The sequence below is a fragment of the Niallia sp. MER 6 genome, assembly GCF_023714395.1.
Lineage (GTDB): Bacteria > Bacillota > Bacilli > Bacillales > Cytobacillaceae > Niallia.
The window spans coordinates 1-41252 of the sequence record NZ_JAMAUK010000035.1 but is presented as its reverse complement, the minus strand read 5'-3'; the positions used below and the strand labels follow the sequence as shown (position 1 = coordinate 41252).

Annotated in this window: 39 protein-coding genes and 6 pseudogenes; 39 read left to right on the top strand and 6 right to left on the bottom strand. The window is 33.4% G+C overall.

Annotated features, from left to right (window positions below; genetic code table 11):
* Positions 1 to 128: 128 nt before the first annotated feature.
* From M3600_RS24980 to M3600_RS24885, 19 genes and pseudogenes are all read left to right on the top strand, one after another.
* Positions 129 to 2111, top strand: a pseudogene (locus tag M3600_RS24980) (VirD4-like conjugal transfer protein, CD1115 family); the annotation flags it as partial.
* A gap of 37 nt (positions 2112 to 2148) precedes the next feature.
* Positions 2149 to 4797: a pLS20_p028 family conjugation system transmembrane protein gene (locus tag M3600_RS24975; protein ID WP_251648002.1), complete on the top strand. Its 2649-nt coding sequence runs from the start codon at positions 2149 to 2151 to the stop codon at positions 4795 to 4797.
* A gap of 13 nt (positions 4798 to 4810) precedes the next feature.
* The gene (locus M3600_RS24970) at positions 4811 to 5125 is read left to right on the top strand and encodes a DUF5592 family protein (protein WP_251648000.1); all 315 of its coding nucleotides are present in this window, start codon (positions 4811 to 4813) and stop codon (positions 5123 to 5125) included.
* The gene (locus tag M3600_RS24965; RefSeq protein ID WP_251647998.1) at positions 5119 to 5751 is read left to right on the top strand and encodes a hypothetical protein; all 633 of its coding nucleotides are present in this window, start codon (positions 5119 to 5121) and stop codon (positions 5749 to 5751) included. Before M3600_RS24970 ends, M3600_RS24965 begins: the two co-directional genes overlap by 7 nt.
* Positions 5752 to 5764: 13 nt before the next feature.
* Complete coding sequence (locus M3600_RS24960; protein ID WP_251647996.1) at positions 5765 to 7678, top strand: VirB4 family type IV secretion system protein; 1914 nt, start codon at positions 5765 to 5767, stop codon at positions 7676 to 7678.
* A gap of 1 nt (position 7679) precedes the next feature.
* Positions 7680 to 8810 (top strand): bifunctional lytic transglycosylase/C40 family peptidase, encoded by a 1131-nt coding sequence (locus M3600_RS29110; protein WP_285854845.1) that lies wholly within the window; start codon positions 7680 to 7682, stop codon positions 8808 to 8810.
* A 20-nt stretch (positions 8811 to 8830) separates the two neighbouring features.
* Positions 8831 to 9478 (top strand): hypothetical protein, encoded by a 648-nt coding sequence (locus M3600_RS24945; protein ID WP_251647994.1) that lies wholly within the window; start codon positions 8831 to 8833, stop codon positions 9476 to 9478.
* 25 nt (positions 9479 to 9503) lie between these two features.
* Positions 9504 to 9770 carry a DUF5513 family protein gene (locus M3600_RS24940; protein ID WP_251647993.1) on the top strand — a complete coding sequence of 89 codons (267 nt, stop codon included), beginning with the start codon at positions 9504 to 9506 and terminating at the stop codon, positions 9768 to 9770.
* Entirely contained in the window at positions 9767 to 10645 is an 879-nt protein-coding gene (locus M3600_RS24935; RefSeq protein WP_251647991.1) for a hypothetical protein, read from the top strand. The genes M3600_RS24940 and M3600_RS24935 overlap by 4 nt, the downstream gene beginning before the upstream one ends.
* Before the next feature lie 214 nt (positions 10646 to 10859).
* Positions 10860 to 11132, top strand: coding sequence for a hypothetical protein (locus M3600_RS24930; RefSeq protein ID WP_251647989.1), 273 nt, complete (start codon positions 10860 to 10862; stop codon positions 11130 to 11132).
* Positions 11133 to 11370: 238 nt separating this feature from the next.
* Positions 11371 to 11679 (top strand): hypothetical protein, encoded by a 309-nt coding sequence (locus M3600_RS24925; RefSeq protein ID WP_251647987.1) that lies wholly within the window; start codon positions 11371 to 11373, stop codon positions 11677 to 11679.
* The gene (locus M3600_RS24920) at positions 11676 to 12119 is read left to right on the top strand and encodes a hypothetical protein (RefSeq protein ID WP_251647986.1); all 444 of its coding nucleotides are present in this window, start codon (positions 11676 to 11678) and stop codon (positions 12117 to 12119) included. Before M3600_RS24925 ends, M3600_RS24920 begins: the two co-directional genes overlap by 4 nt.
* Before the next feature lie 18 nt (positions 12120 to 12137).
* A complete protein-coding gene (mobP2, locus tag M3600_RS24915) occupies positions 12138 to 13676 on the top strand; it encodes a MobP2 family relaxase (RefSeq protein ID WP_251647984.1) in 1539 nt (512 codons plus the stop codon).
* Between the two features lie 99 nt (positions 13677 to 13775).
* The gene (locus tag M3600_RS24910; RefSeq protein ID WP_127742272.1) at positions 13776 to 14006 is read left to right on the top strand and encodes a DUF5511 family protein; all 231 of its coding nucleotides are present in this window, start codon (positions 13776 to 13778) and stop codon (positions 14004 to 14006) included.
* The gene (locus M3600_RS24905; protein WP_251647982.1) at positions 13999 to 16146 is read left to right on the top strand and encodes an ArdC family protein; all 2148 of its coding nucleotides are present in this window, start codon (positions 13999 to 14001) and stop codon (positions 16144 to 16146) included. The genes M3600_RS24910 and M3600_RS24905 overlap by 8 nt, the downstream gene beginning before the upstream one ends.
* Before the next feature lie 17 nt (positions 16147 to 16163).
* Positions 16164 to 16541: a hypothetical protein gene (locus tag M3600_RS24900; RefSeq protein WP_127742276.1), complete on the top strand. Its 378-nt coding sequence runs from the start codon at positions 16164 to 16166 to the stop codon at positions 16539 to 16541.
* Between the two features lie 74 nt (positions 16542 to 16615).
* Positions 16616 to 16846, top strand: a complete 231-nt coding sequence (locus M3600_RS24895; RefSeq protein WP_251647980.1) for a metal-dependent hydrolase — start codon at positions 16616 to 16618, stop codon at positions 16844 to 16846.
* The gene (locus M3600_RS24890; RefSeq protein ID WP_251647978.1) at positions 16816 to 17127 is read left to right on the top strand and encodes a metal-dependent hydrolase; all 312 of its coding nucleotides are present in this window, start codon (positions 16816 to 16818) and stop codon (positions 17125 to 17127) included. The genes M3600_RS24895 and M3600_RS24890 overlap by 31 nt, the downstream gene beginning before the upstream one ends.
* A gap of 19 nt (positions 17128 to 17146) precedes the next feature.
* Complete coding sequence (locus M3600_RS24885; protein WP_251647976.1) at positions 17147 to 18130, top strand: DUF3991 domain-containing protein; 984 nt, start codon at positions 17147 to 17149, stop codon at positions 18128 to 18130.
* Positions 18131 to 19795: 1665 nt separating this feature from the next.
* On the opposite strand, the gene M3600_RS29275 is transcribed toward M3600_RS24885, so the two are convergent.
* On the bottom strand, positions 19796 to 20044 hold the full coding sequence (locus M3600_RS29275) for a hypothetical protein (RefSeq protein ID WP_311315971.1): 249 nt from the start codon (positions 20042 to 20044) through the stop codon (positions 19796 to 19798).
* 347 nt (positions 20045 to 20391) lie between these two features.
* On the opposite strand from M3600_RS29275, the gene M3600_RS24875 reads away from it, so the two are divergent.
* From M3600_RS24875 to M3600_RS24855, 5 genes and pseudogenes are all read left to right on the top strand, one after another.
* Positions 20392 to 20694 carry an SMI1/KNR4 family protein gene (locus tag M3600_RS24875; RefSeq protein ID WP_251647974.1) on the top strand — a complete coding sequence of 101 codons (303 nt, stop codon included), beginning with the start codon at positions 20392 to 20394 and terminating at the stop codon, positions 20692 to 20694.
* A 97-nt stretch (positions 20695 to 20791) separates the two neighbouring features.
* Complete coding sequence (locus tag M3600_RS24870; RefSeq protein ID WP_251647973.1) at positions 20792 to 20950, top strand: hypothetical protein; 159 nt, start codon at positions 20792 to 20794, stop codon at positions 20948 to 20950.
* 110 nt (positions 20951 to 21060) lie between these two features.
* On the top strand, positions 21061 to 21147 hold the full coding sequence (locus M3600_RS29455; protein ID WP_396953847.1) for an HU family DNA-binding protein: 87 nt from the start codon (positions 21061 to 21063) through the stop codon (positions 21145 to 21147).
* Positions 21148 to 21650: 503 nt separating this feature from the next.
* Positions 21651 to 23354, top strand: coding sequence for an ATP-binding protein (locus M3600_RS24860; protein WP_251647972.1), 1704 nt, complete (start codon positions 21651 to 21653; stop codon positions 23352 to 23354).
* A 965-nt stretch (positions 23355 to 24319) separates the two neighbouring features.
* Positions 24320 to 24455 (top strand): annotated as a pseudogene (locus tag M3600_RS24855) (IS3 family transposase); the annotation flags it as partial.
* 119 nt (positions 24456 to 24574) lie between these two features.
* On the opposite strand, the gene M3600_RS24850 reads toward M3600_RS24855, so the two are convergent.
* The 3 genes and pseudogenes from M3600_RS24850 to M3600_RS29270 all read right to left on the bottom strand — a co-directional run.
* Positions 24575 to 24841 carry a hypothetical protein gene (locus M3600_RS24850; protein WP_251647970.1) on the bottom strand — a complete coding sequence of 89 codons (267 nt, stop codon included), beginning with the start codon at positions 24839 to 24841 and terminating at the stop codon, positions 24575 to 24577.
* Positions 24842 to 25846: 1005 nt separating this feature from the next.
* Positions 25847 to 26185, bottom strand: coding sequence for a hypothetical protein (locus tag M3600_RS24845; RefSeq protein WP_251647969.1), 339 nt, complete (start codon positions 26183 to 26185; stop codon positions 25847 to 25849).
* Between the two features lie 41 nt (positions 26186 to 26226).
* Positions 26227 to 26450, bottom strand: a pseudogene (locus M3600_RS29270) (hypothetical protein); the annotation flags it as partial.
* Between the two features lie 366 nt (positions 26451 to 26816).
* On the opposite strand from M3600_RS29270, the gene M3600_RS24840 reads away from it, so the two are divergent.
* From M3600_RS24840 to M3600_RS29450, 8 genes and pseudogenes are all read left to right on the top strand, one after another.
* On the top strand, positions 26817 to 27275 hold the full coding sequence (locus M3600_RS24840) for a MarR family winged helix-turn-helix transcriptional regulator (RefSeq protein WP_251647967.1): 459 nt from the start codon (positions 26817 to 26819) through the stop codon (positions 27273 to 27275).
* 74 nt (positions 27276 to 27349) lie between these two features.
* Entirely contained in the window at positions 27350 to 27856 is a 507-nt protein-coding gene (locus M3600_RS24835) for an arsinothricin resistance N-acetyltransferase ArsN1 family A (protein ID WP_251647966.1), read from the top strand.
* A 16-nt stretch (positions 27857 to 27872) separates the two neighbouring features.
* Positions 27873 to 29211, top strand: a pseudogene (locus tag M3600_RS24830) (NAD(P)-binding domain-containing protein).
* Between the two features lie 139 nt (positions 29212 to 29350).
* The gene (locus tag M3600_RS24825) at positions 29351 to 29698 is read left to right on the top strand and encodes an ArsR/SmtB family transcription factor (protein WP_237944273.1); all 348 of its coding nucleotides are present in this window, start codon (positions 29351 to 29353) and stop codon (positions 29696 to 29698) included.
* A 14-nt stretch (positions 29699 to 29712) separates the two neighbouring features.
* The gene (locus M3600_RS24820) at positions 29713 to 31011 is read left to right on the top strand and encodes an arsenic transporter (RefSeq protein ID WP_251647964.1); all 1299 of its coding nucleotides are present in this window, start codon (positions 29713 to 29715) and stop codon (positions 31009 to 31011) included.
* A 58-nt stretch (positions 31012 to 31069) separates the two neighbouring features.
* Complete coding sequence (locus M3600_RS24815) at positions 31070 to 32713, top strand: FAD-dependent oxidoreductase (protein ID WP_251647963.1); 1644 nt, start codon at positions 31070 to 31072, stop codon at positions 32711 to 32713.
* An 856-nt stretch (positions 32714 to 33569) separates the two neighbouring features.
* Positions 33570 to 33830 carry a transposase gene (locus M3600_RS24810; protein ID WP_311315970.1) on the top strand — a complete coding sequence of 87 codons (261 nt, stop codon included), beginning with the start codon at positions 33570 to 33572 and terminating at the stop codon, positions 33828 to 33830.
* 120 nt (positions 33831 to 33950) lie between these two features.
* Positions 33951 to 34040, top strand: coding sequence for an IS3 family transposase (locus M3600_RS29450; RefSeq protein ID WP_127742305.1), 90 nt, complete (start codon positions 33951 to 33953; stop codon positions 34038 to 34040).
* 300 nt (positions 34041 to 34340) lie between these two features.
* On the opposite strand, the gene M3600_RS24805 is transcribed toward M3600_RS29450, so the two are convergent.
* On the bottom strand, positions 34341 to 34619 hold the full coding sequence (locus M3600_RS24805) for an aldo/keto reductase (protein WP_251647961.1): 279 nt from the start codon (positions 34617 to 34619) through the stop codon (positions 34341 to 34343).
* A gap of 178 nt (positions 34620 to 34797) precedes the next feature.
* On the opposite strand from M3600_RS24805, the gene M3600_RS24800 reads away from it, so the two are divergent.
* The 4 genes and pseudogenes from M3600_RS24800 to M3600_RS29440 form a co-directional block, all read left to right on the top strand.
* Complete coding sequence (locus tag M3600_RS24800; RefSeq protein ID WP_251647960.1) at positions 34798 to 36093, top strand: IS110 family RNA-guided transposase; 1296 nt, start codon at positions 34798 to 34800, stop codon at positions 36091 to 36093.
* Positions 36094 to 36675: 582 nt separating this feature from the next.
* Positions 36676 to 37047, top strand: a complete 372-nt coding sequence (locus M3600_RS29445) for a DUF6366 family protein (RefSeq protein ID WP_396953846.1) — start codon at positions 36676 to 36678, stop codon at positions 37045 to 37047.
* 75 nt (positions 37048 to 37122) lie between these two features.
* Positions 37123 to 38246, top strand: a protein-coding gene (locus tag M3600_RS24790) for an IS3 family transposase (RefSeq protein ID WP_396953845.1) whose coding sequence is annotated in 2 segments (ribosomal slippage) — positions 37123 to 37369 and positions 37369 to 38246 — 1125 coding nt in all. Because the reading frame shifts where the segments join, the coding sequence is not laid out codon by codon here.
* Between the two features lie 345 nt (positions 38247 to 38591).
* Positions 38592 to 38654, top strand: a pseudogene (locus tag M3600_RS29440) (DUF4260 domain-containing protein); the annotation flags it as partial.
* Positions 38655 to 38686: 32 nt separating this feature from the next.
* Here the strand turns inward: M3600_RS29440 and M3600_RS24785 are convergent.
* Positions 38687 to 38779, bottom strand: a pseudogene (locus M3600_RS24785) (DinB family protein); the annotation flags it as partial.
* A 70-nt stretch (positions 38780 to 38849) separates the two neighbouring features.
* Here M3600_RS24785 and M3600_RS24780 point away from each other — a divergent pair.
* The 3 genes from M3600_RS24780 to M3600_RS24770 all read left to right on the top strand — a co-directional run.
* A complete protein-coding gene (locus tag M3600_RS24780) occupies positions 38850 to 39362 on the top strand; it encodes a phosphoribosylanthranilate isomerase (RefSeq protein ID WP_251647958.1) in 513 nt (170 codons plus the stop codon).
* A 448-nt stretch (positions 39363 to 39810) separates the two neighbouring features.
* Positions 39811 to 40653 carry a metallophosphoesterase family protein gene (locus tag M3600_RS24775; RefSeq protein ID WP_251647957.1) on the top strand — a complete coding sequence of 281 codons (843 nt, stop codon included), beginning with the start codon at positions 39811 to 39813 and terminating at the stop codon, positions 40651 to 40653.
* 235 nt (positions 40654 to 40888) lie between these two features.
* Positions 40889 to 41252 (top strand): IS110 family transposase (locus tag M3600_RS24770; RefSeq protein WP_251647956.1); only part of this gene is annotated, 364 nt, incomplete at its 3' end.

Genomic DNA, 41252 nt, shown 5'->3' with positions numbered 1-41252 from the left:
CCGATAATTATGTAACTTATAACATCAGTTGAAATTGATGGAACGCCGTATGACACCGAAAGGGTCATGTACGGTGTGAAGCAGGGGAAAAGGTGGAGATAACTTCAAATCCTTACCTATTGCTATAACTTTATGCAGGAGCGAAGGATACATTAGAAAAGAGAGGTTATGATGTACAAGTTTTAAACTTACAAGATCCTCTGCAATCCATGAGTTATAACCCGTTAGAGTTAGTAAAAGAAGCCTGGCTGCAAGGAAATGAACAAGAAGCTGCTAAAATTGCAAATTCAATTACTTTCACCTTATATAATGATCCTAATGCTGGAGATAATAAATTTTTCAATAGTGGAGCACAAGCCGCCATAACTGCGATAATTCTAGCTTTAGTTGAGCATTGCGTAAATAACAACTGTCCTGAAAAAATTACTATGTCCAATGTTGCAGAAATGCTTAATGAGTTAGGTACTATGTTTTACAAGGAAAATGAAGATGATTTTGTAGAAAAAAACGCCTTAGATGAGTTCTTTACAAACTTGCTGCAAGGTCATGTTGCTAAGAAAAAATACGGCTCTACAAGCTTTGCAGGAGATAAAACAAGGGGTTCTATCCTGGCAACTGCAAACGATGGATTACAGCCTTTTATTGATCCATTATTCGCCAAAATGACTTCTAAGAATTCCATAGACTTAAAACAAATTGGATTTCCAAAAAGTTTAATTGGACAACTAGATAATTCTTTTATGAATAAACGAATTGATTTGTCATTTCATAAAAATAATAAAGAAAAAACATTACTTGGTAGTTATCGAGTAAAAGTAAAAGCACAAGGAATGTACAGTTTAAACTTTAATGAACAGTTAGAGAAGGGAGATTTGGTCCTTATCAAGTATAAGGATGAGCACACTTCCTATAAATTGATTTATGAATTGAAGTTTGAAAAGGAAATAGATGAAGATGGAAACATTGTTTATCAGAAAAAAGAGAATTGCGAACATCTTCCTGAATTAAGAAGGGAAGTTACCATAAACGAACGTGTCAATACGTTCCCTGAAGTAAAAAGAAAGCTTTCTATGAAGTATTCAGACAAGCCAACAGCTGTATTTATGATTATTCCAGATTATGATTCTTCTAACCATACGTTGGCATCTATCTTTACTAAACAGCTATATACCAATCTAGCAATGAATTGCGCGGATACAAAAGGGAAGAAATGTTTTACTAGAGTTCAGTTCTTAATGGATGAATTTGGAAACATGCCGCCAATCGATGATATGGACCAAGTACTAACCGTATGTTTAGGAAGAAATATTCTGTTTAATATCGTGCTCCAGTCTTACACGCAATTAAAAAGAAAATATGGAGAAGCAGCAGACACAATTAAAGAAAATTGCCAAAATCATATATATATTATGTCTACGAATGAAGAAACCATTGAAGAATTATCGAAAAAAGCAGGTCATACAACGCTAATTAATCAATCTTCTAATGAATCACATTTGGAAATGGATAATAAAATTACGAAAAGTGCAGATCAGCAGCGTATTATCACATTTGATCGCTTATCACAATTAATTGAAGGGGAAACATTGGTTATTCGTTCTTTACATAGACAAGATAATAACCGACAAAAGGTAAGACCTTATCCTATATTCAATACAAGAGAAACAAACATGCCGTATCGTTGGCAATTCCTAACACATTGGTTAGATACATCAAAGGATCTTAATGATATCGATATTGAGTCTGAACATTCTAATTTAGAATTAAGTGATTTAGATGTTAATTTTTCCGATTTTATTGTAGATCTAGGAGCAAAAAGCAAGTACATGAAAGCTAACCAACAGGCGAAAAAACAGAAGGAAGAAGTTAAGGAGATAGAAAAAAAGCCAACAGTTAGTGAAGAAGAGCTTGTAATAAGAGATTTGACCGGTTTAATTGCAACAGTGAAAAACCCTAATAATTATCACTTATTCATAAAAAAAATGATCGTGATTTATCGACAAAATGGTGCATTGCCTTCTAATGCCAAACTGCAAGAAATAGCCAGGTCATTAGAGGAAAAACAGCTAATCATAAAATTAAGAGAACTAATGGAAGTAAGGGAGAACTAATTTATTAGTTCTCTTTTTGTTTTGAAAGGAGCTAATAATGAAGTTACATAAAAAGAAACTACTCTTTGCCTTGGGCTTTTTAAGTATAAGTTTAGCCGTTTGGTTCTTTCCTATAAATGCCTTTGCAATAACTTGGTGGTGGGAAGAAGACACGGAAGACATTGTGAAATTTTTAAAGGGACATTCTGACTGGCTTCAATATGGTTCCTTCTTTCCCTATATGTTACATGCTTTAGGATGGGCATTGATAAAGGGATTGTATTTTATAACGTCCACTTTAGAAGGATTAATACCTGAAACTTTAAGTTTATTAGATTTTTTAAATGATAGTGGATTACAAGGAATATCAAAGGCTATTATGAATGATCTTGTGTTAGTCCTTATGATACTTACCTTAGTATATCTAGGATTTAAAACCATAATAGCTAAACAACCTCCTAACTTTAAATCGGTAGGAGTTAATATATTTATCTCATCTTTCTTACTTTTAGGATTACCTACTTTAATGGATGCTTTACAAGATGTTTCTACTCAATTCTATGATGCGACTCAAACAAGTGAAGATGGAGAAAATTCTGGTTTAAGTTGGAATCTAATTAAGGAAAATACAGCTGACTTGGTGTATGTTGCAGAAAATGGTTTCGACTTAATAGAAAATGATGCAGAAGGAACGGAAAAAAATGCTTTAAAACCTAGTATTTTTAAACGCGTTGATATGGCCGAGATTATTACACCAGATTCAATAAGCGATATAGAAGCAGAAGATATGGACGAATTAGAAGCTTTAAAATACACGCTTACTTCAGATGCTTCAGGGGAATATCAGGCATTGGAAATTGATGATGGTTGGTTATCTTTCTTCTCGGATAACTTTGATACCGGATATTTTAGATTTCCGGCTAAATTCCTTCCAATGTTTGTAGGATTGACTGCTTTAGGATTTGCTTATTTCTTCACCATATTTATTTTTGCCACAACGATAATTGAAATTGGAATTAAACGAATTGTAGCCTTATTTGTATTCGCGACTGATTTAGAGTCAGGACAGCGAAGGAAACAAGTAGTAATGGATATATGTAACGCCTTTATGCTTATTGGTTTTACCGGTTTAATGTTCCGTTTTTATACGATATTTTTAACTTTCTTAGGATCTTCAGATGTAAATATCTTTATTTATCTAGTATCCATTGTTTCGGCTACATTCATCTTAATTAAGGGATCTAATACGATTATGAAATACTTCGGCATAGATGTTGGATTAAAAGATGGATTTGCACAAATGGCAGGCGCTCTTGGTGTAGCTGCAGGCGCTGCATCCCTAGCGAAAAAAGCAGGTGGGTCAGTTTCTAATATGGCAAGTAAAAAACAAGATAACAATAGCACAAAAGATAAATTAGCAGATGAAGCAAATGAAGATGGTAAATCTGTAAATGATGATTTAAAAGGTCAAAATGATCCTAAGAAATTAGGCGGTCTTAAAGGTAGTGTTAATAGTGCAGGAAAAGCACTTGGTTACATGAATGAACGTGGCTTAGGTGGAATGGCAGAAGATGCCCTTAAAGGTACTGGTTCAGGTATTTCAGGCGCCGTTAAACAGGGAACTAAGGCCGTTTCTAATGGTGTTCAAGGGGTTAAAGATAGCTTCAGTGAAGGGGCTGTAAGTGGTGCTTTACAAGCGCAAGATAACAAGGATAGATGGAATGGTAGCAATAAAGCTGGTGCTCAAAGCAAACCAAACAGCGAAAATGAGGCTTCACAAGCTACTCAAAACGAAAATAAATCAAATACATTACAAGGAAAAACAGAGCAAAATACAGGCTCGTCAGGAACGCCTAGCGGTAATAGTGTAAATAATGCTTCTACATCTAATAATGGTGATTCACCAACAATGAATGCTTCTAATGGTAAAGGCCGAACAAATGAAGAAATATTAGCTACCATGAAGCTTCAAGAAGCTACTATGCCATCAAAAAGCCAGGATATTGCAGCTAATGTTAAAGCTACTTCAAATGGGGAAATTCCTTCTGGTTCAGGTAAAACTATCAGTCAAGATGTTACAACATCAGGACCAACAAATACACCAGATGCAGTTCAGAGGATTTCTAAACAATTGGATGGTACTTCCCTTTCAAGTCCAAATTCTTCAAGACAATCCATTATCCAGGATCTACAGCAAGGATCATTGGGGACTAACACCGATGTAAAACAAAAGGTGGTTCAAGACGTTCAAAGGGCTGCTTCAGGAGCATCGGATACAGTTTCTCAAAAGGTAGTTCAAGACGTTCAAAGGGCTGCTTCAGGAGCATCGGATACAGTTTCTCAAAAGGTAGTTCAAGACGTTCAAAGGGCTGCTTCAGGAGCATCGGATACAGTTTCTCAAAAGGTAGTTCAAGATGTTCAAAGAGCTACTTCAGGAGCATCGGATACAGTTTCTCAAAAGGTAGTTCAAGATGTTCAAAGAGCTGCTTCAGGAGCACCAGATCAACTTTCTCAGAAGGTAGTTCAAGAAGTTCAAAGAGCTGCTTCAGGAGCACCAGATCAACTTTCTCAAAAGGTAGTTCAAGATATTCAAACTACTTCAGGAGGTACTAAAGCAGCACCAATTAATTTTAGTGAACGATTAAATAACTATGAATCAAGAAAAGAAACAAAACCTTCCCGATTTAACTTTATAAATAAAAAATAAGGAATGAAGAAAAGTGTACACAAATCCAAAGAGTACCAAACAGGAAATTAAATTATGGGCTTTTTACTTAGTGGATATAGGCATTGTAGCAGGTATGCTCATGATCGCGACATATGTAAAAAAGGTTCTTCCACTTGGACCAGGAATGACAATTTTTTATTATATCTTGTCGGCTGCATTCGGGGTGTTCTTATGCGCGAAAACTCCAAGTCATCCCACGGATCGTAACTATAATATTCTCTTCTATCTATTCAAGATGGACCGGAATAAATACCATGCTATTGAGATTAAGGACTTTGGTTTAGAGGAAAGGACGGAAAAATGGTGATGAAAGTAGCTGAAAATAAACAGAAACGTCAAGATACTACGATTCTTGACGTTTTGTTTTCTTCTTTTAAAAGTAATGACTTACCTATTATCGATATCATGCCTTATAAAAGAGTGACAAAAGAAGGCTTCCTTATAGATAAACACAATGAATATCAAGCGTATTTAAGAGTAAAAACAAATGATTTAGTTTCGATGAATAATTCCGATTTAAACAGAATGATTTCTCAACTAACAAGTATTTGCCGAGTGTACACAGAGCCTTTTAAAATCCTTTCTATGACTTATTCAACGGAAACGTCAAAACAACAATTGTTTTGGAAAAGTCGCATTAACAAATACAGAAGAGTTTTAATGGCCGACAATGTACCAGAATCCGAGATTACCAGACATGAAGTAATGCTACGCTTGGCGGTAGATAATTTAAGAAGAGTAACTTGGGTGGAGGATAATTTAACAGAGCTAACTTTTCTTATTGTTGTGTACGGAAAAAGTCAAAAAGAGTTAGAGCTTCGCGTTAGAGATATGACGAGATTAGGTGGTAAACAGTACGATTTACAGCTTGTAGATAGAGACAATGTAGAGAACATTTTAATTCGTTTAAATAACATGAATACAGAAGTCTAGGGGGAAGGAAAACATGAGATTAAAAGAAAAACAGAAAGTAAGTTTAAAAGAACAGGGTTATGATCTTAATTTCATCTCGAAAATACAGCCGAAAGGCGGCGTACGATTTGGAGAAAAATATATTAACACTGGGGATGCACATATAGGCTGTTTACATGTGTATGAGTTTGCAGAAGATGTTAGTGCTTTATGGCTAGTTAATCTTATGAATATCGAAAATACCATTGCAACTCTAGACCTGGCAACGGCAAACAAGGAAGAAGTAATTAAGGATATCAACCGTTCTATTGGTGAATTAAGAGATCGACAAGATACGGAAAGACGTTCAACGGATCGAGACGATGCCAATTATGAACTACAAAATTTAAGAAGCTTTGCCCAAAGCATTACCCAAGGTGGAGAAGTGGTGAAAGTAGCTCATTGTCGTATTTTCTTCTATGATTTTTCTTTTGAAGAATTAGAAAAAAGAATGAGTGATACCAAAAAAGAATTGAATGGAATGAATCATAAAACAACTATTTATTTATTCCAAAGCAAGCAAGAATGGATGTCTTTATTTACTAGTTATGAACAACAAACAAAGTTCAATGATACAAGACCAGGAAAGCCACTACCTTCTGCTTCTGTAGGTGGAGGAATCCCTTTTCACCATGTTTCTTTAAAAGATCCAAGAGGAATTTACTTAGGCCAAACCTCCACAGGTGGGCCTTTTTTGCTAGATCCATTTTATTCCACGCAAACTAGACGTTCTTTTAACGGATTTGTATTAGGGAAAATGGGATTTGGTAAGTCAACACTTATGAAAATGTTAGAAGAAGGGCTGGTTGCTAAAAATGCTTTTATTCGTGGTTTTGATAAAGCAAGAGATTATTACGAACTAGTAAAATCACAAAATGGTAAAATAATTGACCTATCAAATGGGGGTATCAATCCATTGGAAGTGTTTGCGACTATGACGAATGTACAAGGGGATCAAGTAGATGAGCTAGGCTCTTTTATGCAGCATATCTCCAAAGTAGCTAACATGATTCGTTTCTTAAATCCTCAAATTACCGAGATTGAAGTAACCGAATTTAAAGGGCTTCTAAGATCTTTTTATGTATACAAAGGACTTTTGTCTCCTGATTATCAAATGAGACCAGAAACCATTAAAATAACGGGTTTAAGACCGGAACAATACCCGATTATGAGTGAATTTAGTCATTACTTAAAAACAGCTGTAAAGTACAGCAAGCCAACGCCTGAACGTATCCGAACATTAGAAATGATTCAGATTATGGTAAATGAAATGGTGAATCAATATGGTCCTTTATTTGATGGACATTCAAGACTAAGCAACTTTGAAAATGAACAAATTGTGTTTTTTGATATTGATGGTATTTCGCAATTGGACAAGCCCGTTTTTAACTGCCAATTATTCACCGCATTAACGCTCATTTGGAATCACGCATTAAAAAATGGCCGTAAGATGAAGCATTTATTAGAAGAAGGAAAAGTAACATATGAAGATCTTCGTTATTTCATGGTCCTATTAGATGAGTGCCATAACATTATTAATTCTAACAATGTTTTTGCTGTTGAATATGTCGTTTCTTTTGAAAGAGAAATGCGTAAATTTAGCGCGGGTGTGTTTTTTGCAACTCAATCACCAAATGAAATTCTTCCTGAAAGTGCAAGTGATAAGAGTGTAGCTATTATTAAAACAGTATTTGAATTAACTACCTATAAAGTATTTTTAAACCTGGATAACTCGGTAATGGGAAGGATGAAAGATGTACTTGGAGACTCTTTAACAGATACCGAGTATTCCATGTTACCAGAATTAAAGATTGGACAGGCTATTATTCAAACGTCCTCCAGTGAGTCCTATACCGTCACCTTTGATCCTGAACATGACCAATTAGCACGCTTCAAAGGTGGCCAATAAGATGGAACAAAATAGTGGTGTTAGTACGGTAAAAGGCGCGGTTAGTACGGTTAGAGGGGTCGTTAAAACCGTCCGAATAGCTAAGAAAATACTAGCTCTTTTCAATGTAAAGTTTTTGCTTATAGCTCTGGCTATTCTTCTAATAATAGCTGCGGTGGCAGCTATTGCAGGAACTTCAGGAAGTAAGTCAGGTTCCTTTAGTGGATCTACTGGAATGAATCTTTCGGAAGCAACCTTACAATGGAAAGAGACAGTGGAAAAGGAAGCAAAAGAGCAAGGAGTAGAAGATTTAGTTCCCTATATATTAGCTATTATTGAGGTAGAAACGCATGGGGAAGGGAACGATGTTATGCAGTCTTCTGAAAGTACAGGAGGCGGTAAAGGAAGCATTTCTGATCCTCAATCTAGTATCAAACAAGGGGTTAAATACTTGGCAGGCATTAAAGCAAATGCAGAAGCACTAGGTTTAACTGATCCTTGGGCTATGGTTCAATCGTATAACTTTGGTGGAAATTATGTGACTTATTTAGCTAACCATAAGGAAGAACATTCTACCGATGTTGCAGAAAAATATTCTAAAGATGTTGTGGCACCTAGTCTTGGAAATACTTCAGGAGCTACCTATTCTTATATCAATGCTGTCTCACAGGCTAAAGGAAAAACGTACTTATATAATAATGGAGGAAATTATTATTACGCTGATTTAGTCCGGCAATATGTTGCTTCAGGAAGTGCAGAAATCCCCGTTGGGGATGATGTTTTTAAAATAGTAATGGATGAAGCAATTAAATATATTGGTTGGTCTTATTCCTGGGGTGGATATACGCCTTCGATGGGGTTTGATTGTTCTGGTTTGGTTCAATATGCCTTTGGAAAAGCAGGAATTACCCTTCCACGCGTTGCAGCTCAACAATGGGCAGCAACCGAAAAGATAGACATTAAAGATGCAAAACCTGGTGATTTAGTTTTCTTTAAAGGGACGTATGGGGCGCCGGATCATATAAGCCATGTAGGAATTTATGTAGATGAAACGCGAATGTATGACTCTAATGGGTCCGGTATTGGCTATCATTATTGGACAGATTCTTATTGGTCCTCCCACTTTGATAGCATCAGAAGAGTTGTTAAATAAGAGATAGGAGCAGTATAAATATGAACATTAATAAAACAAAGAAATCAGGAAAAAGGCTATATATTATAGCCTTTTTTTTAATTCTATCCTTGATACTGAATGGAGTACTCTATAAAAATCTATATGCAAAAGAAGCTGTTTCCTCGAATGAATTTTATAAAGAATTAAAAGAAAAAGAAACCAATATAAAAGCATTACAAAGCGAAATACAGGGCCTACAAGATGAAATAAAAAGCTTAGATCCACAGGAAAGAAAAGAGCTATCTAAAACAGAATTAGAGCTACAAGAAGCCTTTAAAACCGTAGCCAATGAATTTATAACAGATTATTTAACCTATTCCACTAACACCATAAACGAACGTAGGGAAAAGTTAATGCCTATTACTTCAGCAGAATTATTAAACCAAGTAGCACCAGAAAGTATGGATAATGATCCTTCTCAATTAAGTTCTGATCCTACTTTTTCCGTAAAAGTAAGTAACGTGATTCTATACATTTCAGGATTTGATTCTTCCACGGATCAAACAAAAATGATTGGAGATGTTACCTATAAAACACAAGGAACAGAAGGAAAAACAACGGAACATAGCTTAGTAGAAATGGAACTAATGAAAGATAAAAAAGGACAAATAAAAGTAAATAATTATACCTATTACCCGATTAATTAAAATTTTAAGGATGGAGATATAGTTGATGACCACAATTGATCGATTAACACCCAAACATGATTATTCAGAAGAGAATTGTTATCTAGTCTTTTATCATAATGCGAAACCAACACAGACAATTGAAATCAAGGCAGAGTGGTTTGACCTAAATTACGGAAACAAAGTTGTATGGTTATTGGTACGTGAAAAAGCAAATAACCAGGATGAAAAACCAAAATATCGAAACATAAAATTTGAGAATATTGATCCGAATGTACGAGTTGTGAAAAGAAGAAAGGAGAAAGTCATTTGAAGGAAAAACTACTAGCAATTAGAAAAAAGGCAATTCAATTTAAAGATATGATAAAGCAGAAGTTTAAGTTAAGTTTAACGCGTTTATATTTAACCTGCTTTGGTTTATTTGTGGCAACATTCTTATTCATCTTTATTTCTCCTATGATCTTTGGCGGCAATTACTCTTATGCAGAAGCGAAAGTGAATGAACATTATCCTATAAATAACGGTATTGAATTAGCCTTAATCAAGAAAGAATACAATCCAGAAAAGCAGTTTATGCGATTAGATTTTTCCATTGAGAAAAGCAATTCAAACAGTAGTTTATCCAACATTGAATATCAAATATCCAGTCAGTATATAAAAGACCGTAAGCAATTAGAGGTAGAAGTAACAAAAGTAAATGATAATTATGTTGTCGCTATTATCAAGGGAATACCGGAAGGTTATTCTGTCTTATCTACAACGATTAAACCGGAATATGTTCATCCTGAATTAGAAAAAGTAGATGATTTAAATGATCGTGAAGTAAAAATTTATGTCAATGAAAACAGTAAAATAGAAAACAATGAGCTGAAAATAGGTACAGAAAAGCAGTATCAAATAGAGTATATCAGCTATCAACAAAAAGAGATTGAACAGCAAATAGAAGAAAGTAAAAAGGAAATTAGCAAAAATAACTTAGCTATTGAAGAAGTAAATAAAACGATTAAAAAATTAGAAACTGAAATGTCTTATCAAACAGAATCGGAGAAATTCACCACACAAAATGATGTGAATAGTAATAAAACAAAAATTCAGCAGTTTGAAGAAAAAATAGATTTAGCTAATCAAAATATAGATGAATTAAACGAAAAGATGATGCTTTTAGAAGAGAAAAAAGCAGCAATTTAATGTGGTCTTAGAGTATACCGCAAGAGGGAAATTGCTATACCTTAACTATACACCGACTATACCAGCGCTATACCTCATAGTGAAAAAGTGACACCTCACAGAATTATTAGAAACTCAACAGGCACAGCCTGTTTGACCACTTTTTTAAAAAGTGGCACCGAGTTTCCTTATGCTCTTTACTAAAAAAGTACTTTTAAAGAAATGGGTGTTTAAATTGGTCCTTGAAAAGATTAAAATGCTCCTTCAAAGGCGTTCTAATAGTGAATTTGTCTTTGTTCCAGATAATGAAGATAAAAAATGTTTAGAAGATACTCAAATGAAAGAGTTAGGATATCAAGTATATGCAAAATACAAAATAACTAATGTAAAAGATTTAGAGAAAAATATAATAGCAGCTTATGAAAATAAAATCCTGGAACAGTTATTAAAAGATTATAAGATAGCTAAATTTAATGGCAGTTATGTAGCTAATGCTTTAAGTAGTTAAATGCCTTTTTTTACACCTGTCCAGAAGGTTTCTGATTTATCTCGATTAATAGAAAAGAGAAGTAACAACCTTATTAGTTTTAAAATGGAGTTCGTTTGTTTTCTAGATATGATATAGACCTATTAAGAGCAATCTTAGTTATAAGAGATGAAGATGAGGATGTTAAAAATTTAAATCAAGCTGTAGATATAATAATTGAACAAGTAAAAAGCGGTAACAGTCCAAGGAGTGAATTGCAATGGATATTAAAGTAAGCAATGTTGATCTAGTCTATATAAAAGAAATTGATAAAAGAGCGCAAGAATTATCCGACAAGTTAGGTAGAAAATTCAGTAGGAACGAATATATAAAAATGCTAATTCAAAATGATTGTGAGTTACGTTTAACAAAATTAAAAGAAGATAAATTTGATCATGCGGTAGATAATTTGGTTACAACTTTAAGCAGACAGGAAGCAACCTTACAAAGTTTCATTAATAGTAATAATCGTCTTTTCCATTTGCTTGCAACCGGTATTGATATAAGTGAAGAGGTAGAAAAGTTATGAGTGATAAATTAATCAGCAAACACATTCGTTTAACTCAAACACATATAGACATAATGGATGAACTAATTCAAAATAACCCTGGCATTAAAAATTATGCAGAAGCAATTAGATACGCTTTACTTTCTTTATCCAATAATCAAAATGATGAAGGTAAAGAAGAAAATATAGTAAGAAAATTAAACGCAATGAGTAAGAATATTGATGTCCTAACAGAAATGGTTGCTGGTGGATTTCATGAACAAGGTGTTAAAGCAATTGGTAGTATAGATGAAACATATATATACCAGGATGCAAAAAGAAATGTAGAAAATAAAATTCAAAGATCAACAACGATTAAGACTAATGTAAAGAGGTCCAATATGTTAAATACAGATGCAATTAAAGAAGTTAAAGAGGAAGTAAAGCAAGAAAGACCCAAAGCATTTAATTGGCATATATAACTAGAAAGAAGGGGTTAGATGGGAAAACCAAGTGTTATTTTAACTTCGCAATTTACAACACCAAAAGCCAAAAGCTTTTCTACTTATGTAAATTATATGACTCGAAAAGAAGCATTGTTAGAAAGTAATAAGGATTTAACCGTTGAAGAAGAAAAGGGATTATCTAGGATTCAACATGTCATTAATAAATATGATATGGAACAAGGGCAAGCGTACTTATTAGGAAATCAAGAAGCGGATCTTTCCGAAAAAGAATTAGAAGCCAATACGATATTAAAAACAAAAAATGAATTTCATAATGAAACGGATTTTAGTAAATATATCTCTTATATGAGTCGGCAATATGCTTTAGAAAAGAAAAAGAATTTATCTCTTGATGAGGAAAAAGAGTTAGATGTAATAAGACATTCTATTTCTAACTTGCCAAACGAAAAATCAAGAAGTGAACCAAAAGCACCTTCAGTAGTAAAAGAAGGTGTTTTTTCTATTGAAAAAGATTCCTTAACTACAAAGGATCTGGAACAAGTTCATAACACAATTAAAAAGGCCCAAAATAACGGATCTGTCTTTTATCAAGATGTTATTAGCTTTGATAATGATTTTTTAATAAAAGAGAAATTACTTAATTCAGCAACCAATGAATTAGATGAAAAGAAAATCCAATATGCTAGTAGAAAAATGATGGATAGTATGTTTAAAGATGAAAAAATAGAGTCCGGTTATTGGTTTGCTTCTATTCATCGAAACACAAAACATATTCACATTCATTACGGAACAGTTGAGCTTAAAAACACTAGGGAATTACTCACTGTAGAAGAAGATGGTTTTTCTTATTTAGCTCCTAAAGGCAAACGAAAACAAAAGACTATTGATAATATGAAAAGCACTTTTGCGAATTTCTTAATAGATCGTACAGCTGAGCTTTCCAGGATTTCCGAATTGAGAAATACATTAGTGGATGAGATTAAACAAACTTATGCAGATAAGGAATACCAAGAACAAAAAAATTTGTTAGAAGATATATATAGTGAGCTGCCGTCCAATAAAAAACACTGGCAATACGGAAGCAAACATGTGACGGATCAAACCAGAAATAAAATTGATAAAATCACAGATTCTTTAATGAGAAATAACTCTCATTACAAAGAGTACTTAGAAAAAACAGAAGAAGAAAGTAGCTATCGAAAAGAGTTATTTGGAGATACCAAAAGAGCGGATAAGGATTATGGAATTAATAAAAAGAAAGACATTCAAAAAAGGCTAGGAAATGCCTTGTTAGCTCAAATGAAAAAGCAAACTAATGCTGCTGAATTAATGAAAAGAAATTATCAAGATTCTTATTCAACAAAAAATAGTGAAGAAGGCAGCTATAAAAATAAACCGAATTATAAACAAAGTTTTAGAGATAGCAGCTATAAAAAGCCCTTGATAAGTCGAAAAACCATGCACCAATTAGAACAGGCTGTAAATGATGATTATGCAAAATTTAGAGCAGAAAAAGAACATGAACAAGTGCAACAAAGAATTGCCTGGGAACAGGAAAGAAATGAATTATAGTTATTAGTCTTTTATTCCTTAAAGGAGGTGAAAGGTATGCTTTCTAATCTATTTAAAAAAGGAGAAAAAACTAAATAAAATGCTAGGAGGAAAAGGAACATGTTAGAAATGGAAAACGATTATTCAGTTGGAGAACTATTCATGATTGAGGAAATCGATGCAGAATCAAACAAATTGATTCTAGCTAACTATGTATTTAATAAAAGAAAAGAAGTAAGTGTATCCGATGAAAGGATTGCATTCTACGCGAACCAATTTGATCAGGCAGTAGAAAATAATTTATTCCTTTTTGTTGAGTATGATGAAAGAAGAGGTGTTATCGTTGGCTAATCCAAAGTATAACCGTAAAACAAGTAAAGAAAGAAAACAAGAAATTCAAGCTATCTCCGAAAAAGCATTACAGCAAATTGAAAAGTACACAAAATCAGTTGAAGACGTTTTAGAATATGCTGACTTTATGTCTCGTTTTCATTCCTATTCAGCGAATAATTTAGCACTTATCCAGCAGCAATTTGAAGGCGCTGAAGCAGTTGCAAGCTTTAAAGATTGGAAGGATAAAGGCTATTCTGTACAAAATGGTGAGAAGGGAATACAAATATTAAGTTATGCGCCTGTTACTCTATTTAAAAATGCTAATGGAGAAATGAAACAACTTTTACAGGCCACACAACAAGAAAAGAAAATGATTAAAGACGGTCAGATCCCAACAAGAAAAATTGCTAATTTTAAAGTTGGTCATGTATTTGATATATCCCAAACCAATGCACCAATTGAAGATTTACCGAAAATCTTCCCGAATAAACAGTTTAATTTTCAAATAGAGGAAGGTAGAAATACCGAGCATTTAAGAAAAGGAATAGAAGCTGTCTCTAAAGAATTAAAGATTGATATAAGAGATATGCGACTATCTGAATTAGGTGTAACAGAATTAGGAGTTTCCAAAGGGGCCTTTGTTCAAGGGAAAGATGGAAAAGAAATTGTCATGAATAGTCGTAACACCGAAACCCAAGCATTAGCAACTTCTATTCATGAATTGGCTCATGCGAAGCTGCACATTAAGGGTGGAGAATATGACAATATGGAAAGAGCTACAAAGGAATTTCAAGCAGAATTAACCTCCTATATTGTGTGTAAACATTTTGGAATGGATACATCCGAAAAGGCTATTCCGTATATCGCAACATGGACGCAAAACGGAGAAAAGATTGAAGATAAACAAAAGGCATTGGAAGGTGTTCATAAAACGGCTAAAGAGTTTATTGAGATTATGGATACTGTCATTTCAGAGGAAAAGGAAAAAGAAATGCAGGTAGCAAATGAACAAGAAGTGAAGCCGCAATTTAACGATAGACAATTACATTATATGAGTAACATTTTGATAGCAGATGAAGCTTCCCTTAGAAAAAATATAAATATTGATCCTTGGTCAGATAATTTTTATGAAAACCTATCTAATGGAACAGTTGAACGTACACAAGCTGTAGAAAAACATTTAAACCAGGATGAAATAAACCAAGTTATGCAGGAAGTCAATGTATACCGGAATGAAATTGATGCGAAAGAAGAATTCACCTCAACTAACTTATATGATTTGTTACGTGGTAAAGACATTCCTAGATTTAAAGAGTTGAAAGATCAAATTAAAGATTGGCAAGAAGATAGTAAAGATATCAACCCTATACCTGGTATCGAAGAACAAATTTTCCGAGATAAATTAGAATATGACAGGATTGATACTACTTATGATAATGACCGGAAAGCCCTAACAAAGTTACAAACTAGGATTGAACTGAACAGTATAAAAGTACAAGAAAGCGAATTGGCAAATGCAACTAATGGTGAATATTCAAAGATTGCAGATCAAGAGATAAAGCAGGAAGAAGTAAAAATGTATCCAATAGATCCGGAAGAAGCAATTTATTGTGAACTGACAGGAAAAGCAATTCCAGATGATAATATATATTTTAAAACGCATGATGGAAAATCCCTTTCTGAAGAGGTGAAAATGCTAATGTATACAGATGAGGAATGGACAAAATCAACGAAAAATGGTAATTACCAGTCCTTTAACTTTTATAGCATTCACTTATCAAACAGTGAAATGACAAGTATGGAACCTGAACCGAGAATAGATAATAAAAATGTATACTACTTTTATGATGGTCAATCAAAACCTGTAAAGTTAGGAACAGTATCAGATATTGTTTCTAATGCTCAAAATCAGGAATCGATTGACCATTTTTCTTTGGATAAAGAATTTATTCGAGATCTAGCTTTTTCTAAAAATGAACCGAAAGAAGATTTTAACGAAAAAATGCAGAAACATAATGTCCTTAAAAACCCTAAGCTAAAGGATTTTCAACAAGTAAATGAACGCTTAGGACTAGGGAAAGACCACAACTTATTAGATATTAAAAATGAAGCTGGCAGAAAGGCACAAATGGCTTTAAGAATGGGTATGCAAAGGTAGGAGGAGTAATAAATCTTATGAAAACAAAGCATATGAAGGCTTTAATTCTAACTCGTGAAATAAATGTACCTGATTATTTAATTCAAAAAGTAAGTGATAATAACTTCTTAATCCATCGTGAATTAGAAGCTAATGAGCTGCATTATTACGAAAATGAAAAGGATCGCATTTTAGACTATAAAGGACAAAAATTTCTTGTGAGTATTAATTCCTTTGATTCTTTAGAGGAAGCAGAAAAGGCCATCTTAGAATATTGGTCCGTTATCAAAATGATGGATATAAAAGTTAGAAGCAAAACTAATAAGTTGTTGTCTAACGGATCTACTCATTTGAAAGGAGTTCTAACGCATGGAATTTCAAAATCAGCTAGAAATACTGTTAGAAAATCATCTTAATAATATTCGGATTGATAAGGAGCTGCTTTAAGTAAAAGTGGCTCTTTCTTTTATCTTATTAAAGGAGAAGCAAAATGCAGTATAAAACACATCTTTCCACTTCTTTAGTCGTTGCCCTTGGTGCAGTATTTCCAGATATAGATGAGCCGTATTCCTGGATTGGAAGCCGAACAAGGGGAATTTCTGATCTCATAAAAGGATTTTTTGGTCATAGGGGCCTAAAGCATTCTCTAATGGGCCTATTTATCGTTTTTCTAACAATGATCCTAATAATGTGGTTAGCCTTACGCCTTTTAGCCCTATAATCGGCCTCAACCTAGGATACCTTTTACATTTAGTTGGAGATAGCTTTAGTAAATCAGGGGTTAAATGGTTATTACCCTTTTTGGACAAAGCTTTTCATTCTGGTTTGGGTGTTATGTATTACAAAACAGGTTTTCTTGAAGAACGAATTATTTTTATCGTAAGTACGTTGCTTTTGGTTGCCCAAGTAAGAGCGCTCAACTTTGAAAGCCTATTTAATTTAAACATTGTACAAGCAATTTCAAATGTGATCAAGAACGCGACTTCATTTATTGGATCTTAACTATTAGGAGGAATTTTATATGCCGGCTTTTACAAAAGAACAAATTAAACATGCGGAAGCAATTGATATTATAGATTATTGTGAGCAAAACGGAATCGATGTAAAGAGTGATAACGAACGTTATTACCGATTAGTAGAACATGATAGTTGTGTGATAGACAGAAGAAAAAACGCATTTTATTGGAACAGCAGAGGAAAAGGCGGTAATGTGATTAACTTTGTTCAAGAAATCGAACAAACTAACTTTATGGGGGCTATGAACAGCCTATTAAATAAGGAGTATGAATATCAAAATAATAAAAACGTTAAGTTTATTAGTGAACCTTATGAGTATTCAGCAGAAAATGAAGTTGATACGTTTGATAAAGCAAGAGATTATCTTGTTAAAGAAAGAAAAATTGACAGTGCTATAGTGGAGTATCTTTACAATCAGGGAATCATTAAACAGGACAAAAAAAATAATGTCCTTTTTTTGTGGAAAGATTATGAAAATGTGATGGGATGCAGCGAACAAGGAACGGTCCACTATGATAAATTTAAAAGAGGGTCTTGGAAGTCTATACAGAAAAACTCAACGGCCAATTATGGATTTAACTTCCTTAATGGAGAACCAAAAAACTTAAAAATGTTTGAGTCTTCTGTAGATGCTTTGAGTTATGCGACTTTAAATAAAGGAAAAATTCAAGATACCTGGTTAATAAGTATGGAGGGCCTAAAATATAATACCGTACTTAATTACGTTATAAAGGCAAAGGAAAGGCTTGGAGATGCGCCTGATAATGTTTCTCTATGTGTAGATAATGATGCTGGTGGAAAAGCCTTTATAGAAAAATTAAGCATGATTCAGATTAAGCGAAAAGATGGCAGCATGTACGATTTTGACCATGAACTTCCTAATAATAAATCCGGTAAAGACTGGAATGAACAGTTAAAATTTGAGGTAAAACACCGAGAGCAAGAAAGACAGAAACAACAACATTTTTTTAATCAACAAAGAACTTAATTAATGCTCCAAATTAATAAAAAATAACACGACAAAAAGCCAAACGGGGCTTACTCGTTCAGCTAACATTTTATTTAATATTAGATTTGCAATGTATATCCATCCACCAATGTTTATTATAATCCTTATTTTATTCATGTATCATCCATAATTTCTATTATGACGTTTTAATATCTTGATAGCCCTCTGTATGCTGCTGGATAATTTGATCCTGTATTGTTAGGAGTAACTGTTAATTTGACACCTCTTATTTTCTTACGAAGAATTTGAATTGCCGACTCTTTCCAACAGGATTCTTTTTTATAACAGCAACAGCTATTACTGCATCAGTCAAGGGATTAGACGCGTACTTTAGCTAGCTTTTTGAATTATCAAGTGGGTCAACGACTTGTAGCACTTCTTTCTCTTTGAAGTACCTTTCATACGGTTTCAAACCACAGTTGTTACAGCAGCTGTTGAATAGGAAAACTAAGACTTGGTAACAGCTGATACATTTATGCTATTAGTTTTATTATACTCTAAAGACTTTTGAATTTCGGCAGTTCTAAAGTAATCATTTTCCAATTTGGCAAGGTATTATTGTTCATGTGACTTAGGAACTTCAGCAAGGATATTTTGTTCATCATCTTATCCTAAATCACTTCGATTTTATTTTGATAGCTATAATTGAGTCAAACTTATGAAAATTTAGTTTTATCAAATGTATTTGGATAATAGAGACAAAAAGTTATAGTTATACAAATAACCCCCCCCAATATGGAGGGGAAAATCAAATATCAATTTCCGAATATTGGTTTTTAGAAAACATCATTCTTGATTTTATGGCTTAATTTTAATGGTTGCTTATTTATTTGTAATGTCTTATTTTATGGAATTGATAATATATCAGTATAGAAATCGAATGCATGAAACATTTTTACTTCTAATCCTTTTATTTTTGCAACCCTTGGGTTAATGGTTTCATTACTCCTCTTTTTCGTCCTCTCTCCTTAAAAATAATAGCTTAACCCAGGACCACTTTTCCACTTTTCCACTTTTACTCCTCTTGATGGACCTCTTTTTACTTAAATTAAAACAATTTGTATTATATTGAACATTAAAAAGGGGGGGCAATATCAATAAAATGGTCTTATTAGCTTGAGGTTTAACAGGATAAATTAAATATTGTAGAATAATTTAAAGAACCTACAAAATAATAGACCTTGAAAATAGTGGATATAAAGTAATTGGAAAATCAATGGAGTTACCAAAAGAAGAGTGAGAAGGTGTTGCATGCAGAATACCTAAAAATAGGGACTTTTGTTGAGGATAATATGAATTCCTAATTGGAAAAGTTGGATACGGAGTAGGACTATACATTTTAATGAGATTTTAAGAAGAGATGTTGTTTACATTATCTTTTGAAATTTATAGATGTATCACCAACAGAAAAGAAAATACAGGTGAAAAGAAAAAAAGCTATACTTTTTTATTTTAAAGTATAACTACAGCTTTACATTTATTTTTGAGCTTTAATGACGTCTTTGCCAAATTCTAAACACTCGCTGCAAATAGATACCCAGGTCCCATTGCTAACTCCCCAACAACATCTTTACTCTTATTACAAAAAGAGCAACTATCAATCTGTACAGTATTACCATAGTATGTATTGTTATTATCAGATGGCTATGAATTCTTTTCCAATGCATTATATAGTTCATTAATGACTTTTGTATCAATGTAGTCAAAATCACTTTTAAGCTTTATAACAACTGTTGTATAGGCAATAGCCATACCTTCGTAAAAACGTTGGCTTTCTAATAAAGTACAACTTTTTGACTTTTCTTCACATAACGAGCTAAGTTGTTCTAATTCTAACATTATCTCTTCCAACTTAGCACCGGTAATAAATTCTTCTTGAGAATCTTCACTCATTTTTTTCACCACCTTTTATTAAGAATTTTGTATACAATAATTATTCAATTTATTCTATAATAATGTTCGATTGGATTATTTCCTTCCTTTATCAGGTTCCTCTTTTTAGCTCCCCCTCGTACCTTTGTGCCGATGCTAGTTGAATTAAAGTTGAAACCTCTGATTATTGAAAAAAGAAGGACATGAGGAGAAAGTGAGGTATTTGCAACTAGTGGAAATTAATTTTAATGGACAATTCAGTACAGCTTAATTATGCCTACTAAGAAGTTCGGAGAATACTAAGGTAATGTTGACAATCCATAATGCCACCAGCAAGTGAAAGGGAAATATCAATTGTTGAGGAGAAGATGAAGGTTAAATTACCCAATTCCTATAAGGATTTACTGAGAGATAATAATGGTCTGTCTGTTGATGGTAGAATATTAATCTATGGCACACAAGATATAATGGAGAGAAATGAAACTTGGGAAACACAAGAAAATGCACAGGGTTATATTGCTATTGGTGACGATGTAGGTGGGAAAGTTTTTCTTATGCACCAAGGTGATAATGAGACAATGGTTTTAATGGTGATGGCGGGGATATGGTTCCCAAACATGCCCATTTGCTTACTTCAGATTTTACTCAATGGGTTCAAAATGGATTCTTAATTAATTCAGATGAAACGGAAGATGTGTCAACTGGTCTAAAAATTGCGAAGTCGTTTTAATAGACACTCTTGATGGTGGATTAAAGGATTTAATAAAAATGAAAAGATACTTAAGACTAGATAGTGCAGCAGCCGATTTACTAAAGGATTCAAAGAAGCTCCATTTTATAATAGTAAAGGAGTTTCCATATGGATTAGCAAAGAAATTAGTTGGGAAAGTGGAGAATATTAAAGTAAATCTTAGGGTTATGAAATAAAACTCCTTATTCATTATGAACTTATTAATACTATAGCTGAAAGCTCTGAACTAACAAAAAAAAGAGTCAACTAAAGTAGTTGACTCTGTAATGGAAACAATAAAACAGGAATGAAAAATGGTGAAAAAGTAAAAATCTTAGGGTTTGGTGCTTTTTCTGTCAGTGAACGTGTGTCTAGAAAGGTACGAAACCCTTAAACAAGTGAGGAAATTGAAATTGCAGCAAGTAAAGCACCTTTTAAAGCAGGAAAATTTGAAAGATGCTATAAAAGTATAAGAAGTTTAATATGGTAGGGGATCAATCCTCTACCTCTTTTTATATGCCTTTTAGGTTCTTTTTTTGGATTAATTTTAGACAGTAGGCTCAAAATCAAAAACCTATATATTTGTATAAATCCGGGGTATGTTATTTAACTATTATATAATTTTTGTATTAACCGTTTATGGATTTAGACGTTTTTTTGTTATATGAGATTACATTCTAAAAAGGATTAATACTTGCTTATTGGAGTTATCGCTCATTTTCCAAAATTATTCTAATTAAATTAAACAAATCATTTAAAGTGACAATGTGTTAGTATTTAAACATAGAATGTATTATTTCATACAGAAATATTTTTAAAATCTATTGCATGTAAACTATATTGATAAAGTATAATACTGTCTTTAATAAAGTAAATAGTCAGTTGGGAGATTTCAAGATGATTGAAAAAGGATTTAAAAATGTAACGCCAAAAATGAGAGCTGGGTCTCATATTTTATATATATTTAATCAAGTTGACAAATATATAGATAATGCAGTTGATTTTATTCTTGATGGAGTATTAAATAATGAAGTTATTCTTTTTGTTGATACGAAGGAATCATTTGAAAATGTTTTTAAAAAAATTAGAATGATGGGCTATAATTCAATTCAATTGGAAAGACTCATATTTGTTGATAGTACAGAAACCTATATTATTGATAATCAATTTAATCTTAAGAAAACCGGGGATCTAATTGGTTTACTAAATCCTTATTTTGAGATGGGTTGTACTATACGAACGTGGGGGCAAGTCCTATTGACAGACCATATATCAACTTTAGAGAGACTTCGAATATTTGAATCTAATAGTGATGAGTTTATCTTAAAAAGTAACTTAATTTCTGTCTGTGCTTATAATGGTCAAACTACTTCTGCTTACATTCAAAACGAGTTGATGAGAACACATACTCATTTTATGACAGATAGTGAATATATTCCATCTCCACTGTATGATAGAAATTATCTGCAAATTCCTTCAAAAGAAGAAATAGAAAAACAAAAAAGTATAGAAAAACAGTATAGAAATCTTAAAAGTATAAATAAAAGATTAGCACAAGAGAATGAGCTAATAAGTATAAAAAATATGGCTATAACTGAAAGTGAGCAAAAGCTTCGAATGGTATTTGAACAGTTGCCTAATCCTATCATTATAAGAAGAGATTCTAGAATTCTTTTGATAAACGACATTGCCAAAAAACAATTGTTAATTAACAGTAACAACATCAATAAAAAACATCATTTACATAAATTCTTTGAAAAATATAAAGAATATTCCTATTTAACAGAAAAAGGTACAGTTCTTAATCATAATTTCACTCTAAATAATGGCGAGGAAAAACATTATATTATTAAATCAGTGGAGCTTCTTTTTGAAGGTGAACCATCTATTTTACATTCCTTTCTAGATATTAGTCAGGAAAAAGAAAATGAAAAAATAATTGTTCGTTCAGAGAAAATGAGAGTAGCAGGCGAACTTGCTGCTAGTATTGCACATGAAATTCGCAATCCCTTAACTGCAATTAAAGGCTTTTTTCAATTGATGAATCGAGAACAAGAAAATGGTATGTATTACAGTGTAATAGATGATGAGATAACAAGAATTGAGCAAATCACGAGCGAATTATTAACCCTTGCAAAGCCACATACTGAAAGACGTGAAATTCATAATATAGTTCACCTAATAGAGGGAGTAATAATTTTACTAACATCACAAGCGAATTTTTATAATATTCAAATTATTAATCAAGTCAAGAGCAAAGAATTATACATTAATTGCGATGAGACAAAGATCAAGCAAGTTTTTATTAATTTAATCAAAAACGCAATTGATTCTATGGAGAGTGGTGGAAAAATTATTCTCAAAATTTATGAAATTGACGACAATATTCAAGTTAAAGTAATAGATCAGGGTAATGGTATTCCAAAAGAGTTGATGAATAAGATTGGGGAACCTTTTTATACTACAAAAGAAAAAGGGACAGGAATTGGTTTAATGGTTTGTTTTCAAATTATAGAAAGTCATGAAGGTACTATAAAGGTGGAAAGTAATTATGGTAGTGGTACTACATTTACGGTCACGATACCTTCTTCTATACGTTGAATGGTGAGTGAATAAATGCTGGATTAATACTGTTAAATCCGATTTGTTGAAAAAATATATAATAAACAGACAAGTGTATTAATCTTATTAAACGGAAAAGGATATTTAGTTGCTAAATTATTTAAACTGTACAACCCTAATAAGGAGCATAATAACATGTATTAGAATTTTAGTTACTTCTTTACAACGTAATTAAAGTTAGTGTGTGTCTGTATGGGAATGTATATACACAAGCAAAGAATATAATGGCGATATTAGAAAATCAGTATTCTTAGGGTGGGTCTGTGAAAGAATTAAGCAACGTATATGGCGTTTTGATTCCTAAAGCTGATTTCAATTACAAAGTCCTTTGGCATGGAATATGAAAAAGTAAAACCATATGTCCGTTGCTTTTAGAATTTTAATTTCTTGTTTTACTGAAGCTTTTGTTTTTAAATGGTAGCCAGTTCTTTAGGATTAAGGGAATATCATCTGTATTCTTACGGTATAAGTTACCTGGGTTTCATAATGGATTTATTTTCCATGCCAAGAAAATGGTAGATTATTCGTTTTCACGTTCCATAACAACAGACTTATTAATGATTACTTTAGGAAACGCTTACTCTATTCAAAAACGAGCCAAAGGTTTACTTCTACACACAGATTTAGGTTCCCAATATACAAGCTCGGAGATACGGCATACGTTCAATCTCGTGGTTTTATTCAATCATTTTGCCAAAAAGTTTGTTCCTATGATAAGGCCTGTATCGAGTCCTTTCAAGCAATATTAAGTAAGAAGAAGCAAATCATGTACAATATCCAGACTACAACTCAGCCAAACTAGGGAAGTTTCCGTTTATTGAAGGTTTGTACAACAGATAAAAAATACATAATAGTTGAATTACAATACTCCTCAGGTAGTAGAAGATCAAATAAGACAATTAGCTTAAAATTTAATTTTTTTATGTCTAAAATTTAGACTCAAATCCAATTTTAAAAACCAGGTCATCGACCAAACGTTAGCGGCCTTCCATGTTGGCTGCTCTTTAAGCATGAAAGTGCTGTCCATATGATAACGCTGTAGCGGAAGCTACATTTAAAATCATTAAAACGGAGTTATTAGCCAAATGAAATTTGATAGTTTAGGCAAATAAGCATCTTTCTTTTGATTTCTGGTAATTCCAAGAGTGTCCAACTATATGGCATTGAACCGTTATCCTTGTAAGGTTTGAATAGTTTTTTTAATTATCATTATTCTCAAAAGCCACTATTCGGATTGCCTTTAACCAGCTCTTAGCAATCTCCATATCTCCTGTTCTCTTAGATTCTCTCTCCACATACTTTCTTAAAGTCATAACATAGTCTTGATCTATTTCAGCAAATTTTCGTACATACTGAATTTGTTCTTCTAATTTATAAATGCAGCCTAAAGCAACATAAACAGAACCAAAGGTGATGTTTTCTTTTGTACCTAACCGATCTAATATTCTAAGCCCTAATTCAAGCATAAATTTGCCTTCTTTCTATAGGATAATCGTATAACTTAACGAAAATAATACGCTGTTCTTGCTGCATTTACAACTAAATTTTGTGAATTAATACCAACAGAAGGATTTTTTAAGTGTCGGAAATTGTTGAATGACTTTTTTGGAGTATGCTGCTATAAGTAACAATTTATATAATTACTCTATTAAAGCTTAGGAGCGATTAAATAGATGGTTAGTAAAAAAGATTTATTATCGGATTACACTTACAGGGATACTTACTTTTGGAGGTTTAGTAAATCCAATTGCTTTGGAAAACACATGTTGTAGAGGCAGCTTCTAACGCCGAAACAATTGGAAGTATACCCAAGCAGAAAAAGTGAATTTTTAGATATTTGAGTAGTTCCTTGTTGCAATTACTATCAAGAGGAAAACAAACAGTAGAGGAAGAAATTGAGAGCCTTATACTAGTAGAGAAAGTCACAAGAAAAGTCACAAGGATATAATGTATTACAAGTGTATAAAGAGAAAAAAGAAAAATACAAAGGCGAAGCAAACTTATAATAAAAATTGAGTGATATAGAATCGAAACAAGTTAAGATAGAGAAGAATTATGACAAGTAGATACACAATTCAATTTTCTAAAACGTAACAATTAGCGTCTATAGGTGAAATCAGTGATTTCTTCCATGCAAAAAGAAGAATCCAAAAGAATCTGAATGAATTCTGGAACAGCTGAGATTGTGTATAATATTGATTTAAATCAATAAAGCTGTTGTTAAATACAAAACACAGGCCATTCGATTACAACTTTATAATGATATAAAAGGGAAGGAAACAGAGATTATATTATTAGGTTTAACAACTAGTTTAGTAAAGGACAAATGGAATTCTCAATTGAAAGTGGGGAATATTTTTAAAACGATACATAAACACAAAATTAGCAATCTAGAGTCAACAGAAAAAACAGAAGAGAATAGATTAAACGATGTAATTCCCACTATGAAAATTATAAAAGTACATCCCATTTCATGATGTGCTTTTTTCGTATGTGATTAATTTAGACGTGAACAGCTTCTTTTTTTGCTGTGACAGTAAAGCTTCCTTTTGAAAGTTTAACAACAAATCTGATTGCTGGGCAATGTTTGTGTTACCACAATAATGCTTTTTCCTTGTAAGATGCTCTCCCTCGACTATTTCAGCAGTGCTGTCCATAAAGTCTGTATAGGAATCTGTAAAAGTCACACCTTGTAGTGTGACATCACCTTGAGTCATCCCTCCCATTCTGCCGGCACCCTCTTGGGTTGCTGTTTCTTCTTCTGTTTCCACATCAATTGGAGTAGACAGTGAATTTAGCTCGTCCACCACCTTCAGATGATTCCGATTGCATTTCCTCCCTTAATGTCCATGTCAACCTGTAATGTCACATATCTGCACCAAGATGCTTTCTAGCCAAGTCACTGGATTTTTTTGCTGCTGTTTGAATAGATAAGCCTGTCAGCACAAGTAGGCAAATAACAGAAAACACAATTATCTGCAGTAGATTTTTTCCCTTCCTTGCCTTAACACTCAGAAAAGCTCGTTTTAAAAATTCATATTCTCGCTCCTTTAACTTTTTTTCACAGACCTCAATATATATATATAAATGGTGAAAAAACGGTGAAAAGGAAAAAGACCTTTCGGAAAAATAATAAAGCAATTAAACGAGTGATAATAATTAATCATAATAGATGGAGAAAATCTCTCTATTAATAGTGAAAAGGAATAAAAGAGGCACAAAGATTATTGGAGATTATATGTAAAACAAACTGAATTACATCTTTGTTTTAAAAACATCTAAGAGATGAACATCGTATATTATCCGATTAAAAGGGTTATGAAATTCTCCGAATATGTGAGCATTAGAGAGATATCCGTATCAATCGGAGGGAGTTGAATAAGAAAATTAATTGACATTATCAATTGATGACGTTATCATCTAAGTTAGAGGCGATGAAAAATGAAAACACAGGATAAAATACAAATTCGAGAATTACTACAACAACTTGTTCGTGATTTTGGACTTCTTCAAAAAGATGGTTCTGATTGTTGTGGGATAACAGTAACACAAAGCCATATTGTATATGAATTGGGCAAATCTCCAAATATTTCTCTTCAGACTTTAGCTGAAAGGCTAATAATGGATACTGGTCTTTTAAGCAGACAAGTAAATAAACTAGTGGAACTTCAATATATATTAAGGGTTCCAGATCCAAATGATCGGAGATATGTACTTTTATCTTTGACAGAAATAGGAGAAGCAAAAGCTGAAGAAATATCTAACCAAATGTTAGATTACTTAGGAAACATCTTTACTCATATTCAAGAAGATAAGCATTCGCAAGTTTTAGAAAGTCTAAGTTTATTGCTTGATGCAATGAATAAAAACGATGGATTAGGTAGTTGTGCCACCAGATAGGTGGCTTTCATTAGGTATTATATTTGATAAAGTCAATTAATGTTTAAGTCAAATAAAATAGGAGGGATAATAAAATGCTTAGGAAAGCTTCGGCAGAAGATTTAAGCGAAATACTTGAAATCTATAACCAAGGAATAGAAGACGGATTAGCGACCTTTGAGGAAGATACAAAAGAAAAGGATTTCATGGAGAATTGGTTTGCTGCTCACCAGGGAAGATATGCTGTATTTGTAGCTGTTAATGAAGATGGGAAAATCACAGGATGGGCATCAATAAATCCTTATAATACTAGGGCTGCCTATTCTGGGGTAGGAGAACTTTCAATATATATACATAGGGAATTTAGAGGTAAAGGAATTGGTCAAAAACTATTACAGGTACTAGAAGACGAGGCAAGATTACAGGGATTTTATAAAATAGTACTCTTTACATTTCCTATTAATAACTTAGGTCAAGGTCTTTACAGAAAATTAAATTATCGGGAGGTTGGTTTATTTAAAAATCAAGGGAGATTAAAAGGGAAATTTGTAGACGTAATGTTAATGGAAAAGTTGTTATTTAATCAAGAATATTACTTATAAAAGGAGTGTAATAAATATGTCTGAATTTAAAATTTTGTCCAACTGCTGTCAACCATCTTATGCTGTTGAAGAGAAAAGATTAATGGATTTAGATTTACCTATAGCTATAATTGGTGCTGGTCCTGTAGGTTTAGCTGCTGCAGCTCATTTGATTCAATATAAACAAAAAGTGATTATTTTAGAAGGTGGAACGGAAGTTGGAGCAAACATTCTTACCTGGAAACATATAAAATTATTCTCACAGTGGAAATATAACATCGATAAAGCAGCATCTTCTTTATTAGAGAAATATGAATGGGAAAAACCAAATTTAGAGGAAATACCCACTGGTAAAGAACTCGTGGATAATTACTTAATTCCATTATCAAAAATTCCAGAAATACGAGAAGTAATCGCTTTAAATACAAAAGTCATTTCTATAGGTAAAAAAAATACAGATAAAATGAAGACAGCTAACAGAGAGAATGTTCCATTCGTTATTTATACAGAGCAGAAAGGTGCAATTCAAGCTATTGAAGCACAAGCAGTCATTGATGCTACTGGTACTTGGGGAAACCCTAATCCAGCTAACTCCAATGGAAAAAGTCTTTTATGGATTACCTGATATCTTGGGAGAAAATATCAACCGTTACAAAAATAAAAAAGTAGCAGTCGTAGGAAGTGGGCACTCTGCTATTAATGCTTTGCTTGAATTAGAGAAATTAAAGGAAGAGCATCCAGAAACAGAAATTAAATGGATTATTCGGAAAGAACGAGTAGAGGATGCATATGGTGGAGAAGAAAAGGATGCATTAGAAGCAAGAGGATTATTAGGTAGCAGAATTCATGAAATGGTAGATAAAGGGATTGTTAAAGTGCATACTTCTTTTAGAATTGAGCAATTGAGAGAGAATAATAACACAACAATAACGGTTAATGGAGAAGTAAATGGTGTAATATCTGAAATTGATTCAATTGATGAAGTCATCGTCAACACAGGAAATCGACCTAATTATTCTTTCTTAAATGAATTACGAACAAATGTTGATTTTGCTACAGAAAGTGTAGCAGCTATTTCTGCTTTAATTGATCCTAATCTTCATAGCTGTGGAACAGTCCGTCCTCATGGTGAAAAAGAATTGAGACAACCGGAGAAGAACCTATATATAGTTGGATCTAAAAGCTATGGTAGGGCACCAACCTTTTTAATGGCAACAGGGTATGAACAGGTACGCTCAATAGCTGCATATATGGCAGGGGATATAGAAGCTTCGGAAAAAGTAGAATTAGATTTACCTGAAACAGGGGTTTGTAGTGTGAATTTCGTAAATGCTAAAAGTGTTAATAGCTGTGATACAGACACTTGTTGCTCCTAATATACGAATAAATATAAATATGAATAAATGAGCAAAAAGGGTAGATGTAATTAGTATTGACATTTACCCTTTTCCTTCATTAATATATAAGCATATAATTATATGGTAAATTAACCTATGAAAGGTGGTCGTAATCATTATGAAAGAGGACAAATCTCAAGACTTAAAAGAGACTGCAATTGTGCTAAAACTTTTAGGGGATAAAACCAGATTATCCATGGTGAACATGTTAGCTGAACAAGAATGCTGTGTATGTGAATTTGTTGAAATTTTTCAAATGTCCCAACCTGCAATCAGTCAGCATCTTAGAAAGTTAAGGGATATTGGGATTGTAAAAGAACAAAGAAAAGGGCAATGGGTAGTCTATTCTCTAAATACAGAAAGTGAATATTACTTACTGACAAAAGATATTTTAAAACATGTACCGAGTGAACGAGATAAGTTTGTTTGGCTAGAGAAAAATGGATTGAGAATTATATGTAATTGACGGAGGTTAAAACTTTGCTACATACTTTATTAGCTATAATTATCTTTTTAATAACACTGACATTAGTTATCTGGCAACCGAAAAATCTTTCAATTGGTTGGTCAGCATGTGGCGGGGCTATATTAGCTCTTCTAGTTGGTGTTGTTGATTTCAATGATGTCGTTGACGTTACGGGTATTGTATGGAATGCAACACTGGCATTTGTTGCTATCATTATTATTTCATTAATCTTAGATGAAATTGGTTTTTTTGAATGGGCAGCTTTACATATGGCAAGAGCGGCTGGTGGTAACGGTTTAAAGATGTTTGTTTACGTTGCTATTTTAGGGGCTATTGTTGCAGCGTTTTTCGCAAATGATGGGGCAGCACTAATTTTAACACCAATCGTTTTAGCGATGGTTAGGGCGTTAAAGTTAGACGAGAAAATGGTTTTTCCGTTTATCATTGCAAGTGGTTTTATTGCCGATACTACATCTTTACCTTTAGTAGTAAGTAATTTGGTGAACATAGTCTCAGCTGATTTCTTTAATATAGGATTTGTAGAGTATGCATCCCGAATGATTGTTCCTAATATTTTTTCTTTATTAGCGAGTATCCTTGTGTTGTATTTATACTTCCGTAAAAGAATTCCAAAGGTTTATGATTTAAACCAATTAAAAGTACCAAAAGATGCAATTAAAGATCTAAAAATGTTTCGTTTATCCTGGTTGATTTTAGCAGTCTTGCTTGTTGGCTATTTCGTGAGCGAATTCCTGTCGATTCCAGTCTCACTCATCGCTGGTGTAATTGCGATTATTTTCCTTGTATTTGCAAGAAGAAGCTCTGCGGTATCTATTAAGAAAGTAGTGAATGGAGCTCCATGGGCAATTGTATTTTTCTCAATTGGGATGTATGTCGTAATTTATGGATTACGTAATGTTGGTTTAACTGACCTGCTTTCGAGTGTTATTCAAGAAGCTGCGGATCAAGGGTTGTTTGTAGGAACTTTGGGTATGGGATTCATCGCGGCTATTATATCTTCCATTATGAATAATATGCCAACGGTACTTATTGATGCTTTAGCAATTGCAGATACAAGTGCTACTGGAGTAATAAAAGAAGGGTTAATTTATGCGAATGTTATTGGTTCAGATTTAGGTCCTAAGATTACACCAATCGGTTCATTAGCAACATTGTTATGGCTTCATGTTTTATCTCAAAAAGGCGTAAAAATATCATGGGGGACTTATTTTAAAACAGGTATTGTCTTAACTATTCCAACTCTTTTGATAACTCTAATCGGCTTATATCTGTGGCTTTCTATACTTTCATAATTGAAAAGGGATAGTTAATTACACAAAGAATATTGATACTAATTTTGGAGGATTAATCATGAAAGTACTTATTATCGGATCTGTAGCAGCAGGAACATCTGTAGCGGCAAAAGCACGTAGGAACGATGAAAATGCAGAAATCACTCTATATAATGCGGACTACGACATTTCTTATTCCATATGCGGTATTCCTTATTTTCTAGGTGGAGAAGTAGATGAGTTGGAAACATTAACCCCGAGAAGTGCAGCTTGGTTTAAAAAGCGTTATAACGTAGATATCTTTACTCGTCACGAAGTAACTTCCATTGATGCAAAGATGAAGAAAGTTCAAGTTAAGAACTTAGATACAAATGAAATAAAAGAAGACACATACGATGTACTAGTTTTTGCAACAGGAGCTTCTCCAATAACTCCTGATATTAATGGCATTGAAAGTGAGCATGTTTTCCAGGTTCGTACGATGCAAAATACAGCAGCCATTGATCAATATATGAAAACAAATCAGCCAAAGAAAGCAACAATAATTGGAGCTGGATATATTGGTTTGGAAATGGCTGAGCAACTAACTCATCGGGGCTTAGATGTCACAATAGTTCAACGTAGTAATCATGTAATGGCTCACCTTGATAAGGATATGGCTTTTCGCGTGGAAGAACATTTAGTGAAAAAAGGAGTAAACCTCATCTTAAATGATGAAGTAACTGCTATAAGTAAGAAAGAAGTACAAACTAAATCAGGAAAATCAATTGAAACGGATATTGTGATATTAGCAACAGGGGTTCGTCCAAACACTCAATTGGCTAAGGATATCGGAGTAGAAATTGGTGCTACTGGTGCAATCGCAGTTAACACTAAAATGCAAACTAACCTTCCTGATGTATACGCTGTTGGTGATGTTGCTGAAAGTTACTCTGTAATTACAGGAAAACCTATCTATCGTCCATTGGGAAGTACAGCTAATAAAATGGGAAGAATAGCTGGAGATGTAATAACAGGTGGCTCTTTAGAACATCGAGGTATTTTAGGCACTGGTATACTACGTGTATTCGATTTAGCTGTTGGTCAAACAGGTATGAATGAAGTGGAAGCTTTAGAAGAAGGCTATGATATTGAAATACTTCATAATATTAAACCAGCAAGAGCAGAGTACCTTGGCGGAAAAGAAATAGTCATTAAGGCAATTGCAGATAGAGAAACTGGCAGGGTTTTAGGTGTACAAATAGTAGGGGAAGAAGGAGTCGATAAACGAATTGATGTCTTTGTAACAGCTCTGACGTTTAAGGCAAAAGCAGAAGACTTATTCCATCTAGATCTTGCCTACGCACCACCATTCAGTACAACAAAAGATCCAGTAATGTACACTGGAATGGCTTTGCAAAATGCTATTGAAAAGAAAAATAAGCTAATTACACCGAAGGAACTAACAGAGAGAATAGAAAAGGGAGAAGTATTTCAAGTTATAGATACACGGGCACCAAAACAATATAATGTATCAAAAGTGGCGACGGCAATAAATATACCATTAGGTCAATTGCGTGATAAATGTAAAGAACTTGATCCCAATTTGCCAACAGTAACTTACTGTAATGGTGGAGTAACTGGCAATGCTGCACAAAATGTTATGCGCAACTTAGGGTTTCACGATATCTATAATCTTTCTGGTGGTAATAAGAATTATCAAAATTATATAAAGAACAAATAATTAAACGATCAAAAGATTCTAGGTTTACCTGGGGTCTTTTTTCTCGTTCATAAAATAGCTCAAATTATACCTAAAACCTTAGTGATTGGTATTAAATTTGTCAAACATTATCAAGTAGCTAGAGTTAGGTTCTACTTGTTTTTTTGATAGTAATCTTGAAGGATTTAGTACTTCTATTATTTGGGCTAATCAATAAATTAATCATGAGAAATGGAGTCTATTCTATTATTACTTGAATGGAGCCTACAGGCCATTATTGGCTTAATTTAACTCATATTCTGATTAAGTTCGTAACGGTCAACCCTTTACCACGTCAAGCACAGTAAGAAGTTAGGTGATAACTCTCCAACAGCAAAAGTCAATGCACAACTAGTCAAAGATGGTAGATATGCCTAACCATCGATACCACAAGGAGTTTTGCGGAACTGCGGTTAAGAAATTACGTGATCTATTAAATTTGGACGTACAAATTGTGCAAGGCCAGGTACACAAGTGAAATGTCGATACTTTCCAGAGTTCTTTACCATTTTTAAAAGTTGGGAGGGGAAGGCAGTTCTTCATTTATTAAGCTTGAAGCATTACCAGAAGAATTGGTTAGATATAGTTAGATATACAGAAGAAGAATTAATAAAATACCTTAGGCAAGCAGTGAAACGCAGTATAGGGATTAAGAAGATTCAAGCTTTAAAAGAAACAGCCAATCGCACGATTGGCATCCGACGGTGTGCCATGATGGCTAAATAAACTCATTCAAGCCGTGTTCTAAGAGCTTGACCAAACCTGGATACACTACTTCAATATATTCCAGGCGATGAACAAATGTTAGAAAAAAACAGTAGGCATTGGACACGATACATTGGAGGGTTTCTTCGCTTATGTTGGCAATTTGAGTGAATATAATCATCTTCTTCAAATAATCAAATTGGAGGCACTAAATTTAAAAGAAAATATTTCAGTAAAGCATAGAGGGAGAACCAAAATTACGAAACGTGGCCGAAAGAAACTAAGAGCACTACTGTTTCGAGTTAGAGCATCCATGTTTTTAGTAGCCAAGAATAAAGCATTTAAAGCCCAGTATCATTACTACACAACGAGACCTGATAATCGGTTGAAATGAGATGCAGTCTGTAATTGTTTTGTGTAATAAATAGATACGGATTCTCTTTTTTGGGAAGAAGCAATTTGTATTTCAGGAGGAAAAGATGTTAAAGGACATACCGCATATGCATTCTTCAAAATGGAATTCGCAAATAGAGCCCATTTTACTTCTCTTGAACAACTAAAACTGGAATGGAATGATTATCTTCATTGGTTTAACTATATTTGAATTTATGGAACACTCGGTTACTTAACGCCAGTAGAATTCAAAGAGACAGGCCTTATAAAAGTTGTCCAGTTTGGTGTTGATATTCCAAACTCGTTAGATTGATAAAAAACTATCTCTCTTTTAAGCATAAACCTCCTCCAATGTTGTTATTTACTTAGAAATTCAATAATCGGACTGTAAAAAGAAGATTGAATTGAAACTGTTAATTTCATTTTCACTAATAGTTAATGCAATATCATAGAGGGTTGCCTCCTAAAAAGCGAATAAATAAATTCTTTAGGTCAATAATAAGAATGAAAATTATTCATTAATCGTAGCGACTTCACATAATTCTTCCAAGCGGTCAGACTCAAAATTACTCAAACCGATAGCCTTTACCTTGCCTTCAGCCACTGCTTTCTCCATATCCTTCCACGCACCTATATAGTCACCAAACTGCTGATGTAATAAAAGCAAATCAATATATTCTAAATCTAATCTTGCAAGCATTTTATCAATAGCTTGTGAGGTTTTTCCCTCACCATATTTAATGGAGGCTATGATCCTATAAGGATTATTGCCCTTTTGTTTAAATTTCATATGGCACTATAGTGGCAGCATTCCTGTAATAAATGAAAAGATTGCTTATGGTAGAAACATGGCAGCATTCCTGTAATAACTTAAAATGCGATTTGAATGAAAAAAGACCTCTTGATAAGATAAATATGTCCAAAGCTAGCGCGCTAAAAGGACAAAACATCTACTCGGAGGTCTCACTATGAATTATAACCAAAATCATAAAATAGCTCAAATTACACCTAAGACTTTAGTAATTGGAATTGATATCGCGAAACATCATCATGTAGCTAGAGCACAGGATTATCGTGGAATGGAGCTAGGTTCTACTTGCTTTTTTGATAATACACAAGAAGGATTTAGGACATTTATTAAGTGGATTAATCAAATAAAAGAGACGAGCGGAATGGAGTCTGTCATTACTGGCATGGAGCCTACAGGCCATTATTGGCTTAATTTAGCTCATATTTTAAAAGAGGAACAGATTAAGTTTGTGACGGTTAATCCTCTACATGTTAAGCACAGTAAGGAGTTAGACGATAACTCCCCAACAAAGAATGATGTAAAAGATGCAAAAGTCATTGCGCAACTAGTCAAAGATGGTAGATACGCCGAACCAACTATTCCACAAGGGGTTTTCGCGGAACTGCGTGTGGCTAAGAAATTACGTGATCTATTAACTGTTGACTTACAGATTGTACAAGGACAGATGCACAATTGGATTGATAGATTTTTTCCAGAGTTCTTTACGGTATTCAAAAGTTGGGAAGGGAAGGCAGCTCTTCACTTATTAAAACTAGAAGCGCTACCACACGAACTTAGCGAATATACAGAGGAAGAATTATTGGATTATCTAAGGCAAGCAGTGAAAAGAAGTATAGGAATAAAGAAGATTTGTGCTTTGAAAGAAGCCGCCAATCGCTCGATTGGCATTCGTCAAGGTTCCATGATGGCTAGAATGGAATTAAGAACATTAGTTCAAAAATATGAACTTATTCAAGCCAAGTTCGAAGAGCTTGACCAAACCCTGGATACACTACTTCAAGATATTCCAGGTGTTGATCAAATGTTAGACATAACAGGTATAGGCCGGGATACAGTGGCGGGTTTCTTCGCTGAAGTAGGCGATTTGAGTGAATACAATCATCCTCGCCAGATAACCAAACTGGCAGGGCTTAGCTTAAAAGAAAATACATCAGGTAAGCATAAAGGGAGGACCAGAATAACCAAACGTGGTCGAAAGAAATTACGAGCATTGTTATTCCGGGCATCTATGATTCTAGTAGCCAAGAACAAAGCCTTTAAAGCCCTACATCATTACTACACAACGAGACCTGATAATCCGTTGAAAAAGATGCAGTCTTTAATTGCTTTGTGTAATAAGCTCATCCGCATACTCTTCTCTATTGGTAAGAAACAGTTTGTGTTTCAAGAGGAGAAGATGTTGAAGGACATCCCTCATATGCATGCATTTATCCAAGAACCAATAGCAGCTTAATCAGTATAAAACTAACTTTTAACAACTAGAATTGAACAGATGAACAGACAAAATCAGCATGGGATTAGTCGGCAACGGAACTAACGTAAGGACAAGATATGATCCTGTATGGCAGCATGACCGACATCCACCTTATGGAAAGGTTGAACGAAGGAATGTAGGAGCGTAGACTCTGTGAGACTTGGGAGGGTAGACCCCCGTAAGAGATGTGGACATCCATTGGTGCGTACATACCTATTTATCCAACTTTTTGAAATAAACCGAAGGTTGGCTAGTTTCTTGCGCTCATTTTCTTCGTAAACTGCTTATTTTTAATCTTTTCACACTAACTTAATCTACAAAGTTATATGAGTTGGTTAGAAATATTGAGAAAAACTGCGTAATTAAGAGATAAGTGTTTGTTTATTGAGGGAGCATTCCTGTAATAGCTGAAAAAACAGCTTATGGAAGAAAATGGCCGTTTAGTTGATTAAGAATTCTTATGAAACCATTAACATAGCCATTCGTAGATAATAAGAGGGTTAAAACTTAACATAAACTTTAATAAGTTAAATGAATGATTAGATTAGAAGGGGTGATAAAATGCGAAATGACAAAGATTCTCCTGAAGTGAAAAGAGAAAAAATGAGACAACAAGAATTAAAAAATCCATCTAGTAGTATTCACGGGAGCACTCTTGCAGATTTAGCGGGCGGGTTAAATTGGAAAGTTACTGGAATGCTTATTCTCGTAATAATTATTGGTGCTATATATTTTTTATTGAAATTTAATCCACCTTTGGAGATTGGTACAATTGCTTCAAATGAAGATAATAAATCAGTTGTAGTTGGAATAGCTAACAATGGTTTTCGTGATGTGAAAATATTAGATGTTTCTGTAAATAACAATGAAAAGCCTTTAGAAACGAAATTACAAGTAAGTAATTCATTACAAGGTTTTGTCTTAACAGAGTGAATCGGCTACACTAAGTTGGACAGAATTTATAAGGGCTAGTACACTAAACATACTAACCCAAAGGAGCTTGGTACAATGCCGCGCCAACGTAGAACTTTTACAGCTGAATTTAAACTTCAATTAGTAAAGCTATATGAAAATGGAAAGTCCCGTGCGGATATCTGCCGAGAGTATGAAATCACACCATCCGCATTAGATCGTTGGATTAAAAATCATCAAGAAACTGGATCCTTTTCTGCGAAAGATAATCGTACAGAGGAAGAGAATGAATTAATGAGATTGCGCAAAGAAAACCAACGCTTAATGATGGAGAATGACATTTTAAAGCAAGCTGCGCTGATCATGGGACGAAAATAAATGTGATTCGAAATAACACACACAAATATTCAGTATCAGCAATGTGTAACGTCCTCCATATACCCAAAAGTAGTTACTACTATCAAGCCAATTTGTGCGAAAAAGAAGCCCATGAAAGAGAAGAAGTGGAGCTTTCCAATGAAATTCAACGCATTTTTAAGGGAAGTCGTTGTAACTATGGTACCCGCAAACTCAAAGTAGAGTTAAAGAAGCAAAACTGGATCGTTTCTCGTCGTCGAATCGGTCGGATTATGAAACAACTAAGCTTGGTATCGAATTATACGGTGGCACAATACAAGCCATATAAACAATCCAGTAATGAAGCTCCTACCCGAAACGAGTTACAACGTCAGTTTAACCAAGAAGAAGCATTAACAGTAGTTGTAAGTGATTTAACATACGTCCGTGTCGAGAAAAAATGGCATTACGTATGCTTATTTGTCGATCTTTTCAACCGAGAAATTATTGGCCATAGTGCTGGTCCAAATAAGACAGCTGACCTGGTATATAAAGCTTTGGCAAGCATTAAAGGTAACTTGCATAACATTCAAATGTTTCATACAGACCGAGGAAAAGAGTTTGATAATAAACTACTTTCCGAGGCTTTAGAAACATTTGGGATTCAAAGATCTTTGAGTACAAAGGGATGTCCATACGATAACGCCGTCGCCGAAGCCATGTTCAAAGTCTTCAAAACGGAATTCGCAAATGGAGCCCATTTTACTTCTCTTGAACAGCTAAAACTGGAATTAAATGATTATGTTCATTGGTTTAACCATATTCGAATTCATGGAACACTCGGTTACTTAACGCCAGTAGAATTCAAGAGACAAGCCTTATAAAAGTTGTCCAGTTTGGTGTTGACATTCCAGAGGATTATAAGAGTGAGGAAGCGAAAGCATATGGTTTTACTAACATAGATGAGGTGTTTATAAAAGCAGGTACTTCATTAGATGATGAAACTGTTTCAAAAGATGATGAAATTTATGGGGTTAGTGTCATTTATAATGAAGAAATAAATAATGTTAATATAGAATATAGCCATTTTGGAATGACATTTAATGACACTGTGTATTTCAATAATTATTAATATATGGGGTTTTCAAAGATCACAACCAAAGTATCCCTAAAGAGTTGAATAAGTAGAGTATCCCTAATGGATAGGAGTAATATTATATATTAACTCCATGATTGGTTATGTAGTTAATAACAAAATAGGTGCGATTATTTATAATTTGAGACATAGTATCATATCACCTATACTTTTAGCATTATGTTACTTTTACTTTTCAAAGGATGCAGTAATTGGTTCTTTTCCAAGCTCTCTTGCCCAAATTGATAATTGACCTATATGATGTACTTCATGAACAGCAATCGGTAAAAGAACTTCAATGTAATAGTGAGATACCTTATCTCCTTTGACTAAAGGTAAAACGGAGGATTAAATGGATAATAATAAGTTTAATGAGTTTATTAAAATTGCAAAAATGCTAAATGATATTGAAATTATTCCCTTGTTAATGGGTTCAGTTGGTTTAGAAGTCGTTACGGGAAAGAGTTGGGATGCAAAAGACTTAGATATTCATGTACCAGGTAATAAACGGGGATGGGAAGTCCCGCCCGAATTAAATATTTATAATTGGAATAATATAGTAAACATTATGAATTCAATAGAATATAGCTTAATTGATTTGCATGAACACGAGTTTTCTAAAGAGGGATTATCAGTTGAATTTGGTATTATAGACACTTTACCAAGTTTCGCAGGAATACTATTAGAGGAGTTAGAAATGCACCAAATGGGAGAGATAAAATATTATTTACTAAATCATGATCAATACTTAAGTGTTTACGAATCTTCATCCAAGGATAGTTACCGAGCAGATAACAATAATAATAAAGATATAGAAAAAATAGATTATTTAAAACGAATGATATTGGAAAACCAAAAATTATAATAAATCTAAATAGAGTTAATCGAATGTTTTACTTAATATCTTTGAGCTCTGGTTAGACAGCTATTTTTATATTCAACAAAGTGGCCACATCTTATTCTAATTGAAAAGTACTATTCTTGTGTCACAATATGGCAGCATTCCTGTAATAAATAAAAAACTGGCTTATGGCAGAAACAGGGCAGCATTCCTGTAATAAATGAAAAATAGCTTGTGGAAGTAAAAGGGCAGTTTACTTTAAGTACACTATTTCACAAACTAATGAATCTTCTTAAAGTATAGTAGTTGAGAAATATTTGTTGGTGACCATATATTCTAATGGAGCTTTATCGTAATTTTCATATCAGTCACTTTATCACTCCAAAATATGCCATTTTATGATAAGATTTCAGAATGTGCATTCTACTTTGTTTTGTACTGGTCAATATCAAGGGGGAGGACTTATTAATACATGAAACATAAAATTGCTTTATTAGCAGATGTCCATGGAAATTCTACTGCTTTAAAATCAGTTATAGAAGATTCAATCCAAGAAGGTGTTACTGACTATTGGTTTTTGGGAGATTTAATCATGCCTGGTCCTGGAACGAATGAATTATTCGAAATTTTAAATGATATTAAAGTATCTGCTTATGTTAAAGGAAACTGGGAAGACAGTTTCCTTGATGTACTGAATAAAAATATTGATTTTAATAATGCTACTGATATCTATGTTTCTAGGTTAGTTCAATATCAGTGTGAAAATCTGAACGAAAACTATATTAACCATATTAAGAATTTACCTTTACAACTAACAAAACAAGTTAATAATCTCTCAATCAGTATTAGTCATAATCTACAAAATAAAAATTATGGAGGAGATTTATGGCCAACTAATAATCAGAAAAGTTTTGATCAATTATTTGAGTATGATTATGATATTGCGATTTATGCTCATACTCATCACCAATTGTTACGCTATAGTAGCAATGATCAATTGATTATTAACCCAGGAACCATTGGCCAGCCTTTTTTCATATGGAACAAGTTACAGTCTGACTTGCGTGCTCAATATGCAATTCTTGAAATTGATGAGGCAGGGATTGCTGAAGTGAGGTTTAAAAAAGTTTTCTATGATGTTGAAAAGGAACTAAACAATGCTGTTAGTAAAAACCTTCCTTTTATTGACTTATATCGAGAAATGCTCGAGACAGGAAAAACTCATTCCCATGAAATTGAATTACTGCAACAAATTATTGATAAATTTGGTTATAAAAATGAAATAATAAAATTTTTTAAAAAGAATTATTGGTGATTAAAAGAGTTTTAAGAGTAAAGATAAGGTTCTCATTTGGGAACTTTTTTCTTTATTTAAGAAATAATCCTGGTAGCATAATAAATGAAGAGAATCATCTTTTGTGTCACAAACATGGCAGCATTCCTGTAATAAGTGAAAATGCGGTTTGAAAGAAAAAAGACCTCTTGATAAGATAAATGTGTCCTGAGCCAGCCAGCTAAAAGGGACAAAATATCTATTCGGAGGTCTCATCATGAATTATAACCAAAATCATAAAATAGCTCAAATTACACCTAAAACCTTAGTGATTGGAATTGATATTGCCAAACATCATCACGTAGCTAGAGCACAGGATTATCGTGGAATAGAGCTTGGATCTACTTGCTTTTTTGAAAATACTCAAGAAGGATTTAGGACATTTATTAATTGGATTAATCAAATAAAAGAGTCTTGCGAAATGGAGTCTGTCATTACTGGAATGGAGCCAACGGGCCATTATTGGCTTAATTTAGCTCATATTCTAAAGGAGGAACAGATTAAGTTCGTTACGGTCAACCCATTACACGTCAAGCATAGTAAGGAGTTAGACGATAACTCTCCAACAAAAAATGATGTAA

Bases quoted from the DNA above. Each gene is read 5' to 3' on its own strand.
- M3600_RS24975 (WP_251648002.1), top strand. From the start codon at position 2,149: ATGAAGTTACATAAAAAGAAACTACTCTTTGCCTTGGGCTTTTTAAGT.
- M3600_RS24965 (WP_251647998.1), top strand. From the start codon at position 5,119: ATGGTGATGAAAGTAGCTGAAAATAAACAGAAACGTCAAGATACTACG.
- M3600_RS24960 (WP_251647996.1), top strand. From the start codon at position 5,765: ATGAGATTAAAAGAAAAACAGAAAGTAAGTTTAAAAGAACAGGGTTAT.
- M3600_RS29110 (WP_285854845.1), top strand. From the start codon at position 7,680: ATGGAACAAAATAGTGGTGTTAGTACGGTAAAAGGCGCGGTTAGTACG.
- M3600_RS24945 (WP_251647994.1), top strand. From the start codon at position 8,831: ATGAACATTAATAAAACAAAGAAATCAGGAAAAAGGCTATATATTATA.
- M3600_RS24940 (WP_251647993.1), top strand. From the start codon at position 9,504: ATGACCACAATTGATCGATTAACACCCAAACATGATTATTCAGAAGAG.
- M3600_RS24925 (WP_251647987.1), top strand. From the start codon at position 11,371: ATGGATATTAAAGTAAGCAATGTTGATCTAGTCTATATAAAAGAAATT.
- M3600_RS24920 (WP_251647986.1), top strand. From the start codon at position 11,676: ATGAGTGATAAATTAATCAGCAAACACATTCGTTTAACTCAAACACAT.
- mobP2 (WP_251647984.1), top strand. From the start codon at position 12,138: ATGGGAAAACCAAGTGTTATTTTAACTTCGCAATTTACAACACCAAAA.
- M3600_RS24910 (WP_127742272.1), top strand. From the start codon at position 13,776: ATGTTAGAAATGGAAAACGATTATTCAGTTGGAGAACTATTCATGATT.
- M3600_RS24900 (WP_127742276.1), top strand. From the start codon at position 16,164: ATGAAAACAAAGCATATGAAGGCTTTAATTCTAACTCGTGAAATAAAT.
- M3600_RS24895 (WP_251647980.1), top strand. From the start codon at position 16,616: ATGCAGTATAAAACACATCTTTCCACTTCTTTAGTCGTTGCCCTTGGT.
- M3600_RS24885 (WP_251647976.1), top strand. From the start codon at position 17,147: ATGCCGGCTTTTACAAAAGAACAAATTAAACATGCGGAAGCAATTGAT.
- M3600_RS29275 (WP_311315971.1), bottom strand. From the start codon at position 20,044: ATGAGTGAAGATTCTCAAGAAGAATTTATTACCGGTGCTAAGTTGGAA.
- M3600_RS24875 (WP_251647974.1), top strand. From the start codon at position 20,392: ATGAAGGTTAAATTACCCAATTCCTATAAGGATTTACTGAGAGATAAT.
- M3600_RS24870 (WP_251647973.1), top strand. From the start codon at position 20,792: ATGAAAAGATACTTAAGACTAGATAGTGCAGCAGCCGATTTACTAAAG.
- M3600_RS29455 (WP_396953847.1), top strand. From the start codon at position 21,061: ATGAAAAATGGTGAAAAAGTAAAAATCTTAGGGTTTGGTGCTTTTTCT.
- M3600_RS24860 (WP_251647972.1), top strand. From the start codon at position 21,651: ATGATTGAAAAAGGATTTAAAAATGTAACGCCAAAAATGAGAGCTGGG.
- M3600_RS24850 (WP_251647970.1), bottom strand. From the start codon at position 24,841: ATGCTTGAATTAGGGCTTAGAATATTAGATCGGTTAGGTACAAAAGAA.
- M3600_RS24840 (WP_251647967.1), top strand. From the start codon at position 26,817: ATGAAAACACAGGATAAAATACAAATTCGAGAATTACTACAACAACTT.
- M3600_RS24835 (WP_251647966.1), top strand. From the start codon at position 27,350: ATGCTTAGGAAAGCTTCGGCAGAAGATTTAAGCGAAATACTTGAAATC.
- M3600_RS24825 (WP_237944273.1), top strand. From the start codon at position 29,351: ATGAAAGAGGACAAATCTCAAGACTTAAAAGAGACTGCAATTGTGCTA.
- M3600_RS24815 (WP_251647963.1), top strand. From the start codon at position 31,070: ATGAAAGTACTTATTATCGGATCTGTAGCAGCAGGAACATCTGTAGCG.
- M3600_RS29450 (WP_127742305.1), top strand. From the start codon at position 33,951: ATGGAATTCGCAAATAGAGCCCATTTTACTTCTCTTGAACAACTAAAA.
- M3600_RS24805 (WP_251647961.1), bottom strand. From the start codon at position 34,619: ATGAAATTTAAACAAAAGGGCAATAATCCTTATAGGATCATAGCCTCC.
- M3600_RS24800 (WP_251647960.1), top strand. From the start codon at position 34,798: ATGAATTATAACCAAAATCATAAAATAGCTCAAATTACACCTAAGACT.
- M3600_RS29445 (WP_396953846.1), top strand. From the start codon at position 36,676: ATGCGAAATGACAAAGATTCTCCTGAAGTGAAAAGAGAAAAAATGAGA.
- M3600_RS24780 (WP_251647958.1), top strand. From the start codon at position 38,850: ATGGATAATAATAAGTTTAATGAGTTTATTAAAATTGCAAAAATGCTA.
- M3600_RS24775 (WP_251647957.1), top strand. From the start codon at position 39,811: ATGAAACATAAAATTGCTTTATTAGCAGATGTCCATGGAAATTCTACT.